A 57,671-nucleotide genomic window follows, 5' to 3' on the forward strand; every position below is an offset into this window, starting at 1 on the left:
TTTACTGGCCTTTCTATTAGTGAGATTGAAGAATTAAGTGTGAACGGTACAGAGTAATTTCAAAGTGCATTTGCAGTTGGAACGGATACATTTAATGAGAGTCCCATTTCACGGTGTTCAAATCTACTCCTTCTTGTACCATCTCCCAAAGTGGGCTCATTTCTCTCAGTCGGCCAACATTTTTAGCAACAAGATCTGCTGCATACAAAACTTCTTCTTTAGTTGTAAATCGGCCTAGGCCAAATCTAATTGATGAATGCTCAAGGTCATGGCCATTATTTAGCGACCGTACGACATAGGAAGGCTCAAGAGATGCAGACGTGCACGCAGAACCAGAACTTACTGCTAAATCCTTGATTGCCATGATGAGAGACTCACCCTCAACATAAGGAAAGCTCAAGTTTAGGTTGCCAGGAATTCTATTTTCATAATCACCATTTAAAACGATATCAGGAAACGCTTCTTTTATCTTGTTATACAAAATATCCCTTAATTCTTCCACTCTAGTTGTTTCTTTTTTCATTTCTTCTCTAGCAATACGTGCCGCTTCACCAAAACCAACTGCAAGAGGTGTTGGAACTGTTCCAGAACGCATGCCTCTTTCCTGTCCACCACCACTAATTAGTGGTATCAGCCTAACACGAGGATTCTTTCTACGTACATATAATGCGCCTATTCCCATAGGTCCATAAATTTTGTGGCTAGAGAGACTCATAAGATCAATGCACATCTCATTAACATCAATTGGAACTTTTCCAAAGCTTTGAGCTGCATCTGTGTGGAAAAATATATTATGCTTTCTACATATTACACCAATTTCTTTGACAGGCTGAATTACTCCGATTTCATTATTTACCATCATCACTGAAACCAGGATTGTTTGATCAGTAATTGCTTCCTCAAGCTTTGATAAATCTATAATTCCGTTTTGCTTAACAGGCAAATATGTAACTTTAAAGCCTTCATTTTCCAGATGCCGACAAGAATCCAGAACACACTTATGCTCCGTGCAGACAGTGATTATATGATTTCCTTTATTTTTATAAAAGTGAGCAACGCCCTTGATTGCTGTATTATTTGACTCAGTTGCACCTGAGGTAAAGATAATTTCTTTGCTATCTGCGTTCACCAGATCAGCGATGTGTTTCCTTGCTTTTTCCACTGCTTCTTCAGCAGTCCAACCAAATGAATGGCTGCGAGAGTGTGCATTGCTGAACTCACCAAAGTAAGGTATCATCACCTCTAAAACACGGGGATCCACTTTAGTAGTAGATTGATAATCAAGAAATATTGGTAATTTTATTTTAGCATCATGTATTTTTTTACTTTCAACATTCATAAAGCTACCACAGAGACAAAATTTACAACCATTTAATAGCACTAAAACTTAATTTTTTCAAGATATAATCTTGCATCAAGTACAAAAGTGTCATCCAAGTAGCTGACACATAACTGTACGAACATTTATTTGCGAAAGCAGTGTGTTAAATGTTATAGCCAGTTTTGCCTCAAACACAAAGGCAGTGCCCAGACACTGGGATGACACCCTATTGGTGGCAATTGCTTCCAAATCATAATGTTTGTACAGCTGTGCGCCGTGCGCTGGAATCCGTTTTAGCCCTTATCTATATCTCAGTTCCACCAACAGTTATTGCGTCGACTTTGAGTGTCGGCTGACCAACTCCAACGGGCACATTTTGTCCATCTTTCGAGCATGTGCCAACACCAGGATCTAACTTTAAGTCATTACCAACCATAGATACTTTTTTCAACACTGTTGGACCGTCACCAATTAGTGTTGCTCCTTTTACTGGCTGTGTAATTTTGCCATTTTCTATTAGGTAAGCTTCCGAAGATGAAAAAACAAATTTTCCTGACGTTATATCAACCTGCCCACCACCGAAATTTACTGCATATAGACCTTTCTTTACGCTAGATATTATTTCCTTCGGTGTATACTTTCCGGGCAACATATAGGTGTTTGTCATGCGCGGCATAATAACTTCTTTATAACTGTCTCTTCTACCATTACCAGTTGGGCTTACACCCATGAGTTTAGCGTTCATATGATCCTGCATGTATCCTTTTAGGATCCCATCCTCTATCAATATATTATAACTGGGTGGAGTGCCTTCATCGTCTACGCTGATAGAGCCGCGCAAATTGGGCAGAGTTCCGTCATCAACTACTGTGATGTCACTAGCTGCTACTTGTTTACCCACAGAATTTGAAAATGCTGAGACTTTTTTGCGATTGAAGTCGCCCTCAAGTCCATGACCCACGGCTTCGTGTAACAATATTCCTGGCCAGCCTGGACCTAAAACGACTGTCATTTCTCCGGCTGGAGTTGGAATTGCTTCAAGATTTACCAGTGCTTGTTCTAACGCTTGGTTTGCAACTTCTTTCCACTTTTTCTCAGAAATAAACTTACTATAAGAGTCCCTTCCACCATGCCCTGCAGAACCTCTTTCGGTACGGCCATCTTTTTCTACAATGACTAGCACATTAAAACGTACCAGAGGCCTGATATCGCTTAATCTGTGATCACCCTTTATTATTTGTACAACTTGCCATTCTCCACTTAGAGTTATTTTTACTTGCTTCACGCAGTTATTTTTGGACCTTACATACTCATTAACCTCATTGAGTAGCTTAATCTTTGAATTCAGATCCATTTCATTTATAGGGTTAATCCTCGAATATAGGCTTTTTGTCTCTTCGTTTAAATTTATTGAATTTGTCTTGTTTAAAGACACTGAGCTTTTTACCATAGAAGCAGCATTACTAATTTCTTTTTCGCTGATCTCAGAAGAACAAACGAAAGATGTACTATCTTCACAAAAAGACCTTAAACCAAATCCCCTTCTAGTATTCAAGTCCATGTGTTTTAATATGTTATCCTCAAAAACCAGGGACTCCGACTGGCAAAATTCTAGAAACAGCTCACCACCATCGCTATTGCTCAAAGCGTTATTGACTATTTTATATACGTTATTAATATTAACATTGTTTTGAGCAAAAAATATTTGATCTAGATTTGGCATTACCTTTGAACTAAAAATTGTTTAAGTATATTATTTAACTTTAACATAGTAAACTATAAAAAGCCCGGGTGGCGGAATTGGTAGACGCGCTAGCTTCAGGTGCTAGTAACTTTTTAAGTTGTGGAAGTTCAAGTCTTCTCTCGGGCACTCTTAGCTTCCATATTGCTTATTGAATTAATTAATGTTATAATATAACATATTAGGTAATATTTATGCTATGTATGGTGAAAAAGATAAGTTAGCCTACAGAAAGAAGGTACGAACTTACTCGAAACGCTTAGTTACTACACTATCTACTATCTCTTTCATTGGATACATAGCGGCATTGGTCTTGAATATTCCTGTCTTAAGTCTGTATTTTAGTATTGCCGGCACTATATTCAGTGCACTTTCGTTTGCTTTAAATATATGGTCACTAAATGATCATTCCCGACAACAGAATCTTAATAAGAAATCTGGCATAAAAAACACTCCAGGACAAAAAAAGTTAACAAAGATCTATCTTGATATAGCATCCAGTGCTTCATTTCTAATAGGAGGTATTGCATCTATGTCGCTTTTTGAGTCTTCTGTTATTTATTTTGTTTCTACGCCTTTTTTTATTCTAGGCTGTGTTATTATGGCAGCTAATATCGTTCAAACTATGATTAGTGAACCACAGACAAAAAACGCCCTTGAGAATCTCTCTTCAAATACTGCAAGAGTACAAGCTTAAGTATTAACTTATACAGGAATATTAGCTATATAATTCCACTGAAGGAAGCCATTCAAAAGAGTTCGATGTAATTAGCGTCAAAAAAGTGTAAGCAGAAATTGTGGGCTTATTGGGGTAGGAGCGCTTAGTACTCCTACTTCCACATCAATTACTTGAATAATTGCTCAAGCTATCAAAATAAAAGTTTTTATTCAGTAATTTGTGTATAAAGGGTACTATTTTACTGGTAGTAAAATAAATCAGAATGAAGTCTATTTTATTAACGAGGCCTTTATTGGATTCGTTCAATACAAGAAATATATTGAGAAAGTATGGATACAAAGTTTTTATAGAACCAGTATTCACAATAAAGTACTTAAATCCTGATATATCTGCGCACGAATTTGACGTTGTAATATCCACAAGTAAAAACAGTGTAAAGGCTTTTAGTCAAATATGTAAAGAGGATGACTTTCCGATTATTACAGTTGGTAATTCAACCATGCAGGCTGCAAAAAATTTGGGATTTTCTGATATAATCTCAGCAGACAGCAACGTCGATGGTCTGATATCATTCATAAAAGCTCACTATTCAAGTGCAATAAAGTTCTTATATATAAGAGGACAAGAAGTATCATGTGACCTAAAAAAGAGATTATCTGAAGAAGATTTTAACGTAAGAGAAGTTGTACTCTATAAAACAATTATAAAAAGGAATCTAACTAATAGGTGTAAAAATTTACTATTGGATGGTAAAATTGATAGTGTTGCTTTTTTTTCCTCACAGACAGCAAGGATATTTTGTTCATTAGTTCTAAAAAGTGGGCTATCTCATGTGATGAATAATGCAGTTGCATATACCATGAGTAAGAACATTGCTGATAGTTTAAAGTTAATCAAATGGAAAAAAATTATAACATCGAGGTTGCCTACTGGAGAGAGTTTAATTGATATAATGAATAAGGATTGCTGATGCTAAAGATTGCAACTTGGAATGTAAACTCCATACGTAAAAGAGTTAACCAACTTTGTAGTTTTATAGTTGATAGTCAGATAGATATAGTTTTGCTGCAAGAGATAAAATGTACAGAAGAGCAATTTCCTTATGCAGAGATAGAAAAGTTAGGATATGAATATGCTATCTATGGACAAGTTGCAAGAAATGGCGTTTGTGTTTTATCTAAATATCCAATACTGGAGAAGTTTAAGATTGATATCGTAGAAGGTTATCAAGAAGCGCGTTATATAGAGTGCATAATAAAGCACAATAATCAGAAGGTAAGGGTGGGAAGTGTATACGTTCCAAACGGTCAAAGCCCGGACTCTCAAGCATTTGAATATAAACTCAAGTTTTTTGATAATCTATATGAAAGGATGAGCACTTTGTTAAAGAATGAAGAGTTAACTATTATAGCTGGCGATTATAATATTGCACCGGATGAAATTGATGTTTTTGATTCAAACTTATTGAATGGCCAAGTGTGCTTTCATATAAAAGAACGTGAGAAGTTAAGAGCGATCTTGAATCTTGGGTTTAAAGATGCGTTTAGAATATCTCACCCAAATTTGCAACAATTCACTTGGTGGCATTATCAAGGCAATTCACTCAGAAATAATCAAGGAATGCGAATAGATTATATGCTGTTATCACCACAAGCTGTAGATAAATTGGAAACATGCTACATAGATGATAGATTGCGTAAGCTAGAAAATCCGTCTGACCATACTCCTGTTGTATGTGCTATAGAATAATAGCAGATCTCTTACACAATTCACTTTTGGCAAACCTGAGTAGTCTTACCTTTGCTGCTCTGTGGTTCTTCCCTTCGTTTGTTTTCCTTTCCTGTCCAAGATTGATCGCGCTGCTCACTCTTTTCGTTTTCCCTGTTGTTTCTCTGGGAAATTTGCTCAGGAACAGGTTGTTGTTCACTCTTTTCTTTTCCTTGGGAAATTTGTTCAGGAACAGAGGTACCTTTCTCAACTTCTGTAACTGGGGTTTTTAAAATATCATCAATGCCCTCGAGAATTTTTCCATTCAGTTTTTCTCTCTTTTCTGTATCATTTTTATCTTGTGAGTTAGGGTCATACAAAGTACCTTTTTTGTTATTTGAAAAAAGAACCTCCACTCCTCCTTTTATGGCAAATATTGTGCCGATAGCAGTAAGAACTACTCCGAGTGTAGTAGGACCAAAAATTAACATTGGAATAGTGGAAAGAAGGACAGGAAAAAAGATCTTGCTTAAGAACGTTGTTACCATCTCTTCATCACTGAGTGGTGGTTCATCCTCTTCTTTCTTGTCTTTACCTAAGAATGGTATTTTTTCTTTCATCCCATCCATAAAGGAGCCAGAAATATTTTTCGGGTCTATTTTGATCCCTCCAATTAGCAGCAGCAGCATTTCCAATACAAACTTTATGGATGAATCTTTAGCTTCTGTACCGCGTATATCAGCTACACAGTCATCTACTACTTCTTTTATTTTACCATTCTTGAGATTCTCCTCATTAGCTAATTTTTTCTCTCTAATTTTCTCAAATACGGAAAGTAAAAACTGAGAAAAATTCTCTTCACTGAGTGATTTTATATCTTCTGGATTGACATTGTTGAATATCTTTCCACTATTCTCAAATACAAAAGTAAAAATTTTCTTTTCATTTTCATCCTGTAATCGAGGTAACCGTTCCTTTAATGACTTCAGATCACTCTGTAATTTTTGTTTTTCTTTCAATTTCTGTTTCTTCTTTTCTATTTCCTGTTCCTTCTTTTCTATTTCCTGTTTCGTTTGCTCTTCTAGTTTTTCTGGATTTTTAAAAATATCTAGGAAAGTACGATAGATTAACTGATGTTTCTCTTTTTCAAATTTAAAAACTTTCTCATCTTTGTTAGTTACCTGAGTAGGTAACTTTGGAGGTTTTGAACTTTTTACTTGTGGGCCTATCATGGCTGACCTATTTGCATTTGCTATGTTCTATTCTAACATATTTTTCGTATTAGTTCAAATGATTTATACTCCTAGAATTCACGATGTTTAAGTCATAATTAAGGGAATTTAGACCCCAGTTGTCGCCAACTTTTATTTCTACTTCAAGTGGTACAGAAATTTCTATTGCATTTTCCATTATATCTTTCATAAGTTTTGCTGTTTCTTGTACCTTTTCGTCCTCTACTTCAACCAGTAGTTCATCGTGAACCTGGAGGATTATTTTACCTACTTTCAATTGGTCAAAAAGCTGAATTGTCGCACGTTTTATTATATCAGCAGCGGTTCCTTGCAGTGGTGCGTTTATTGCTGCCCTTTCTGCAAATTGTCTTATATAAGGAATTGTATTGTTTATGTCTCTTACAAAGCATCTCCTGCCAAACAAAGTTTCTACATAACCATGCAATCTTGCGATAGACACTGCTTTTTCCATATAGGCCTTTATTTCTGGGTAACAGGAAAAATAGTAATTAATGTATTCAGCAGCTTCCGCAATGGTAATTCCAAGCCGCTTTGCAAGACCAAATGGGCTAATGCCATATATAATTCCAAAATTGATGGATTTTGCTTTGCGTCTTAATTGCTCATCTATTTCTTGCACTCCAAAAACTTGCCTAGCGGTGATCTCATGAATATCTTGTCCGTTTGCAAAAGCTTCTTTAAATGCTGCAACGTTTGCAACGTGTGCCAGGAGTCTTAACTCTATTTGTGAATAGTCAGCAGAAATTATCTTATGCCCTTTTGGCGCAATAAATGCTTGTCTGATAAGATTTCCCTCTTCGCTTCTGATAGGAATATTCTGTAAATTAGGATTGCTGGAGCTCAGCCTTCCAGTTGCAGTTGCAGTCGTTGAAAAGCTTGTGTGTATTCTACCATCAAGTGGATCAACTTGCTTTATTAATGCATCAGTGTAGGTGCCTTTTAATTTACTTAAATGTCGCCAATTTAAGATTTTACTTGCGATTTCTACCCCTTCTTCTTCGAGTGCCTCTAGAACTTCATAATTGGTGCTATACGATCCAGATTTTTTTGACTTTTTCTTTTTATTAAGCCCCATTTTGTTGAATAAAACATCACTTAATTGTTTTGGCGAAGCAATATTAAATCTTTCTCCTGCCAAATTATATATCTCATCTTCAAGCACGGCAATTACCTGCTGAAATTTATCGGACAGCTCCTGTAATTTTTGTATGTTCAGTAATATCCCATTTTTCTCCATATCAAATATTACTTTCATAAGTGGCTTATCGAAGCGCTCGTAAATTGTGAACAATTTTTCCTGAAATAACCTTTGCTTTAGCTTTTCATGAATTGCTATTAAAGTTTTTGCCGAGAAAATTTCTGCATTTTCACTCAAATTATGCGCAACTATGTTTGGAATGCTGTGGTCATGCTTTCCTGTATCCAAGCTATACGACATTATCATCAAATCATCAACTGAATCTAGCATCTTCTCTACTACAGGGAAGATTTTCCTGATCTCTTTAATGTTATGTATTATTTTAAGCACCCCATTTGAGAGTAAAGTTGAGTTAATTGTAATGAGTGCATCTTGTATGCTGTCTTGCTCTATATAAAAAATATTACTTTCGCTATAAGATAAGGAAATTTTGTTTAATAAGTTGTCTTCAAAGTGGCAATGAATTGCAATTTTGCCTTCGTATCTACAATGCTCCAAAAATTTCTCTAACTCTTCACTACTATATTCTGTTTTCTTTTCTGTGCTAGATCCATTGTAAGAAAAAAGCTTTTCCACTTTCCCTATTAAGGAATTGAATTCATACTTCTTTAAAAAGGATAACAGTTTTTCCATATTTGGAGGGCGAACTTCATATTTTGCAATATCATGTTGAAGGTCTACTTTTTCGCATAGTGATAAAAGCTCTCTTGAAATTAGTGCTTTTTCCTTATGTTCGGTAAGAATATTACGAATCCTCGTTTGCTCGATGTTATCAATGTTCTCTATAATATTATTCAATGAATCAAATTCATCTAGTAATTTAGCTGCAGTCTTCGGACCTATTCCTGGAACACCTGGAATGTTATCGGATGCATCACCAGTTAGAGAAAATAAATCAAGAAGCTTGTTTGAATTTACACCAAATTTTTCTACTATTTGTTTTTCATCTATGTATATATTTTTAATGGGGTCGAATATTAAAATATTGTGGTTCAAGAGTTGAAACAAATCTTTATCTGATGAAACGACTACCACTTTAAAGTCTTGGTGGTTGGCGTATTTTGCAGCTAGTGTTGCGATTATATCATCTGCTTCATAACCTTCAATCTCTTCATAGCTGAGGTTAAAAGCTTCTACCGCTTCCCTCAGTATGGTAAACTGTGGAGTTAGATCCTCAGGAGGCGTTACTCTGTTCGCTTTGTACTCAGGATATAAATCGTGCCTAAAATTCTTTTTTCCTGCATCAAGTGCTATAGTTAAATAGTCCGAATGGGCAATGTACTTAAGAACCATATTCAGAAAGCCATATACACCACCTATTGGCATTCCTGTTGTGGTAATTAAGTGAGGTAGTACATAGTAAGCTCTGAAAAGAAAACCATAGCCATCGATGATTGTGAAAGTTCTTTCTTTCATTGTAGATATTTATGCGTGCTTTTGATGGTCCACTATTTAGCTGAGAAAATCAAGTTTTTGTTTTTCTGCTTTTGAGCGTTGTAAGAGATTTTACCGAAAATAGCATTCATGATGGGGATGTACACATATGTAATATCAAAACCTAGTAGAAGAAATTTGACCTTACCCAGAAAAAGTGGAGAGAAAGTGTGGAATGTTTTTTACAAAAAGAATGATGCATCAAATTGTTCTGGAATGCAATAGTTAATAGTGACGTTGTTTGTTATAAAAAATTTCTATGTATTCAAATATTGCAGTTCTAGTTTGTTGAGCAGAGTGTTGTGAAGTATCAATAAGTATTTCTCTTTTCAATGAGCTAAAGAAGCTTTCTGCAACAGAATTGTCGTAACAACAGCCTTTATTACTCATCTATATTCTTTACAGCTAAGAGATATTGATACCCTTGCGCAGTATATTGTGAACCTTGGTCACTGTGCAGCAGTAGATTTTTAACAGGTTTACGCCTATTAATGGCCATTAATAAAGAGTTCATAACCAATTGTTTATTTATTGCACTACTCATTAACTACCATACGTGAGAATTATTGCTGCCAAATATAGCCATCCCTCCTTGGTTTTGATGTAAGTAATCCCATACTTTATTTGGTTGATCAACAATAAAGTTTTGATCTAGTATATTGGGAGCTACAGCTCTATTATCTGTTTGTTGTTTTTTAATTTTAAACTTTCTTCTCAGTATAGCCCTGATGTCATTTTTCTGCATAATACTTTGCACCGTTTTCAAATTGCAACTTTTACCCAAAGCCTTCAATTCAGCATGAATTTTAGGAGCTCCATATCTACATTTAGAAACTTGATATATTTTTTGAATAGCTGCGAGTAGCTCTTTATTTGCTGATTCTCTACTGCTTATTTTTCTTGTGGTCCACTTATAGTAGCCACTAGCAGAAAATCCTACATAATTCCTGTACTTTATAGCAGTTACTATATAAAAAAATATTTTACTCTTTTTGACTGGCCAGGGCTTTTTTTTAAATGTCTCTTTCCCTTGTTACTCTTGCTTTGTAAATCAAACCTCTCTTTGTCGTAAGGAGCCATGTTACCTCTACCTGGAAATGCATTTGCCGCTGACTTTTTTTCGTTATATTTCTTCATCCATTTTCCTAATACACTATCCCTTATTCCTAGATCTCTTGCTACTTTTGCAACTGGTTGACCTACCTTTCTTTGTTCATTTGCCAGCTTAACAGCTTCCAATTTGAATTCTGCCGTATATTCTCTTACCATTTCTAATCCTCCAAAATTTTATTTTACCCAAAAAAACTCTTTTCTTTCTCTCCACTTTTTCTGGGTAAGGTCACTATTTCTTAAGTAATTTACACTTCAGAGTTTATCTGCTTTAAAGTTTACTCTATTCTGTTTCAGCATTTGTCATAAATCCTTAATTATTTCTGACTTTTTAGTTCAGTTTTTAACCATTCTTTCCTTAACTTAATGGCAGTGACAATAAGCCTATCTATCATTCTGATGTGATTTCAGTTTTGTTTACGTGCAAACTCTCTAATCCCACCTTGTAGTTAGGATAAATTAGAGAGACATTAAGATCTTTTTTAATTTTAACATTACTTACTTTTTTTGATCCTAAATAAAAACTCTGTGCATAATCTGGTAACTCAATTGGCTCTGGAGGGCTAATATTGAGAAGTTTGGCCGCATACATTATCACTTCAGATTGTGTAGTGGGTAAATCGTCTGCACAATTGTATATTTCACCAGGTTTTATGTTTTGCATGGAAGAAAATAAAATATTCGATATATCTTCAACGTGAATACGAGAAAAAAAATGCCCTTCTTTTTTCACATTTCTTGCTTTGCCAAGCTGCAAGTCAATTAACACGTTCCTACCAGGGCCGTATATTCCAGCTAAACGAAAAATATGTACAGGCAATCTGCTATTTAGCCACTTCTTTTCAGATTTAAGGCGCTTTTCTCCTCTGATTTCTATAGGTTTTGTTTTAGATTCCTCATCAACCCAATTACCAGAGTGATCACCATAGACGCTAGTTGCAGACAAATAACCAAGCCATTTAACATTTTGCAGGCAATTACCGTATCTCTCCACAACATCATCGCCATCTGGAGGAATAGAAATTAAAACGTGCGTTGCGCTTTTAAGCAGATCTTGGCTAACTTTCTCATAATTACAGAGGATTACATTTTGTATATTTTTACTTCTTGATGTGCCACTAACTTTCCAACCTAAGTTCAGTAGTTTTTTCGATAAAAATTTAGCTACATATCCATAACCAAAGCAAAATAAGTGCATGAAAATTAATTTTTAAAGTTCTTCTTGATAAATTCTACTCCTAATTTTATTCCCTCTTCATTGATAATATGCCCTAATCCATGAATTGGGTGCCCTTCAACATTTACTCCATTTTCTTTCAGAGCTTTAACCGCTAAGTCGAGGGACGAAAAAGGTACCACGTCGTCAGCATCACCATGGATAACACATATGTTAGGTTTTGATTTGATCTCTGGTGCAGTTTTTGAAGGTAAAAGAAACCTACCAGAGTATGCAACAACTGATGCACAGGATTGAGAGCGGGTGAGAGCTGTATGTATTGCAAGCATTGCTCCTTGAGAAAATCCAACTAAAGAAAGTTGCGTATCTTTTAAATTAAGCTCCTTTAATTTTGTATCAATGAAATGATTTACAATTGATGTAGCATTTTTTACTCCATTATATAGCGCTTCCTCACTACGATCTTCCAAGCTAAACCACTGATAACCGTCACCTATTTCTCTCTTAAACGGAGCATTGGGTACTGCAAAATATGAACCCAGTAAAAACTTGCTCATAACTTTAGCAAGGTGAATGAAATTATCGCCACTTGAGCCCCAACCATGTAAAAAAATAATCAAATTTTTCTTATTTCCGCCTGCACAAATTTCTGGGCCTTTAAGTTCAATCATTTCTTTTCCTTTTGCATTTATATTTTTATTTAACACTAATTTTCAAATTTGTAAAACCAATGTGCAATTACGTTCCCGATACTATAGCTAAAGTGACTTAGGTTCATCGACGATTTGAAAAACCGTCATTCCGCTACTCGTTAGCGGCTGAGATACCGCGAATGAATCGCGGTATGACGTAGGATTGCTGTCATTCCAGTGCTTGACACTGGAATCCAGGAAACTTAACTTTACACCAGGTAATAAGAACTGGATCCCAGTGTCAAGCACTGGGATGACACCTCTGGGCACTGCCGTCATAAAGGAACCAGTGTCAGCTACTTTCATGACATCAATAATTGACCTCGACTTACCGTCCAACTAGAAAGTTGTATATAGAATGACAGAAATCCAGATGTTATTTATTTACTTTCGATCTTTTCTATCAATTTTTTAACTAAGCCTCTTAGCTTTTTACTGGATTCATCAAGCTCTTGAATCTGCGAGCTGCGCTCTTTCATTAGTTCCTTATAGTTACCTCTTATGTAGTCAATCATTTCCTTCATCTGAGCAATCATCTTGTTAACATCCATACTGCCCAAATCAGGTATCATGCCAGGCATAGCCCCTTCTAACATACCGCCAGCCATAAGCTGCTGAGACATTTGCATAAATGGTTTTAAAGCCTGATTAAGCAATTCAGGATCCTTGGCTAATTTTTCTATTTGCTCTTTGCAAGTATCCATATACTGCTTCATAAATTCATCTTCTTGCCCTTTGTCTATCATAATTATAACCTACCTAAAAATACGTGTCCTTTATTATATATTATTTTAAAATTAAAAACAATACAAAATACCTGTCACAATTGCATTAATACTTTTTAAATAATAAAAAATGCTCCTTTGCTTATAAAGGGTCACATACCTTCTTTAACCATTCCTTATCTTTTACGCTATTTTCTAAGTTTTTATAGACAAATTGATGGTAGCCATTTATCCATTCAATTTCATCCTTAGTAAGCATTTGCACATTTATTAGTCTTCTATCATATGGAATAGAGGTCAGTTGTTTAAAGTTTAAGAAGCCATTCTCTTGCCTGTCAACATATATCAGATTTTCAATTCTTATTCCATACTCTCCCGGAATGTAATAGCCAGGTTCGTTGGAAAGTATCATCCCTGGCGTGAGTTTCACTTTATTACTTTTTGATATTGCTTGTGGTCCTTCGTGTACTGATAGGTAACTTCCTACTCCATGCCCTGTACCATGCATATAGTCCATTCCAAATTTCCATAAATGCGTACGTGCTAATATATCCAATTCTCCACCAGTAGTGCCAGGAGGAAAGATGACACTTGCTATAGCAATGTGAGCTTTGAGTACTATTGTATAGTGGGTTATTTGTTCATCAGTTGGATTGCCAATTGCTACAGTTCTTGTCACATCAGTTGTGCCGTCAAGGTACTGGCCACCAGAGTCAATCAAATACAGTCCATCTTTCTGAATTACTTTATTCGTCTTACTGCTTGCACGATAGTGAATTATTGCCCCATTCTCATTAAATGCTGAAATTATTGGAAAACTTAGTTGCTTAAACAAATTCTGCTCTTTTCTGTATTCTAAAATCTTTTCTTCAGCTTCAAGTTCTGTACCAACATTATTTTCAAGCCAATATAGAAAATTTGTAACTGCCACTCCATCTCTGATGTGCGCATTTATAGCCCCAGCTATTTCAGTTTGGTTTTTTGCTGCTTTATAAATTAGACAAGGATCTTCTCTCTCAGCTACCTGTTTATCTTTTATTACAGCCATGATACTCATTGGAGTTGTGTTTGGATCCATGACTATTGAATTTAGCTTGTGCAGCGAATTTTCTAGCTCACTAATATCAAAAATATTTATATGATTGCCTAAATTTGCTTCTATAGTTGAATGTTCTTTATCTTGAATAAACAAATCAACATTACCGCTTTTATACAATATAGCACGACCCAATATACATGGAGTATATTTAGCATTTTCGTTTCTTAAATTTAATAACCATGAAATTGAATTTGGATCAGTTAAAAGCACTGCTTCAGCTTCTTTATCTATACTTTTAGCGACTTTTTCACATTTGTCCTTACTACTTTCACCAGCATGTTCAATAGAATGTAAAACCACTGCTTGTTTTCGATAGTCACTTTTTTTTCCAGCTAAACAGGGTATGAATTTACAGATATTCTCATACTTTCTTATATCTTCTATGGTAAAATATTGCAAATAATAACCTAGTGAGGCAGTCGATGTTAAGTTTGCTTTTATCCATTCGCGTGGATCCTCTTCTTGTATATTATATACTTGAAAATTGCCCTGATCGAGCTGATTGCGAGCTTGTGTGATGTAGCGTCCATCCGTAAAAAATGGGCACTTGTTGTCTTTTGTAACGATAAGTAGCCCATTTGTTCCTGTGAAGCCACATAACTTGGTTAACTCGTCTGAATATTCATTTAAATATTCGTCTTTAGTATGCAACATAAATGCATCAACATTTATTTCATGCATAAATGAACGAAATTCTTCGATTTTTGACATGGGATACCTCACAGCAGCTACTTTCGTTTTCTTATTCCTAAGGTACACTAATATGCTCACTATCGCTGCGGGAGTGATGCCTTGTATTTGCTTTGCAATTCTAATCGTTGCTGGTTTTATCGTCTGCAACTTTTCTATTACTTCACTTGACAGGCCTTTAACTTGTGAATAGTTAAAATCAATTGGAATTTGAGTGTTAATTTCCTCTCGTAAAAACTTCATATCCGCTTCTTGTCTTATTAGATAAGGTTTGTATTTTGCTTCAATTTCAACCGCTTCGCATATTTCATTCTTAGTTATGCTACCCATTGCGGTGCCATCCCAGCGCGTGATGCTGCTTAACTCCGGCCATATTTCTTGTAATTTATTCCAGTCGATGTTTGGATAGCTAAGTAAATCTAGTGCCGTTTTTCTTATCCCATCATAAGATATTTTGATACCATAAGACCTAAGCTGCTCAGGAGTAATCGTCAGACTCCCTAACTTCTCTTCAAGCTGCTTAATGGATTCAAGTTTATTCTGTAAAACAGAGTATCTCTCATGCGAAACAAGGGAAATATCATAACCTTTTTGTGTTAATCTTCTATCTGCATTGTCTGACCTGATAGCTAGCCTATATTCTGCACGTGAGGTAAATAATCTATAAGGTTCGATCACCCCTTTGGTGACTAGATCATCTATCATTACGCCGATATATGAGTCTGTGCGATGAAGAACAAAGCTTTCTTTTTTTTCAGATGCAGAGAGTGCTGCATTAATTCCGGCAATAATTCCTTGCCCTGCTGCTTCTTCATATCCAGTGGTGCCATTAATTTGGCCAGCAAAATATAGGCCTTTAATTTTCTTAGTTTCAAGAGTATGGCTTAGTTCTCGTGGATCAATATAGTCATACTCAACTGCATATCCAGGTCTTAGTATTTCTGCATTTTCAAGTCCCTTGATACTCTTTATCATTTCACACTGCACTTCAATAGGCAATGAATTTGAAATTCCGTTCGGGTATATAGTATCATCATTCAAGCCCTCTGGTTCTAAAAATATTTGATGACTACTTTTTTCTGCGAATTTTTTAACCTTAGTTTCAATGGATGGGCAGTATCTTGGTGCTATAATATCATCCAAATACGAAGAAGCTGACCTGTGCAGATTCTCTCTAATTATTTTATGCGTGTTTTCATTAGTATGGGTAATAAAGCATGATACCTGAGGTTGGTTAATTTTTTCTGTTAAGTAAGAAAACGGCACAGGTGGATTATCACCCACTTGTTCTTGCAATATTGACCAGTTTATAGTGCCACGATCAAGCCTTGGCGGAGTTCCGGTACGCAGTCTACCTAATTTAAAATTATATTTCTTCAACGTATTTGCAAGTTCCACTGCAGACTTATCTCCCATTCTCCCTGAAGGAGTTACCTGCTCTCCTATATGAATTACACCTTGCAGGAAAGTTCCCGTAGTTAAAACAACTTTACCTGTTAGTATATGTTCCCCTGAGCTTGTTATTACAGCTTTAATGCACAATTCTCCATTGTTATTACTCTCTATAAGAAAATCGTCAACCGACTCTTCTTTTACCGTCAAATTATTATAATTTAGAATAATTTCCTGTATTGCTTGCTTGTATAATTTTCGGTCTGCCTGTGCACGCGGGCCCCATACTGCTGCACCTCTGCTGCTATTTAAAATGACTGAGTGTATACTTGCTTGATCGATTGCTCTTCCCATTATTCCATCAAGAGCGTCAACTTCCCTGACTACAACGCCCTTTGCAACTCCTCCGATTGCTGGATTGCAGGACATTTCCCCTATAGTTGAAATTTTATGAGTTATAAGCAGCGTGTTTGCACCAAGGCGAGCTGCAGCAGCAGCAGCTTCGCACCCTGCATGACCACCACCTACTACTACTACATCATATTTATGCATGCCTTCTTGAGTAATTCTTACTCTACTAATATTCTAACTATTAGCGGTTAATGTCAAATTTTACAGTAATTAACTATTTCAATCATCAGTGGCCAATGTATAGCTAACTCACGTCATACCGTCACGGTATCTCTAGATCCCGCTAACAAGCAGCGGGATGACGGTTTTTCAAATTATCGGGTTTTAGTGGGGCGAGCGACCAGGATCGAACTGGCGACATTCAGTACCACAAACTGACGCTCTACCAACTGAGCTACGCCCGCCAAGATATAAAATTTCTAACATAAGAGCGCAAATAGTCAATTGATTATTTAACTCTCCTTTTGCAGAGGGTTTTAAGTTTAGCCAATAAATATTTTCATTGATACTTTTACCATTATAGTTAATTGTATTGACACTAATGAAGTAGTGGTATGTTTAAAAGTATTTTCACATTTAGTTTTTTTACGGCTATTTCAAGGATCTCAGGGTTAATAAGAGATGTATTGATTGCTACGGTTATTGGTGCGAACTCTCTTGCAGACATATTTTTTTCTTCGTTTCGTTTTGCCAATCTATTTCGAGCATTTTTTGCAGAAGGAGCGTTCACTACCTCATTCATACCATTATATTCGACAGAATCATATGATAATAAAAAGGCATTTAATTTTGCAAGTAGTGTAATATCCATTACGTTTATTATCTTAGTAATTTTTTGCCTTATCATGCAAACTTTCTCCCCTTATATGATTCAAATTTTTGCTCCTGGATTTGACCAAAGTAAGTTTACCCTTACTGTTACTTTATCAAGAATTATGATGCCCTACATAATCTTTGTTTCAATTGCATCACTTATTGGTGGAATGCTGCAAGTAAAGCAGCATTTTGCTTCAACAGCTATTGCACCAATCGTTTTGAATCTCTGTTTAATCATCAGTTTGTTTGTGCCTTACGTAAAAACTCCAGCGCACAACCTTTCTATAGCTGTCCTTATAGGAGGAATTTTCCAGCTACTTTTGATACTATTTAGTGCATACAAGTTAAAGGCAGCTTTTTCTTTTAGCCTTGAATTAAGCAATGAAGTAAGGTTATTTTTTAAGCGTGTGATACCTGCAATTATCAACAATTGTGTAACTCAAATAAGCTTATGGATTGATACAATCATGGCGAGTTTTATACCAAATGCGGTGTCTTATATATATTATGCCGATAGACTAAATCAACTACCGCAGGGAATAATCGGTACTGCAATTGGTACAGTGCTTCTTCCTTTAATTTCAAAACAGGTGGATAATACTGAAAATATAGTCAAAATACAGAACAAGGCTCTCAACATAGGATTAATGTTAATTATGCCAACAACTGCTGCCTTTATCATTATTCCCGACATAATTTTACTTACGCTTTTTTCTTACGGCCGGTTTGATCATTATGCAGTGCAGCAAACTGTTCCCACTTTAATAGCATTTTCTCTTTCTTTACCTGCATTTATTATAAATAAAGTATTGCTACCTACATTTTTTGCTAAAGGCAATCTGAAAATACCAACCATATTTTCGCTAATGTGTCTTGGAATTAATGTAGTGCTAAACCTTTTGTTAATGAACGAGTATCAGCATACGGGGATTGCTATTGCTACTTCCGTTTCCACTTGGATAAACTCTATTCTATTAATTAGTTATTTAACAATAAATAAAATGTATAAGGTTAGCCAAGCGTTATTGTTAAATGTCATGAAAATTTTTGTAGCAACGGCAGTCATGTCAATAGCCCTTTATATTTTTAATTCTTTGTTGGCAGGATTATTTTTTGATAAAATGTTGGCTCGTATTGTTTATTTAACGACTTTAATAGCTTTGAGTGTTATTGTTTATTTTGGTATTCTCTATTTAATATTTAAGGGAAACTTTAAGCATGTGTAAATTATGAGACTTTCTTTATATGCTATATTATCAATCTCACTGCTATTAATTCTCATGCATGTTGCTGCAACTTTTAAGGATTGGAGTGGCTACAGGAAATATATCATAAAAGAGTTAGAGAAGACGTATGATGCTAAAGTGCATATTGGGGGAAAAATTAAAGTTTCGTTGATTACCCCAAAGCTCACTATTTATAATGTATACGTACAATACAACGAAAATAAAGAGCAAAAGTTGTCAGATTTAATTAGTGTAAGAAAAATTGAAATAAGGCCATCGTTCCTATCGTTGTTTTTATTTTCGTTGCAACCAAAGTCAATCACATTGTTTGGCATGAAAAGCAACAAAGAAAATTTACTTAATATTATAAATACAAACGCCAGTGGTAACACAGTCGATATAGTAATAAAAGACAGCCAAGTAAGTTTCAAGAATGATTTCGCTGATATTGTTAACATAAAGGAAGTTGCTGTAAAAAAAAATAAGCAGTTTTTTGGTAAAGTAAAGGTAGGTGATAATAATTACGATTTTTCAGGAAAGGTTAATATCACAAAAAGGAATGTACACATTAGTGTTGAATCAAATTTTGTAAATTTGCTATTTACAGGTAATAGAAATCAAGAAGAACTCCAGGGTAATTTAACATTAACAATTAATAACAGTTCCGGTTCTGTGAGTGATTTAGCAAAAATCATTAATCTTAGCTTTCTCTCTTGTGTTATTCCTAGCGAAAATATCAAGATATCATCCAATATAAGTCTTAATGAAAGTGAGTTTACGGCAACTGACTTAAAAATTGATTCCAAAAGCATGCAAGCCAGCGGTACAATACAAAATGATAGAAAAGGCAATCACACTAATTTCAATATTAGCTTCAGTAAAGTTGATTTAGATTCCATACAAAATGATTCACAAAGAACAATGAATATGAAGGATCTTCTGGAATGTTTTAGAGCAGTTGTGCCAAAGAACTTGAGCTTAAATTTTAATATGGAAGCTTCTAACATTCAATATCAAAACAAAATATTGGACAATTTCCGTGCTGTACTAAAATCCACTGATGGCAAAGTAAAAGTTAATACGCTTCTTAAATTTCCTGGAATCAATAATATATCTTACTTATCAGGAGAGATCTCAAACAATAATGTCCTATCTGAATTCAACGGCGATTTATTAGTCGAAGGAAATGATTTTGGGTCATTCATTTCATGTTTTTTCCCTTCTATAAAGATGAAAGAAAACCAGAAAAATCAATTTACACTAAGTTCTAAACTGCACCTTGCACCAAGAATATTATCTATCTCAGACATTAGACTGCTAAATAATAAGGAATCCTTGCAAGGGTCAATTAGAGTAAGCCACACAAAAAAACACAATGTGATCAATGGTGAATTTAGCATGCATAATCTTGATGCAGATAAATATGATCATTCATTATTTAGCAGTTTACCTAAAATGCAATGGCTGAAAAATTTTCAGTATGATGCAAATATAAAGGCCCGTGTTAATAACCTTACATTGAATGATACGAAAATTAAAAATTTGGATTTTTTGCTAAAAATGGAAAAAGGTAAGCTAGTTGCAGATAAAATAAAACTATCTGGAGAAGATTTCGATATTACCGGTAATGCAAAAATATTAGCAGATCAAAAATACGCCAAACCTTTATTAGATGTTAACCTTACGGGCAGTAAATTTAATGGAAAAATTATTACATTACCAAATTTAGTAGAGACGAAAAGAAATTCAAGAAATGAGATAGATCAAATTCAATGGTCAACAAAGCAGCTTGATTTTTTGGATGATAAAGAAGGCTTTGATGCAAATGTGCAAATCAATACTGCAGAATTTAAAACCAAGCATAATGTTTTGAAAGATTTTAATTTGGATGCGGTAATGAGAAACAACACTATCACTATCAGGCAGGCAAGTTACGTATTAGAACGCGGGCAAGTGTTTTTTCAGGGTTATTTAAGATCAGACTCAATAAATACAAGGTTTTCTATTGTAAATTTGGACACTAAAAAGATTGGTAAGGTTATAGGAATTGACAATGTAAATGGTCAGGTAAGCTTAAATGGTGAAATCAAAACTCAAGGAAAAAGTTTTCATGATTGGGCTAGTAACTTATCAGGAGATGTAAACTTACAAGCGCAAGGAATAGAAGTTACTAATGTAGATTTCAATTCATTTATCACTAATTTGTTAAGCAGTAATAATAAGTCTGAAATCTCCACACTTGCTTATGTTGATATATATAACGGTAAAACATCTTTTGAAAATATTAGCGGAAAAGCAAGTATTAAGAGTGGTATATGTTCAACTAGTTTACAATTCGGGATTGATCAAGCATCAGGATCAATCTCTTCTAATTTAACCTTATCTAACTTCGCTTTAGCTTCTATATTCAGGTTCTTTTTCATACCACCAAATTATAGTAATCCAATCTATATCGATATGCATTTGGATGGCCCTATTTGGCGTCCTAAGATGAGTTTTGATGTAGACCAAATCTTCACCGCTCTGGTTGGCAAGAAAAATAGTTGATTTACTTAGGCGTACGGTTTAGGAGACAATGAACTCATCTGAACGGGTACAAACTTAACCTAACTCATCACCACCCGGCAGCGGTGGTAAGCCAAATGCTTCTCTTTTTTCATTGAGCGTCATAAAGCTTGCATTTTCTACGTATTTCCACAACTTTTGTCTCTTTTCCATGAGAATTTCTATTGCATCTTTGTCATACGACAAGCACAGATCTTCACCAAATCTTGGTATCAGCCAAGAATTCAGGTGACAGATAATATTTTCTAGCGTTGGTAAAACCGTCTGCTCCCAAAGGGACAGGCGTGCTTCGACTAAATTGCTATAAGTGTTATCACCTGGTATGCCAAGCAACTGCGGCGGAACACCAAAAGCCAGGGCAATATCACGAGCTGAACTGTGTTTGGACTCAATAAAATCCATATCCCTCGGCGAAAGACTCATCTCCTTCCACTCCAAGCCTCCTTCAAGCAATATCGGTCTTCCAGCATTGACAGGACCTGAATAATGATCATTTATCTGCACCTTTAAGCGTTGGTACTGCTCTTGACTTAAACTTCCACCACTTCCATCTTTCGCTGATTTCACAACTATTGCACCACTTGGTCTTGCCCCATTTTGCAACATCGCTTGATTCCAAGCACCCGCCTGATTATGCTGATCTATGCTATATGCAGCTGCCTCAATTGGTGATAGCCCATACCAATCATTCAAAGGGTTAAAGGTCTTTAAGTGCAACACTGCTGAACGTCCGGTTAGTTTATCAACTTTAAAGTCATAACTGTTGTTATTTATGGCATAACGATAGTTATAAGGAACGTTATTTCTCCCTGGAACAATTTCAACCCTATCGGGGCGCAGAAGATAAAGCTCTGTTGGTGGTTTTCTATTGTTCTGCGACTCAACCATCAATATATAAGAATTGCCGTTAACTAACCGATAAGTTACAATCCCCTCAATAAATTCCGATTTTGATGTCATTGGGTTAGGAGAATAAAGTAATTTCAGTAATGGATGGGCTTTTAGTTGCGATTTTCCCTGATCAGTAAGCTGGCAGAGAGTAAAAGGTACCGAAGATGCAGCACTTGCAATCATATTAATTGCTCGAAAGGCAATAACATTTTTTATGTAACCTTCCTCAGCAAAACTTACATAATCACGCTTACTCCAACTTGGCTCCATCATTAGCTGCAAAGCAGAATATTTAGTAAATACTGCGCTTTTTTTTCTTTGAAAAATATTGAGATTCATATATGCCTCCTAAAAAATTGAATTTGTGGTAGAATTATATCAATTGGTGTCACAGGAAGGATATACTAACGTACGAACATTATGTTTGAGAGCAATCTCTACACAGTAGTTAAATGGCAGGCACAATCAAGGGGTAGCAAAAAGAATGAGCTTTTTTTTGAGCTGAGCGAAGCCACCTAAGGTAGAAAATGAATCAGGAAGGAGTAAAAATATATTTAATATTTATATGATGTACTTACTTATAAATATCTTTTCTGTGTCCTATCTCTGTGATAACCACTTCATATTTTATAATATTTACGGAATAGATAACGCGATAATCACCTACCCTTAATCTTCTTTGTCCTTTAAATCTGTAATATAATGGCTCACCAAGGTTAATGGGATCAACTGTAAGGCGCTTATTTATCGCATTTATGATCCTTAATCTTATTGTTTTTGGAAGAGCTGGAAGGTCTTTCTCAAGAACGCTTTCTATGAAGATAATATTGTATTCCAGTCTACATCCTCACTTCTAATTTTCTTTACACCTGAAACATTACGTTTAGCAGCACGCTCAATTAGTATTTTATCTTCCTCATTTTCAATTGCTTCTTGTATTAGCTTCTCTGTTAGTTCTTTAATGGACTTATTTCTTATTTTAGCCAGTCCAGCAAGACACTCTGAAATTTCGTTGTTGAAAGTTATGCTAAATTTTGAGTTTGCCATATATTTTACCTAAAATCTACTAATAATTATACAACATTTTTCTGAATTTTTCAATAAAAAAAGTTGCCTATACGTAAAGAGGACCTGTGTTGACAAATAATTAAACATTTGTCATGTACTATGTTTGTTAAGGAGAAATAGCACAGAAGTTAGTATTAAGTATATTAGGAATAAGAAAGGCTGCGCCCAGTGTCACACACTGGGATGACAGGAAAAGAACGCACTGCTATACTAAAAAGAAAAGAAATTGAACATGACAGAATGGCTAATATCTAATCAGCTTATTGATTATAACTGTGCCGTAAAATCTATGGAAGAGAAAATTCAACAAATTCACAATAATTCAGCAGACGAATTAGTATGGCTACTCCAGCACCCTCCACTTTACACTGCAGGAATCAGTGCAACAGATGACGACGTTGTTGAAAAATTATTTCCTATATATAAAACAGGCAGGGGTGGCAAATACACATATCATGGTCCAGGACAGCGCATTATATATTTAATGTTAAACCTTAAAAAAAGAAACAAATGCGATATAAAGCTATATATTAGAGATCTAAGTAAGTGGATAATAAATGTTTTAAAGCAATTTAATATACTTGGAGAATTTAAAGAGGATAGAATAGGTGTTTGGGTGAATAACAATGGAGTAGAAAAAAAAATTGCAGCTTTTGGTATCCGTTTAAGAAAATGGGTAACTTATCATGGCATAGCGCTTAATGTCTCCCCCAACCTCTCTCACTATAAGGGCATTATTCCTTGTGGACTGCAAGATTATGGCGTCACGTCAATGGAAGAACTAGGAGTGAAAGTTCCACTCTCTGAATTGGATGATATACTAAAAAAAGAGTTTTATAAGATATTTTAATGATTGTTTACCTTTTATATTTCATTCTCACTTTATGTGCTAACACAGGTATTCATGCAATCGACCAAGTTGATATTATTGCTCCTTCCTCCAAGGGAAAAGAATCAGATCTGACTACCATAAAAGAATATGTAGAAGCTTTGGATTTTAATCCCCATATTTCGGAGAAAATATATAGTAATGATAATCCATTTTATTCCAACTCTGATGAATTCAGAGCAAATGATTTGATTAGTGCACTAATCGGTGATAGTAAAATAATCTGGTGTATCAGAGGAGGAGAAGGGGCTTCTCGGTTAATTCCCTATCTAGAAAAGTTACCCAATGATAAAAAAGAAAGGATTGCTCAAAACAAAAAGATCCTCATAGGCTATAGCGATATAACTGCCTTGCACATCTATCTACAAGCTAAATATGATTGGCAAACTCTTCACGGCACCATGTTGGAAATGATAGTAAATAACTCCGTTTCTGAAAGCTCTGTTGAAAAATTGAAAGAGTTAATTCTTAACAAGCGGGATTCTATCAGATTTGATAACCTAAAGACGATAAATAATGGCATTAGACTAAAAGATGGCAGATTAGAGTCTAAAATCATCGGTGGTAATATGACTCTAGTTGAAAATAGTATAGGAACCGCTTGGCAAATAAATGCGAAAGGTAAAATTCTATTTTTAGAGGACATAAGAGTTTACCCATATGCAATAGAGCGCAGTTTAGATCACCTAAAACAAGCCCACATCTTTGATGGAGTACATGCAGTAATCTTTGGGGATTTCGTTAACTGCTATAACGATAACCTTGTTGAAGTTGTAAAAGAAAGGTTTGCAAAAAGTGTTAACTTTCCTGTATTTACAATGAAAGGGGTAGGCCATGGACATACAAATGATCCTTTACCTTTTAACACTCACGCTATTATTAGCGTTCAAGACGAAAAAGAAGGTTTGTTTTTTATGGACGTGCAGAATTTAGCTAATCTTATAGCTAACGCGAGCTCTACGTCATACCGCCGCAGTATCTCTTAGCCGCTAACACGTACTTAACCGTCATACCGCGATTCATTCGCGGTATCTCATCCGCTAACAAGAGATCCCGCTAACATGTAGCGGGATGACGAATTGCTTAACCGTCATTCCGCCGCAGACCGTCATACCGCCGCGGTATCTCTTAGCCGCTAACACATAGCGGAATGACGAAGTTATCGTCATGCCACCGCGAACCGTCATACCGCCACGAACTGTCATACCACCACGAACCGTCATACCGCGATTCATTCGCGGTATCTCTAGATCCCGCTAACACGTAGCGGGATGACGGTTGTCAGGGTGTCATGCAAGTAGCTGACTACTTGGATCTGGTAGGCTTAAATCACAATGCCCGTAAAGCTGCGACCCTAGAGCTACTATCTCTCACCCACTGCAAATATTGCACGGTACTATCCACTTGATCATCGTGTCGAGTTTCAGGAAACATTAAAATCTCATACTCAAAATCGTTCAGCCATACTGCTTGGTGCGGCAGAAAAACCTTGCCAGACTCTATAATCGGAACAATTTGATAAAATCGAGTGAGCTTGTCATCATGTGGTACTATTTCGATAATTGGTAAATCACTGTTTGTCTTTAGCTCTTGCACCAATTGCTGACCACTTGTTTTTGCTTCGATTAAAATTGCGTGCGGTGTCCATCTTGCAGCTAGTGACAAAACTTGCTCTTTAAGCTTTGGATACTCAAGCTTTGCACGATATACATCAAGTAAATAGAATTTGTTATCTATTTTTGCCCAGGTGGTGCAGACGCTAAAGTTGCTCATGCTGCTTGTTGAAACTGCAGTGTCCCAGCTCTGAGTGACATATGAGAGACTATCAGAAAAATTTCTATAGCGCTTCAGCCACTCTCGTTTAATTATACCACTTGAAAGTGGCAGAGGGTTTTGTTGATATTGTGCAGCAAAAGCGTAACTTCCAAGTTCAACCTTTATCATCTCAACTTCTTCTTTTCCTCCATCTAGGTGGTATAGCAACTGACCTTCTTCTCTTGAGTATAATATTACGGGTGGTGTCATTCTAGCACTTGATGCTGTAATCCAGCTTTTGTACTCATTTGTAGTTACTCGGGTGACAGGAACAAGAAAAGGAGGCGCTGGCTTTTTGATTGAATAGATAATCTCCTTATTTTCAGATATCATCGGTAAACAAGTATGGTTCCATATGTTTTTCGGTTTGGAGAGAAGGTGTCCGGTCAAATCTTCCTGATGTAGCCTATGCATCACAAGAACAATTACTCCTTTTTTTCTGTCGTTGAGCCTGGTTACTAGAGTCTGGTCAAACCAGTTTGTGGCACGTTTTCTAAACGTTTCGCTCAAAGCTTGAGCGGGACTCAGTGGATCATCCACGATGATGAAATCACCACCTTCACCTGTTAACGTCCCTCCAACTGACGTTGCGATTCTGTATCCTCTCTGCACTGTTTGAAATTTGTATTTGGTATTCTGATCTTTGGATAGTCCTACCTCTGGAAACAGCTCTCTATACCAACTAGACTGCATTATGCATCTTGTATCGAGCGAGTGCTTTTCGCTAAGCAGCCGAGAGTAGCTTGCAACTATTATTCTTGCAGTTGGCTGATTTCCCAGTATCCATGCGGGCCACGCAACGCTTATGCACAGGGACTTCATTGAACGCGGAGGCATATTGAATATTATTCGCCTCATTTTGCCAACATTTGCCGCTTCAAGTCTGTCTGCTATGACTTTTATATACTGATAATCATTATACTCACACCCCGGCACCACCGTTTGAAAGCACAGTTCAATGAATTTTAGAAAGTTCATGATATAATGTTGAAACCAACGCGTGACGCTGGGATGACAAAAAAAGGAGCACTGAAGGCTATAGGTGAGACGTTGCGGTATCTCTAGATCCCGCTAACAAGCAGCGGGATGACGAATTACTTAACCATCATCTACACCGTCATACCGCGATTCATTCGCGGTATCTCAGCCGCTAACAAGTAGCGGAATGACAACAATCCTACGTCATACCACCGCGGCGCTAACAAGAGATCCCGCTAACAAGCAGCGGGATGACGGTTGTCGTTTAGCTATAAATATTAAGAAATTTACCAAATAAAAAAAAGGCAAAAGAAGCCCCGTGGTTGGCTAATTACTTACATTATACTTTCAAGTATGGCGTTTTTTTATTCTAAACGTTTAATAACCGCGATTCAGTTGCTTTTAAGCCGCAACTAATCTAAATTATAAACATTAAGAAATTTACTAAACAGAAAAAAAGGCAAAAGAAACCCTAGGGTAGCTAATTATTCACTATCCATTTTTTAAGTTGGCGTTTTTTGATGTTTTAAATGCTTTATAAGCGTATTTCAGCTTGTATAGGTAAAAACCTAGAAATTTGATAAAGACATAGAGTGCACATAGTGCAAAAAATTAAACATGAGACGCCAGATACGTTGAGTTTTTTTGTCATTTAATCTGTACAGAGAAGATAAATAAATAGCTTCAGTTTCATGATAAGGGGACTGGCAAGGCTTGTCAAGCAAGTTTTTTGCAATATCAGGGGATAATTTCGACCATAAATCCCTATCAATAAATTTTAACAAAAATACTTTAGTGCATTTTCAAATATAAGCATTCCATCGCCATATTTTGGCACAGCAACACCTAAACGCTTGCTCTTTTCTTTTTCAAGGGGCCAATTATCTTGCTGGGTAAAAAATATTCCCCTTTCTGGATGGGGCATTAAAGCCAATACTCTCCCACTTTTATCTGATAAAGCTGCCAGATCGTATGTAGATCCGTTTGGATTGTGAGGAAATTGCAGATTAGCATAGCTACTATTATCATCTATATAACGTAATGCTGTGCAATTTTTTTCGATTAATTGATTCAAAGTATCTTGATCCATAAAAAACTTGCCTTCTCCATGAGCAATAGGGAGATATAGTTCACTCAGGCCCCGTAGCCAAACAGAATTACTCTTTGAATTAACTCTCACTCTAATCCAACGGCATTGATAATTGCCTATATCATTATGGATTAAAGCTAGATTAGAGAACTCTGGAATTAATTTTACTAATATCTGACAACCATTACATATTCCTATAATCAGCTTGTCCTGAGATAAAAACTCTTGAAACTCATCCAACAAGTTGTTTTTAATACGTAAAGCAAACGCATTACCAGCACCAGTGTCATCACCATAGGAAAAACCCCCTGGAATTGCAAGTATATTGCTTAATTTCAGTTCACCTGGATTATCTATGATATCGTTAATGTGAACGATTTTTACTTCAATATTACCAATACCAAGTTTTCTGCTGCATTCCATAAATGCAAATGCAGTTTCTTTTTCGCAATTTAAGCCATAACCAGATAGGACTGTGATTTTCATGAATTGCTAAAAATTAAAAAATTCGAATTTCCTTTTTACAAAATTTGCTACTAAATTTAACGCAAATAACACCAATAATAAAGCTATAATTGCGATAGCAGCAAGTTCAACAAATGCAATTTCAGGATTGCTTGACCATATGTATATTTGCACAGGTAGAACAGTCGCCGGATCGAAAAAGGACGTAGGTGTATCAGCAATAAATGCCACCATACCCATCATAAGTAAAGGAGAAGATTCACCTAAAATCCTTGCAATTGCAAGCACAGTACCATGTATTATTCTTGGTAACGCAATCGGTAAAGAGTGATCTAATATCACCTTGATGTGAGGTGCACCGAGCGCAAACGCTGCATCTTTTATCGTAATAGGAACATTCGCAAAGGCATTTTTTGTTGCAATTATAATATTAGGTAACATCATAAATGAAAGAGTCATTCCACCAACAAGTGGTGAAGAGCGTGGTAGCCCAAATATGCCAAGATAGAGAGTTAAGCCCACTACACCAAATATTATTGAAGGCACTGCAGCAAGATTATTTATGCTAATTTCTACAATATTAGTCATTAGCCTATTTTTAGGCATAAATTCGTAAAGACAGATGCCCGACATAATTCCTATTGGTAATGCTAATGCTAGGCACACTATAATTGTCATTAATGAACCGATAAACGCTCCTAAAATCCCTGCATTTTCAGGTTCACGAGAGTCAGATTTAAGGAATAAAGACTTATTAAAAAATTTTTTCACTCTCCTCTTTTCTTTTAGCCAATCAAGTAATTTAGCATAACGATCATTCAAATATTTATCTTTATTTATTGAATTAATTATACTTGACGCGGTAAACCAGATCTCATATTCACCACTATCTTTTACTTTCTTACGAAAAAATTTCTCTAGTTCTTTGTAAGAATTACGACTTAAAATTTCGTCACCGTCTTTAAAATCAGTTCCTCCAAACACCTTACGTAAAGAATCGTTGAGTAAGCCAATGGACTTATACCGCAAATCACTAGGATTACTCGCCAAAGCAAGATCAGCATTTATTTCAACTGGCAATAAAATTTTCGTTACTGTTAAGGCACTGTAAGAGTTAACTAATATACTCAACAATATACACACAGGACAGCCAAGTGAGATAACTAGTGCCGTGAAAGAACAAAAGCGTAGCGCTCTGTTCTTTTTATTTTTCCTTTTTATACGAGCATGTACACGCCTTGACTGAAGTAATTTAAGGAATTTTTTCTTTATACTCATTTACTTTTCTTTACACGAGGATTTGAAAAAACTTTCCCCTTTTTTGTCATGCAAGTAGCTGACACTGGGATCCAGCAGGCTTTGCCTGCAAATAATTTTTACATTTTCCATGAAAGCACAAACCAAAAGGAGAATAATGAATGCTGGATCCCAGTGTCGGAGCACTGGGATGACACCACAGCGGGAGGCAAACACAATGTTCGTACAGTTGTGTGTCACGCACTGGGATGACAAGAGAGAGTTCTGAGATGACACAATTGACATCACTCCCTATTGTATCTACTTAGATTTCTTTTTAACATAAGTAGTACGCTCTTTGATCCTTGCAGCTTTTCCAAATAGTTTGCACAGATAATACAGTTTTGCTCTACGAACCTTTCCTTTTCTTGTCACTTGCACTGAAACCAGTGCAGGAGAATAAACAAAAAACTGAGACACTATACTTTCTCCATGGCTCACTTTTCTGACTGCAAAAGAAGAATGTAACCCGCGGTTCCTTTTTGATATACATACACCTTCAAATATCTGTATACGTTCACTTGTACCGTCAACTACTTTAAAAGTGACCTTCAAATCATCGCCAGGACGAAATTCTGGTATTTCTTTAGCTAACACTTGCATTTGCTGTTCGTTAAATTTTTTAAGTAAATTTGTCATTTATCTCTCCATTCAATAATTCAGGCCTACGCTTTTTTGTTATAACATGAGACTGCTTCTGCCTCCAATCACTTATTTTTTTGTGATTGCCAGATAACAAAACCTCAGGTACTTTATATCCCTTCCACTGCTCAGGTCTAGTATATTGAGGATATTCAAGTACACCACCACCATAATTAAAACTTTCTTCAGTAATACTATCGGTATTATTTACTACACCTGGAAGAAGTCTAATGCATGCATCAAGAACCACCATTGCAGCTGGCTCACCTCCTGAAAGTATATAATCTCCAATACTTAACTCATAAGGAGTATACGCATCAATTATCCTTTGGTCAATACCTTCAAATCGACCACACAATATTGTTATATGAGGAAACTCTAATAATTCTCTGGCAATATTCTGATTAAACTTAGTTCCAGATGGAGTCATGTAAATAAACTTAGTGTTTTTATGAACAGAGAGCATACTATCTACTGCATCACCAACTACATCAGAACGCATAACCATTCCTGCTCCACCTCCATATGGAACATCATCCACAGTTGAATGTTTATCTTTCGCAAAAGAACGAATATTTATTACTTCAAGGTTCCATATTTTTTTTTCTAACGCTTTTCCGGCAAGAGAATAGTTCAAAAACCCCGGGAACATTTCTGGGAATATGGTTAATATTGTAACATTGAATGCCATTAAGGTTTATTTTAAGTTATTTGGGGCTATACTCTAAGAATAGTAAATTGATATAATATATAGTTAAATTAAACATGTCACTGAATAAAACGATATACGAAGGTAAAGCGAAAGCCATTATTGAAACTGAAGACTTATCAATTGTCATACAGCACTTTAAAGATGATGTTACAGCATTCAATAAGGAAAAATATGAAATAATCGATGGTAAAGGAATAATTAATAATCATATTAGTGCTTTTATCATGGAAAAGCTTGAGAAAGCAGAAATTAGCACACACTTTATAAAAACTCTAAACGAAAGAGAACAGCTAGTCAAAAAACTCAAGATAATACCTCTTGAGGTAGTAGTTAGAAATGTCGCAGCTGGCAGCTTTTGCAAACGTTTTAATATCAAAGAAGGTGAGAGGCTTGCATCTCCTATAATCGATTTTTTTTACAAAAATGATGACCTAGCCGACCCAATGGTAAGTGAAAATCACATACTGTATTTTGATTGGCTATCTAGCAAAGAAATGGATGAAGTTAAAACTACAACTTTAAAAATCAACGAAATATTAGTTCACCTATTTTCAAATGCAAGTATATATTTAGTTGATCTCAAGTTAGAATTTGGCAGATTAATAAATGACAGTACTAAAATCGTTTTAGCTGATGAAATTAGCCCTGATAACTGCAGATTATGGGATAAAAATACTTATAAAAAGCTAGATAAAGATGTCTTTCGTTTGAATTTAGGAGATTTAAAGGAAGCATACCTAGAAGTTGCAAAAAGACTGTCAGTAAAGTTAGGTTAACTAAATACTACTCTATCAAGTGGAGGGTTACATGCCTCATCAAGTTTTCCAATAATTTCAATTTTTTCTCCACGTTTTTGGAAATGATTTTTCACGTTTTGCATATTCTCAGAACTTACGATCAATACCATACCAATACCACAATTAAATGTTTTTAGCATTTCTTTCTTCTCTATTTTACCCTCCTTTGTTAGCCATAAAAATATATCTGGCCATTTCCAGGAATTAATGTCTATGTTTGCAAATAAGTTTTTTGGAAGAATTCGCGGAATATTGTCTACCAAACCACCACCCGTGATGTGCGCAATACCTTTTACTTGTGACATGATAGGCAGCAAAGAATCAACATATATTTTTGTTGGTTCAAGTAGTATTTCACTCCAAGATTTATTATTCCATAGAGATGTATCGTTATAATTTATACCTAAGCTTTTGAAAACATGGCGCACTAAAGAAAACCCATTTGAGTGAATTCCACTTGACTCTAAGCCAACTATATAATCACCTGCTTTCATCATACTACAGTTTGGAAGAATTTGCTTTCGATCAACTACACCAACCACAAACCCTGCAAGGTCATAGTGATTATTACCATACATTCCAGGCATTTCTGCAGTTTCCCCACCAACCAATGCTATTTTAGCTTGCTTGCACCCCTCTGCAATGCCCTTAACCACAGATAATAAAACATCTTTGGTCAAAACGCCTGTTGCAAAGTAATCAAGGAAAAACAAAGGCGTTGCTCCTTGTGCAAGTAAGTCATTTACACACATTGCAACTAAATCTATACCTATAGTATCATGTTTATTCACTTCTTGAGCTATCAACAGTTTCGTACCTACTCCATCAGTTGAGGAAACGAGTACTGGATGGTCATACTTCTTACTTAGTGCAGCAAAATCAAATAACGCAGAAAATGAACCTATTTCGCTGATTACTTCTTCTCTAGTAGTTTCTTGAGCAATAGGCTTGACTTCTTTTATTAACTTATTATATAGTTCAATATCTATTCCTGATCTGGTATAAGCATTCATAATCCTTTTATAAATTTTAAAATTGTTAATACTATATTAATGCCTTGATATAAAAAGTGCAACGAAACTTTCTCTTAATTGACTATTATATACTTACCAATATAGGGTAACTTAAATCATTTATAATTATCCAATGAACGAAAATACCAAAAACATACTGTTAATAACGGAACTGCTATCAGGACGGCTGCTTCATGACTTTGCTAACTCTATGAATGGAATAACGTTTGGCGTAGAAGAGCTTGAAGTAATAGATAAGAATGATGCTGATGCGCAGAAGGAAGCGTTGTTGTTTCTTAAAGAAAGCTCCGATGATTTAATATATAAACATAAAGTTATGAAGCAGGCATATTCTTCTTCAATGGATAATTATAGCTTTGATAAGACCAAATCTAATATCGAAAATTATTTATTAAAAAAAAAGTAAAGCTTACGTGGAAAATAGACGCATACTCTGCAAAAAATAAGGAAGATTTAATTGAAAAGATAAATAAGATAATTTCTAATATGGTGCTAACTATAGCCAGTGCAGTGGCGGAAGTTGAACTAGTATCTGTTTTACTGAGTCAAACAGAAGATAAAATGCTATTAACTATAAAAATTCTAAATGAACACAAACCAATAAGCAAATCATTAGTAGACAAATTAATCAAAAAAAATGACACTAATTTAAATACAAAAGATATTAATATCTATATGACCTCTTTATTATTAGAGTACTATAACACTGAAATGCATTATACTTGCGAAAATAATTTGCTGGAAATAGGTTTAACTATAACTTGAGTTGCATATTTGGTTATTACAACTTTTTCTTCGTGTCAAGGCATTCCCCGACAAGGGGTACCAAATCTAATTTTTGTAATCACTTAAGTCTAGTACTATTTTATTAATGTAGCGCTCATTTGCATCTTTGATGATAAACTTCATACCATTTTTATATTTAATGACTTCATCTACAGAAGGCACTTTACCAGCAATCGAAAGAATCAAACCACCAAGTGTAACATAGTCTTCTTCAGGGTCACGTAATTCTATTTTTAGATCCTCTTCTATATCTTTTATAAGAGCCCTTGCTGATACTTCAAACTTATTTTGAGACAATTCAGTAATGGTATATTCTGAATTTATTTCGTTTTCACTATCAATGTTTGGTATTAGTTCCTCTATAAGATCAGTCATTGAAATTAAACCATCAGTTCCACCATATTCATCCAATACGATAGCTAAGCATGATTTAGAAGAGTTCATCCTAACAAAAAGATTAGTTGTCTTCATCGAGGGTGGAACAAATATTACGCTTTGTATAATATGTTTCAGATTAAAATTTTTATCCCTATTAAAAATAACATCTTTTACATAAAAAAAGCCTATTACGTTATCAAAGTTATTTTTATAAATTGGTATTTTAGTGTGGCAAGTGTTTTTTATCTTCTTTATTATTTCACGCTCGCTTGACTCAATGTCTACTGCGCATATCTCTGTACGTGGAGTCATTATATCCATTATACCACAATCGCGGAATTTTAATAGACCATTAAATATATTAAGGTCTGGCAGATCTTTCATTAATGCCTCAGTCGCACACTTTTTCAACACAGAAGCTTTTTTGAAAAGGAAGAGAAAAATTCTATATGCTATTTTTTCTACTAAGGTTCTTTTTTTACTCAATTTATTCCCTGTAATGGCAAAAACGTTTTCAGATTAGATTTATCAAGAAAACTGTTATTAAATGTTTAATAAGCATGTGAATAATGTCAAATTAATTTGTGAATTATTTGTTGATATAAAATACCAACAATTGATCAACAACTTTTTCAACAACATATACATAGTTGTGTAACAATGCATGATGGTAAAGTATTTTCCATAAAAGAAAATTACTAACACTCTAAACACCTTACTTATACACATAAATCATAACAAAAAATCAATAATATACGAAAGTTACTCACATATTTATCCACAAGTTGAACAACGCCAATTTTTACTGAATTTTAAGTTAGTAACAAGTTATTGATAGAACTATTATTATTACTATACTTTAATATACAAAAGAATAAATAGAATAGATTGGAAAGCGGCAAAACAACAATAGCGAAAATTATTAAGAGAAATGAGCCGGGTGGAAGAGTGCCTATCTGGCTAATGCGTCAGGCTGGCAGGTCTCTTCCTGAGTACCGCAAAGCAGTAGAAAATATGAATAATTTTATGGAGATATGCTACAACACAGATTTAGTGACAGAATTGACGTTACAGCCGGTGACAAGATTTGACATGGATGCGGCGATAATTTTTTCAGACATTTTAATAATAGCTGATGTTTTGGGTTGTGACGTGAATTTCGTACGCGGTGTAGGTCCAATAATAAAACCCGTGGAAAGTCCTAAGGAATTGAAGGGTCCACAAGAAATTGAAACTAAAACCTTACCAATTCTAAACGCTATAAAAAAAGTCAGAAGCCAATTACCAAAAGAAAAATCTCTCATAGGATTTGCTGGTGGACCATGGACAGTAGCCTCATACATCATAGAAGGTGGGAGCAGCAAAACTTTTTCCAAAGTATTAAATTTTTATCCTTCGTGTTTGAAGGAAATAATTGAACGAATAACGGAAGTAACGATTATTTATCTAATTAAACAGATAGAATTTGGAGCAGATGTTATTCAGCTATTTGACAGTAATGCTGGTGCGTTATCGGAACCATTGTTTAAAGAATATGTTATCGAACCAACAAAGAGAATTATCTTGGCAATAAAGGATAGATTTTCTGATTTTCCAATAATAGGTTTTCCAAGGTCTGCTGGAAATCTTTATAAAGATTACTGCGAACAAACAGGTGTATCTGCAGTAAGTATAGATTATAATGTTCCAATAAAATGGGCGAAAGCGAATCTAAACATCCCTCTACAAGGAAACCTTGATCCTAATCTTTTAGCCTATAATAAAACGGAAGCAATCAAAGAAGCAAAACGTATAATAGATTGCTTTAGAGATTTACCCTTCATATTTAATCTCGGACATGGAGTACTCCCTGATACTCCAGTTGAAAATATTGCTGCGTTGGTAAACCTGGTAAAAAGCTACTAATACAATACACAAAATTCTAGCTTTTTTGTTGTACGGGGTTTATCATTTGAATTTAGCTTCAGTAAGATATGTCAGACCTTGCAAAAAGAATGTCCCTAATAAAACCATCACCTACGATTGCTGTAACTGATAAGGCAAATAAGTTGAAAAATGAAGGAAAAAAGATCTGTGTTTTAGCTGCAGGAGAACCGGATTTTGATACTCCAGATCATATAAAAAAAGCAGCTATTCAAGCAATAAGTGAAGGTAAGACTAAATATACTGCTGTTGATGGAACGCGTGAGCTGAAAGAAGCAATAATTAATAAGTTAAGAAAGGATAATAACCTCGAGTACACGCTTAACCAAATCTGTGTTGGTACAGGTGCTAAGCAGGTGTTATTCAATTTGTTCATGGCAACAATTAACTCTGGAGATGAAGTTATTATTCCAGCTCCTTATTGGGTTTCATATGTTGATATGGTAAGTCTTTTTGGCGGCTTGCCAGTTGTAGTAGAATGCAAACAAAATTTTAAACTGACAGCGGAATTATTGAAAAGCAGGATAACTAAAAAAACTAAATGGTTAATTCTTAACTCACCGAACAACCCTGCAGGAGCTGTGTACACATGTGATGAATTGAAAGACATAGCACAAATATTGCTTGAATATCCACATATGAATGTCGTTACAGATGATATTTATGAGCATATAATATACGACGAAAAGTTTTTTACTATCGCTCAGGTTGAGCCGAAGCTTTATGATAGAGTTTTTGTAGTCAATGGAGTATCAAAAGCCTATGCAATGACAGGCTGGAGAATAGGGTATATTGCAGGTAGAAGTGATGTGGTAAAAGCTATCTCTACGCTGCAGTCTCAAAGCACTTCTAATCCAAATTCGATAGCACAAGCAGCAGCAGCAGCAGCATTAAACGGTGATCATAGTTTTTTGAAAGAAAGAACAAGGATTTTTAAGAGTCGTAGAGATTTTATGGTGAAAGAGCTAAATTCTGCCCCGGGATTATCAGCGTCTGTTCCACAAGGTGCGTTTTATTTATTTGTCTCATGTGAAGGATTGCTCAGTAAAAGCACAAAAAGTGGTAAGATAATAAATAATGATTTAGATTTTACTGAATACTTACTGGGAGATCATTTGGTTGCTGTGGTTCCAGGAATTGCATTTGGTCTAGAAAATTTTATCAGAATTTCTTATGCAACCTCTCAGGAACAATTAGAAATTGGATGTGATAGTATTACTAAAGCGTGCCAGGAGTTAAAATGAAATAGACTATCCATAAGTTGTATATTTTGCCATACTTCGCCAAGGTTATTTTGAATGTTCTAACTTGTGTTTTTCTATGGAAGGCATTTTTATTGATTGAGCAAGTGTCTTTCTAATATTGAATTCCTCATTTTTTTCATTTTGTTGCAGTAAGTTAATGTTATTTATTTTATTTACTAAATCTTTCCCCTTTTCCAGAGTCTTTAAATCACTTTCGTTAATGTGATGTTCATTGTAAAATTCTGCAACAATTTCTTTTCTTTTCGGATAAGTATTTAAAAATTCCGACACCTGATGTTTAGCAACAGCTTGAATAAATTTCTTATTAAATCTTGAATCGTTATATAGATCTTCTAAATTTTCATCGTAGTGTTTTGCTTCATTTACAGCAAGCTTTATTATCTCTTCTATACCACTTAGAAGTTTCCTATACAATTTGTCGTATCTATTGCCTAGCACGTGTGTAGCGAATGTTTGTTCAATGTATTTTGTTATGTAATTTTGCAGCGTATTATCTATCGTGCTTATATTCATCAGCCTGCTTTAATATTATATTAACTATTTTACACATAAAAAGGTTAATATTGAATTAATAGAATACTTCTGAAGTCAAATTTTACTGAAAATTATGATATTTAAGATATAATCGTCAGCATGAAATAAAAACATAAATAAAATGGATCTTGTAACAAAAGTGAAGCTCAAGATAAAGATGAATAAGGGTAAAATCATAAATATACTTATCATTTGTGGTGTAATTTTTTTCATATACCTTATTCATGAGCCAGTTGTAGATATGGTAGAAAAAATTATAAGTAAAATAAAAGGTCTCTTTTAAAAATAGAAAAAGTGAACTTTTTCCATCATCCAAACTTGAACCTGGAAAATTTAGTTAATGCATAAACTACTTATGTTGGCTATGAGTTCAACTGTATAAAATTCCGGTAAATTAAAATAAGTATTCATAAAAATATTGTTTTCTATAAACAGAGTATCTATAATGCTAGCTTTGGGGTAAAGTATTGCAGAGGAATTTTTTAATCTGGTTGTTGGCGTCACTGTTTTATGCATACCAATATATATTACGCGTAATTCCAAATATTATAATTCCTGAATTGGTAGTAAGGTTTAATATAGGAACAACAGAAATAGGACAATTTTGTGGACTGTATTATGTAGGTTATGTGTTAGCACATATTCCTGTAGGTATTCTTTTAGATAGATTTGGTTCTAAAGTTGTTATACCGATTTGTATTGCATTAACATCTTTAGGTGCTTTACCTTTAGTCAGTTCTAATGATTGGAGTTATTCTATTATTGGAAGAATAATTACTGGTATTGGATCCTCTGCTTCAGTACTTGGACTCTTTAAAATAATAAGAATCTATTACCATAGAGAAAAATTTGCCATGATGTTCAGCATATCGGTTATTATTGGCATTTCAGGTGGTGTATTTGCCACCAAACCATTACATGTCTTACTTGATAAGTTTGGGTGGGATTATTTATTTACTGTGTGTATAATGCTTGGATTATTGCTTGCTTTAACTACCTTTATATCTATACCTAAAGTTGGCACCTCAGACGAAGAATTAAATATTAAAAATTTAAGCAAAGTTATATTTAATAAAGATATTTTATTGATAGGTTTGTTTGGCGGTTTTATGGTTGGACCATTAGAAGGCTTTGCAGATGCGTGGTCCGCAACATTCTTGCATGAGATGTACGCTATAGATAGACACATTGCATATAGCATTTCAAAATGGATACTAATAGGCTTTGGCTTTGGGCATTTATTACTTCCTTACATATTAGCAAAAAATCCAACCAAGCACTATGAAATAATAATTTCTTGTGCTATGGCCATGATAATTGTGTTCTTATTACTTTTTATATGCAATATTAGTGAACTCCTGACATGTATATTACTATTCATTATTGGTCTTGCTTCTGCATACCAAATTGTTTTTACTGCTAAAGTTGTAAGTTGTGTAAAAAACGAAGCAGTAGCAAGTGCAGGATCTGTAGGTAATTCCATAGTTATGAGTTTTGGTTATTTTTTTCACGTCATTATTGCAAATATAATGAATTTTTATTGGAACGGTGAAATTATCGATGGAAAGCCATTTTATGGAACTGATGTAATGGTTAAGTCTATGTTAATAATACCTATATGCCTACTAATAGGAATGATAGGCTTTTGGTTACTTAAAGTTATAAGCTGTAAAAAGAGCTAAGCAGATTTAGATGATTAATATAGTATTGTTTTTTATAACTAAAGTATCTATAATCCTAAATTTTAGCTGAGATTCATGTTGCAGAGGAATTTTTTAATCTGGTTGTTGACGTCACTGTTTTATGCATACCAATATATATTACGCGTAATTCCAAACATAATTGCGCCTGAATTAATAACAAAATTTAACATAAGTATTGCAGATGTTGGCCAGTTTGGTGGGTTATACTATGTAGGCTATACGCTAGCTCATATACCTATTGGTCTTTTCTTTGATAGATTTGGACCAAAGTTTGTTTTACCTGCTTGTACCGTTTTGACATTTACCGGAACACTACCGCTTATATGCTTTGATGAGTGGAGTTATTCAATAATTGGAAGAATAATTGTGGGAATTGGGTCATCCGCTTCGGCAATTGGAATCTTTAAAGTTGCAAGCATGTATTTTGCGCAAGAAAAATCAGCAAGAATGGCCAGCTTATCTATAATTATAGGAATTTTGGGAGGGATATGTGGCGGGTTACCTTTAGACTTCTTACTCGATAAATTTGGCTGGAATTATGTTATCTATACATTCTCAGCATTTGGGTGTTTACTTGCTCTGTTGCTGTTCTTAGTAACGCCTGAAAGCAATGCTCAACAGGAAAAAGTTAGCATTAGAGACTTAAAAAACATACTTTTCAACAAGCATATTATTCTAATTAGCTTTTTTGGTGGACTCATGGTCGGTCCAATGCAAGGTTTTGCGGATGGTTGGGCAAAGGCATTCTTTTTTGAAGTATATGAAATGAATGAAGACTTAGCATCTTCTCTCTCTTCCGTAATATTGATAGGAATGTTAATAGGATCATTCTCTTTGGCTTATTTATTGGAAAAGTATAAAAATAAACATTATGAAGTAATAATTGCCTGTTCATTTGCAATGATCGCCGGTTTTCTATTACTTTTTACTCAGATTGGTGGCTTGTATGTTGTATTACCTACGCTTTTTATTATTGGCTTCACATCTGGATATCAGGTGGTTACCATTTACAAAGCGATAAGTTATGTAAATAATAACTTAGTAGGCCTGGCTACAGCTGTGTCAAACATGATAGTTATGGTTTTTGGCTATTTTTTTCACACTGGGATCGCAAAAATAGTAGATTTGTGTTGGGATAGAACAATAATACAAGGAAATCCTGTGTATGGTGCTGAATTGCTGATAAAAGCAACATCAGTTATTCCTGTATGTTTGCTGGTGGCTGTTTTTGGGCTCTTATGGTTAAAAAATAAAGATTTTAGAGAAGTTGATTGTAATAAGTAGATAATTTATCGAAGGCTCGTATGATAAAATCGTTAGATGTACTAATTTAAGGCTCTTGTTATTATGAAATATAATACTTTATTTTACTTTGATATTTTTGTTTTAATTGTAATTGGGTTTTATTAGGTGGTAGGTATGTCGAAAAGTAATTTTTTTGTATGGTTGATAGTATCTCTTTTCTATGCATACCAGTATGTGTTACGTGTCATGCCAAACATAATTGCGCCTGTATTAATAACAAAATTTAATATAAGCATTGCAGATTTAGGGCAATTTAATGGTCTCTACTATGTGGGATTTACACTAGTTCATATCCCTGTTGGTCTTTGTTTTGATAGATTCGGTCCAAAAATTGTTTTACCTATTTGTGCTGTCTTGGTATCTATTGGAACATTACCTCTTGTGTGCTTTGATGATTGGTATTATTCAGTATTAGGTAGAATAATTGTTGGGATTGGCTCGTCTGCGTCAGTAATAGGAGTATTTAAAGTTGCCAGTATGTATTTTCCGCGAGAAAAATCAGCAAAAATGGCAAGCATATCTGTTATTATAGGGCTATTAGGGGCAATATATGGTGGTCTACCAATAGAACTTTTGCTTGATGAGTTTGGTTGGAATTACGTAATTTATATTCTTTCAGGGTTTGGTTTCTTACTCGCTTTATCTTTATTTTTAGTTATTCCTTACAATGCTTACGACTTTCGAAAAGAAAAAATTAGCATGAAGGATCTAAAAACTGTGCTTTTCAATAAATATATCATTCTAATTAGTTTTTTTGGTGGCTTAATGGTAGGTCCACTAGAAGGTTTTGCTGATGCTTGGACAAAAGCTTTTTTATGTGAGGTATATCAAATGGCCGGTGATCTAGCGTCTTCAATTTCTTCTGTTATATATGTAGGATTTGCAGCTGGATTGCTCTCTTTTGCTCACATATTAGAAAAATATCCAAATAGACATTATGAAGTTATTATTGTCTGTTCCTTTGCAATGATTGCTAGTTTCCTTTTACTTTTTACACAGGCTGGCGGATTGTATATTGTATTGCCTGCACTTCTTGTTATAGGTTTCGCTTCTGGATATCAAATAGTAACACTGTACAAAGCATTAAGTTATGTAAATAATAACTTAATAGGATTAACTACAGCTGTGTCAAATATGATAGTCATGGTTTTTGGCTATTTTTTTCACACTGGGATCGCAAAAATAATAGATTTGTGTTGGGATAGGACAGTGATACAAGGAAATCCTGTGTATAGTGCTGAATTGCTGATAAAAGCAACATCTATTATTCCTGTATGTTTGCTGATAGCTGTTTTTGGGCTCTTATGGTTAAAAAAGCAGGATAAGCAGTCTTAAAATTGCTTGTGCATCTTAAAATTAAAGCGAGGTTTGATCTATGATGAGTGTTTTAAAAAAAATCTGTGGCTCTAAAAATAGTTTAAAGTCTTTTGATAACGAGGTTTATCAGTCTATAGAAAAAGAATTACAACGCCAAAAATCACAATTGCAATTAATTGCATCAGAAAATTTTGCAAGCAAAGCGGTAATGGAGGCACAAGGCTCTTTTCTGACTAATAAATACGCAGAAGGTTATCCAGGTAAAAGATATTACTGTGGTTGTGAGCATGTGGACAAAATTGAAAGTCTGGCTATAGAGAGACTTTGTAAGTTGTTTGGTGTAAAATTTGCAAACGTTCAACCTCACTCTGGTTCTCAGGCGAATCAAGCAGTGTTTGCTTCACTACTTGCTCCAGGTGATACGATACTTGGATTGTCACTGAATTGCGGTGGGCATCTAACTCATGGTGCGGCACCAAGCCTTTCTGGTAAATGGTTTAAGTCAATTCAATATACAGTGAATAAAGACACTTACTTGCTGGATATGGATGAGATAGAAAAGCTGGCGCTGGAGCATAAACCGAAATTGATCATAGCTGGTGCTTCTGCTTATCCGAGAAAAATGGACTTTAAACGCTTTCGCGAAATTGCAGATAAAGTTGGTGCTTATTTGCTTGCAGACATTGCTCACTATGCAGGGCTTATTGCAGCGGGCGAATATCCATCCCCTGCTGAATATGCACATGTTATGACTTCCACGACTCACAAAACTTTGCGTGGTCCTCGTGGTGGAATAGTGATGACCAATGATGAAGCATTACACAAAAAAATTCAATCTGCAGTTTTTCCAGGACTGCAGGGCGGGCCACTTATGCATGTGATAGCTGCAAAAGCTGTTGCATTTAAAGAAGCATTAGCGCCAGAATTTAAAACTTATAGCAAGAAAGTCGTGGAAAATGCGAAAGTACTAGCTCAAGAATTGCAAAAGCATGGACTCGACATTATAACCGGTGGCACTGACTCTCATATAGTGCTAGTTGACTTAAGATCGCAGAAATTAACTGGAAAAGACGTTGTAGATAGCCTTGAGAGAGCCGGTATTACCTGTAATAAAAACTCTGTACCATTTGATACAGCAAAGCCGACCATCACTTCAGGGCTCCGTTTTGGCACCGCTGCTGAGACAACACGCGGGCTTGAGGCAGAAAATTTTAAAGAAATAGCCGGCCTAATAAATGAAGTGGTTCAGGGATTAATCAGCGAAAATAGCTCAGATGTTGAAAAAGCAGTAAAAACTAAAGTTGAAAGGATTTGTAGTAATTTTCCTATTTATTAATTTATGTGGAAGTAGCCCGCAGAAACGAAAAACTTGCTTGACAAACTCCGCCAGCGCCCTTATCATGAAACTGAAGCTATTTATTTATCTTCGCAATCTGCAGATTAAAACGACAAAGGGAACTTTGTATTTGGCGTAAATCATGCTTAATTTTTTGCACTATGTGCACCTCATGTCTTTATAAAACTTCTGGGTTTCTACCTATACAAGCCGAAACGCGCTTATAAAGCGTTTAAGACATCAAAAGACGTCAAATAGAACAAGGGAGAATTTGAATACTAGCTACCCTAGGTTTTCTTTGCCTTTTTTTCTGCTTAGTAAATTTCTTAAACATTTAAACTAAGGTGAGTTGCACTTAAAAGCAGCTAAACTGCAGTGTTTAAGACTTAAAAAACGCCAATACTGAAAATAAACAATAGACCTCTTTCGAAACTCATATAGACAGCTCAAAATTGTGAATTCCTGCTATAAAATTGAATCTCAAGCCAAAACGTTTTCTCCGATTGCGGTATCTGTCTGCAATAATTTTGAATCTTTTTAACAGACCAATTACATTCTCAACTACTACTCTTTTGCTTGCTAGCTCCCGATTTTCTACCTTTTTTTCCTTAATTAAGGGACTCTTTTTCATCCTTCTGTGTGGCAACTCGACATTTTTGTGAATTTTCTGAAAACCTCTATAGCCAGCATCGGCTAAAACTTTTATACCTTCTGATACATGCACTTTTGACTCCTTGAAAAGCCGAAAGTCATGCTTTCTCCCGTTTGAAAATGACGTACAAATAATTTTCTTGCTCTTCTTTTCTGCAATTATTTGGGTTTTTAGCGTATGTTTTTTCTTCTTTCCTGAATAAAATCTTTTCTGCTTTTTTTTGGTCTCTCTACAGGTGTTTCCGTTGCATCAATCACCAGAATCTCATATTCCACGTCGCTTTTTAGGAGTTCTTTTCGTCCTGGCAATGCGAAATCTGGGTGTTGTATTAGAGTATCCTCTACCCATTTTACAGTTTTATATGCCGTACTTTCACTTACTCCATAACTTTGACTTATGTGAAAATATGTACGGTATTCTCGTAAGTATTCTAATACCATGAGCAGCATATTCTCCTCGTTTAGCTTATTTTTCCTTCCTCCTTTGGCTTTCTTTTTTTTATTCTCTTCACATAAAATCCCTACCATTTTGTTAAATGTTGATCTCTTTACTCCTGTTAGTCGACGAAACTCCCCTTTATCGAGCTCTTTCACTATTTCATACTTCATTTCTCCTTACCTCAAAATTACTATTTTTACTACTTTATCCTAGTTTCGAAAGAAGTCTAATGACTGGGGCTTCTTCACTGCCATTAAGTTAAGGAAGGAATGGTAAAAAACGAACCAGAAGATTTGAAATAATCGAGAAGTTATGATAAATGCTGAAACAAAATAGAATAAACTTAAAAGTAGATAAACTCTAAAATGTAAATTACTTAAGAAGTAGTTGATTTAGGAGTCATTTTACAGAAGATATGACAATAAATTGCCCAGTTATTATCAGAAGATATGAGTACTGTCTTTGGTCAAAATACATGCTTCCTAGCTCTTTTTTGGTAGTTCAGTGAACGAGTATTCGTTACTTTATTACGGTCAACTTTTCTTCCTTTTCTCACCACTAGAGTGTTCATCAAAAATAACTTTGATAATCGATCCATAATGCAGTCTGTGTCTGACTCTGTAGAAAAAATATCGAAAGCCAAGTTTTTTATTGCATTAAATGAGACAGATTTATTAATGCTTTTCTCAGACTTGCCATTGGCTAGGCCTGCGTTCAATGTCTCTTCTACATCTTCTGTTGTAATACTTTCTAAGTTGCTAATAAAAATAGTTGACCAAAAATCCTGCTTAATAGTTTCAACACTTTTACCTGTAAAATTTTCTAAGCCTAATCTTCCTTTGAGTTTGGAAAAAAATGTTTCTACTCCCCAACGTAAGTAGTATAATTCCCCAAATTCTTCAGCTTTAAACTGCTGTTCGTCTAATAACGATGTAGCTAACACTTCAATCTCACCAGAATGAAGAACTATTTTGACTAATCGAAACTTTATTTTATCAGGTAATCCTAGCTTTCTTAGCTGTCTCGCTATTTTGACAGATGCAGTTGACACTACTATCATGTCAGAAGGACTTCCTGGCTTAAACATAGCATTTATTTCATTAAATGATGAGTATGGACAGCGAATTATGTAATTAATACCTCTTTGTATAAGCTCAGCAAAAAACCTATAAGAAACATACCCTCTATCACAAATCAGCAAATCGTTGGATTTTACACTATCAAGCATATCAATAGCTAAAGCAACTTCATAGCTACCGCCTCTGCCAAGTACTGATTTTATTGCGATATTGTTTAATACATCGTAACATACTTCAAAGGTTGTACTTGTGTAATCTCCAAGCTCTTTTTCGGTATAATTTCTTATTGGTCTTGAGCCAAATTCATTTATTAACTCATCATTTTTTGGTAGAATCAGTGTAGAAGCATCAAATGCAAGTACTCTGAAACCATGGTGGGTTTTAAATCCTTGATCTTGGTAGTATAGGGAAATTATGCTATCATTTAGCTCTGAAAATGCAGTGTGCTTTAGCTTTTTTCTTGCTTGAGTAAATGCACTTGCTGTGATTGTGTGATCCTTTTTTGTATGCAGGACAAACTCATTAAGCATTACTTGTAATGATTTTACACTCTTTCTGAAAATTAGAATAAATACATCAATGAAAGGCAGCTTTCTTTTTCGTGAGAAATCTTTTGGAGATGCTTTGTGGGCGTTAATAAAGTTTAAACTCATCAATTTATCTTTTATAAATTTAATTATTCTTTTTTTTACTCATATCATTATTTCTTTTAATTCAGCGATCTTACCCGATTTTATAATACATTCTAACACTTTTTCCTTAACTTAATGGCAGTGGGGGCTTCTTTTGCCTTTTTTTTCGTTTGGTAAATTTCTTAATGTTTGTAGCTAACATGAACAAACATTTGAGAGTAACTTCTGCTAGTAGGGTGTCATCCCAGTGCCCAGACACTGGGATCCAGGAATTTTATTAAGTTGGTAAGCATAAAAGTAGCCGTTTTATGTTAAAATACAACATTTTAATGATTATGAAAAGGCTGGATTCCAGCGTCACGCGCTGGAATGACATTGTAGGGTGTTATCCGAGTCCTTTTTCCGTTATCAGAGGACCGTATGACGTCATCCAAGTAGCGTGACTACTTGGATCTAAGCTGTATTACCAAATCAAATTAAGTGCAGCATCATCACTTGTTGGAGGCTCAAAATACGGTTGTGACATTTCCTCTTGCACAGCTCTTTTAAATTCTGGACTTTGTATGCTTATCTTTGTTACATGCTCTTGTAAGGCTTTCTCAGCAGCTATTTCAGCAGCTGATGGACTTGTTCCATCTGCTCCTTTAAGACCAGTATCCCCTTTCTCTCCTTTTAGCCCGGTGTCTCCTTTATCTCCTTTTGGGCCTTGAGCTCCATCTGCTCCTTTAAGACCAGTATCCCCTTTCTCTCCTTTTGGCCCGGTGTTTCCTTGATCTCCCTTTAGCCCTTTACCTCCTAAGAACACCTTTGCTGTTTGATCACTTTTGGCACCATACTTATTGTCAGTAGAGTTATCAAGGAATTCTCCTAATTTATCCACTAGAATTGATTTGTCGCCGTCTTTTGCAGGAAGTATAGCTTTCGCGAAAGCTTTTTTGTTTACTGTCTCTGTAAGGTTGGAAGCATTGATTTTAGCAAAAGCAGTATCAGCAGCAGTTTTAGTGTAAACATCTGCAGTATTAGCTTTCTTTCCTAGCTCAGTATCGACGTAATTCTTGTCAGCTTTGTTAGCTAGAGCGGCTGTGTCAGCTTTTTTTGCCAACTCATCATCTACATTTTTTTTAGTGTAAACATCTGCAGTATTAGCTTTAGCTGCTAAATTAGCTGAATTAGCTTTCTTTCTTAGCTCAGTATCGACGTAATTCTTGTCAGCTTTGTTAGTTAGAGCGGCTGTGTCAGCTTTCTTTTTCAACTCATCATCCACACCTTTTTTAGTATAAACACCATTATCATCAGCCCCTGCTTTGAGCTTTGCTAATAGAGCATTTACAAAATCATTATTGTTTATGAGTGATTCTTCTAAAGGTTCATCTAACGTCATATCACACTCTCCATTGATTATAAAAACCATAGAGTGCATAAAAATAATATAATTTCCGTAAATGCTAGATTTTGCATAAGACTTCCCTGAAACTTGTTGTTTCAGAATTCTCCTCTTGTAATCCAAGTGTGTAGCAGATGATGTCATTCCAGTCTGGAATCCAGCCTTTATTATGCAGCCACTTATTTAAAGTTAAGTTTTCTGGATCCCAGTGGGCTTTGTTGCATCGCTAGCTATGATGGATTAAAGATAAAAAAGGTGGAGAATATCAGTAGCTTATTATTCTGGTATTTATAACAAGAACGGTCAGTGAATACCTAAATTTGAGTAAAAGAAATTTCACTACCACTCACTAATCTGGCTAAAATTCAAGAATTTCAATGCTTTAGCTATTTTCAATAGAATTAAATTTATTAATATAAATAACAAATTACTATTCTTAAATTTGATCAGATTGATTGCAAAAAAACAAGATTTTCAATAGGTTGCTTATAATCCTAACTATAGTTAGCCTTTCATAAGTAGCGATGCAACAAAGCCATCCCAGTGTCTGGGCACTGGGATGACACCGAAGGGGCTACTCGGATGACAAACCCTGTCATTCCAGGGCGTGACGCTGGTTTCCATCCAAGACGGCAGTGCTTGACACTGGAATGACAAGAAGAGGGCACTGCCCTCCTTGTATGTATTAGATATAGGCCGAGTTGTGGTCGTGATAAATGTGATCGCTTGCGCAATCGAACATTTTCACAAAACCATTCTCTAGATAAAGATTATATTCGTGATGTTGATCTGATAATACAATATTATCTTGCTCCCCTGAATTGAAATGACTTGAATCTGACAGCAATTCGTAATTTGGATTATCTATTTTACTAATGCTGTTTATTACTTTGCCATTACCACTTGATATAGCTAAACTATAACTATCACCATCCTTCATTATCTTGATGGACACCTTATCTTCAGGTAACACTATAAGCTTCTTTGTGCCACTATCGTGGATTACGAATTTGCCTTTTTCAAAATAGTATTTGTCTTCCGGCAAAGCACCAACCTTATAATCTGATGTGTGCAGTTTGTTCCAAAAATCTAACACAGATTGCTTTTCTGCTCCTTCCGCTCTATCATACAAGGCTTTCACATCATTATAATTTATCGTTACATTTGCCTTATGCTTCCCTTCTGAGTCCTGCTCGTAGCTCTTTTCTATTTTGAGAATTGTGTCTTTTAATACCTGCTCTTTCTCCTCCACTGAAGCTGACCTTTTTGCCCTTGTTGGAATTTGTGGCTGGTCAGACTGCATTTCACTATTGTCGTTTGATGCAGTTTTCTCTTCAGCAGCTTGTGCAACAACATTAGTAGTACTATGAACTTCTGTCTTAGTTTCACTTACTTGCCCTTTTGGACTTTCGGTTTGTTTCTCTTTTGTAAATATTCTCTGATAGTCCGTGTAGCCTCTATTAGTATCACCGATATCGCCACTGCCTTGATCAAAAGTTATTTTTTTACTTCCATTTCCCATATCTTCAATTTCAACTTGAGGAGAAACAGATGCTAGGAAATCGTTATAACTGTAGTTGTAGTCAGCAGAAAAGAATATTTTTCCTTTAAAATTGTGAAAGTTATTAGACAACATTCCAATTTCTTCATCACCATCAAACAATTTTACTTTAGTGAAATATGTTTGATCTTTTATTCTAACTATTTCACCACTAGAGTTTCTTTGTATGTGATAATCATTTGGGTCGTACTTTATAGCAAAAAGTTTGCCAGAGCCATATTTCTCTAAGTTTATAAGGCCCACATTTACATGTTTATGGGAATAATCTCTCTTTTCATATTCATGTGCAAATATTGGATCTATGTATCTATATTCATCTGATATATTTGGCATACCTATTGGATGTTCATTTCCATCTTTCGTCACCGGAACAAGCTTATATGTTCCGTCTTTTTCCACTAATTTTAGATGAGTAATACTTTGTGGTAGTTGAAACCTTACATTTGCTCCATGGTCATGAATAAATAGATCACCTTTTTCGGTAATATAAAAGCCCATATTTTTGAATGTATGTAAATTTTCGCCTCCTTGTTTTACAACCGCTTCGTGTACATCGTCGTCTGTCCTATCTGTTCCCTTATTATCCAGTAGTTTTCCTTTTTCTACGATTACTCCATTTGCCTTTTGCTCATCAGAATATTGGGCATGCTCTGAATCCTGATGATTCAAAATTTTGGTACCTCTAAGGAGCAGAGAATCTAAATCTTTTTGGATGTGTCCAGTGCTAGGATGCAACAATTCATTTTCATGTAAATGCGCCTCATCAAAGTATTCATCACGTTCAACTGTTCTGCCATCTATTAGGGAAGCTTTATAATGACCGTTTTCTTTTGTAACTGCCATGTAAGCACCACCTTCGTATGAAACATTTAAGTTGTGTAATATATCCTCAAAAACGAAAGTTTCTTTAGTTTGGCCTTCAACTTGCTTAAAAAATCCTGATTCGCTCAATAATTCTCCAAGCTTTGTATTTCCGTCATATATAGACAGTGCACCCATATCTCCTTGACCATGAGCTTGCATAGAAAAAATCTTACCTTCTTGTAGATCAATATGAGTACCTCTGATTAAGTTTGGATCGATATTGACCAGCCCATCTAATATTTTTGCTGCTTGGGAATTATTTTCAATCTTATCAACAGCTTTGTTTTTTAGTTGATCAAACTTTAAAAATGCTGGTCTGTATTTTGTATTTTCCTCATTACGTAACTCTTCAATAGTAATCTCTCCTTTATGATATTTTTGATACATTTCACCACGTTCTTTATTCAAATTATCAAATTCATCTACCTGATTCTTAATTTCTGTATCATATTTTGATAATATCCTTAAAGCCTGATTTTTATACTCTTGACTGTTTCGATATTCATTACCTTGTTGGTCAGAGTAAGTTAGTTTATCCTGTCCATCGGAAGTTTTTACTACCTTGAGGAAATGATATTCCTTTGATATATCAAGTGTATCATTTGTTGCCCTATTTATAGCACGAGCAACATCATGAAATGCAACGTGTTCTACAGGAGAAAAACTTCCAACGTTTTCTCCATCCATTTTTTCTATATTTGCTTTATAGTAGGATACGTTTTTAATTTCTCCACCCACTATTTCTTGACCAATTGCTATGAAATCTCCTTTTGTAACTTGCAAAGCGTTGAGATGTTCCATTGCAGTTTCTGTATCATTCTCAGCAAGCCAACTTTTGAAGTCAGTATCGTGTCCTTTTATGTCTTTCAAGAAACTTTTTGACTCATCTGAGTTACCTTGACGTAAAGCATCTAGGTAGTCTCTTAATAAACTAGGATCTTTTTCCTGTAAGTACATTATCAACGCATGACCTGTTTTATAAACCAAGCTATTTGCTTCGCTGTCCTTTGAGTATTCTAAACTTAAAATTTTATCTAAATCCAAATTTGCAGCTTCAGTTTTGTCGATACTTGATCCTTGAGAATTGAATTTATGATCTGAATGATGCTCAAAGTAGTCTGCAATTCCTTCCATTAATACTGTAGGTAAAGATTTGCCTCCTGTAGCCAAGTAAGTTAAACCATGTGCAAATTCATGCTGAAGATTATGAACGCCACCTTGCTGGTAGACGTACATTTCAGCAAAAACATCAGCTTTCCCTTTGTAGTAACATTTACCACCTTCGTCTCCAAGGTAAGAACCGAAACGCTCGCTTCCGCCAAGGTGAGTGTAATCATCCTTGTCATCAAACATGTAAATTTTAAATGTTTGTTCTGAACTGCCGCGTTCTAACTCGAATGCGTTTTTAAAATTAGTAGCTGTTTCTCTTATCTCACTTTCAATGTTAGCAACTTTACTTGCTCTTAAATTGTGAGAATAAACCTCTACTTTAATATTTAAATCTTCAACTTCTATAACATGTGGCGAATTAAACCCTTTGCCGTTATTGTTGAAATATTCTGCTTTAGTTATATTTTTATTTACTTGTTGACTAATTGTCATAATTTTAACCTCTAATTTGCTGATCTTTCAATATCAAGCATAAAGTAATTTCCCTAAAAAAAACGTAAATCCCTGTATTAATATAATTTATATCTTAATAAATAAAGTATAGATAGTTAACTTAATATGTAAAATTTAGAATATGGCTGAAATTCTATACAGCTATATTCCGGAATCACATTGGACAAGGACAAAAGCAAAGTGGTTTATTGACTTTCATTCCACCAAAGCACTATACTAAAACCACGATGGGTAATTAGCTCAGTTGGTAGAGCACTTGCTTGACGTGCAAGCGGTCGCTGGTTCGAACCCAGTGTTACCCACGTTTTTGTTCATGAAAAGATTTTATATGACAGCAGTGCACAACGGCAAACACTCAGCGGCACAGTCCAAGCGCTTAATCTATTCCATAATAATAGTTGCGATAACAATGTTTATGGAAATAGTAGGTGGAATAATTTCACATTCGCTTGCTCTACTATCAGATGCAGGGCATATGTTCACTGACCTCTTTGCTTTAGTTTTAAGCTGGGTAGCACATAGGTTTTCAGCTAAGAAATCCGATTTGCAGAGATCATACGGATATCATCGGTTGCAGATAATTGCAGCATTTGTTAATGGTTTAACTTTATTCTTCATTGCAGTAATTATTATAATTGAATCAATAAAGAGGTTTATTTTTCCAGTCAATGTTGAGTGGAAAGTAATGTTAATAATTGCTACACTTGGCCTGATCTCTAATATCATAGTCTTTTTTATATTACATAGTAAATGCGAGAGCAATATAAACATAAAAAGTGCTGTACTACACGTTATAGGAGATATCTTAGGTTCTGTAGCTGCTATACTTGCATCCATAATTATCATGCTTACTGGATGGCAAATAGTAGATCCAATCTTATCAGTATTTGTTAGTGTGATAATTCTAAATAGTGGCTACAAAATTCTAAAGAATTCTTGCCATATACTCCTTGAAGGTACACCTGAGGGTATATCTGCTGAAGAGATAAAAAGTAAGATTACATCAGAATTACCTGAAGTGATAGATGTGCACCACATACATACATGGTCGCTGTCTGATAATTATTTTATAATTACCATGCATGCTAAAATAAAGCAAAATGTGCAGCACACCAATGTTTTATATGAAATAAAAAAAATATTGCTAGATAAGTTCGAAATAGCACACTCTACAGTTGAAATCGAGTATGATGAATGTGCGGATAATAAGATACTTAAACATTGACGTTTTAAATTATTATGCTATTACTAAAGTGTAATGATGTTGAAGGTAAGCTATGATAGGTATTTCTCAAATACAATTTCCTTCAAAGGAATCTAGCAGGTTAAAGTTTGTTAGTTATTTTGCAACTTTTGTTTCTTTAAGCATTATCACTAATCCCGTTAATGTTCTTTTTTCTCTTGGTACTATATTCTTCAGGTCTGAAATTAAAACTCTTTATATCTACAAAGAAATAAAAACGGCAAAACAGCAAAAGATGAGCAAAAGGGAATATTGGGAAATATTTTTTAAGAACAATACAATCAAAGTAGTAGCCTTCCTCTTGTTTTCTGCTTTCATAACATATCTGACTTTCACCTCCACTTTCTTACTAATTTCGTTACTGGGAACTATACCACTTACAATGCTATTAATTTTATTGCAGAGTGAACTAAGGCCAAAAGATTTTAACCCATTTACGCTGCTTAAAGCTTCTATAAATTTCTTTTTGGAAGGTATAAAAGAGAATTTACGTGGTATGGTTAATAGTTTTGATGTTAAGCTCGAACATTTGCTTCCTCATCAATTAAATGATGGTATCAATAATAACGTTCACGAATTAAGACATAAGTATGGTGAAGAAGTATCCGAAGACGTTATTAATGATAGAGAATTTAAGCAATTTATTGAATATATAAATGATTTATATGAACTTAATTATCGTCAATTTAGTGATGAAGATAAAGGAAGAGTAATTGCATTTTTAAATGACTTTTGCAAAGATGATCAAAAGCATAGCTCTGGTTTCACAGGTGGGCAGATTTTACTTCTAGTTCTGAGAGCCTGCAATGATGGAGAGAGAGAAGCTGTAAAAAATAAAAAAGACGCGTTAATTACAAATTTGCTTGATAGCCAAACTTTCTCTAGACAAGAGCGTATTCCTAACACCTGCTTTACCGGTATTGTTTATAGGATGTTAAGTACATTAGAAGGTATTCATCCTGATCCAGAAATTAGATTTACTCCTCCAAGGCAAATATTACTTCCAGAAGCACAAAATGAAGCACGTGAGTTTATGTTAGACAGGTTAAAGAATAAGAAAAATAACAAAGAAATCTTTAACGCTTGGTATAAGGCTCAAGATAACCCCGGTGATAATGAAAGTCAAAAAATAGTTGATGATTTTATTTCAGAAGTAAGTATTCCTTTAATGAGAAAATTATTGAGTATTACTTCTCAATATAGTGAACAAATTGTGCTGACGTTAATGAAAAGCATTGGTTTTATGGAATTAAATATGCTAGAAGATTTTCTTCTTGACCATATAAGAAATAAGCTGAAGGAAAATAGTTTAGATAATCAAGAACATTTATTAAAAAACGTTAAAGAAAAAGTATTCTTAGGGCTATTAAATCGAGATCTACTCAAGACAGATTTTTCTCTCAAGGATTCATCTTTGGATGGAGCTAAAAGAATAGCTGACAAAATAATAATAGGAGAGGTTGGGAAATTTAGGTCAGAAGCTGCTGAAAAGGCTAGGGAAGTTAACCCTATAGAAGCTCAAATAGATGCTACATTGCAAAATCTGTCAGCCTTGCCACGAGAAAAGAAGTGTTGCATTGCATATAACAGACTAAGTAGCCAGTATAAAGGTGATGAAAGAAAGATAATGGAGGACATCTTACTAAAAAAATTAGAGATAACGAAAGAAGAAATGGATAAGATGCTAGAAGAGAATGATATACGTAAGCTAAAATTAGCACTTGATGATGCATGTAAGAAAAGTGGAAAAAGCATGGAAGAAATGATAAAAGAAGTAGAGGAAGTAGTCTCAAGTCGTTTCTCGCATGAAGTATCTGTTAGTAATATAGCAGCAGAGTCAGCACGCTTATAAAAATTTATTTTCCTTACCTTGCAGAAGATTCACAATATTTCTGTGATGCTTTAAGAAAACTAGTGCTCCTATAATTAGTAATGTTAAGAACAAATTCCTCTGAAAAAAAAAGGACCATGCTACAGCCGTTGAAGTAGCACTGAGTGAAGCAAGGGAAGAGTATCTAAAGGCAAGAAAGACTATTATCCAAATTATTACGAATACTAAAGTAATATCAATGTTAAATGCTATCAGTATCCCTAGAGTGGTTGCAACGCCCTTTCCTCCACTGAATTTTAGCCATACAGGAAACATGTGTCCTAAAACTGCTAAAATTGCAGATATGTATATACAAAGATTATCATCAAAAAATTGTTGTGCTATATAAACGGCAATAAATCCCTTAAAGGAATCCAGAAGTAATGCCAAAGCAGCAAGAAATTTATTTCCTGTTCTTGCAACGTTTGTAGCACCAATATTACCTGAACCTATTTCTCTTAAGTTTATCCCTTTTATTCTTGTAATGATTAAGCTAAACGGTATTGAACCGAGTATGTAGGATAGTATAAGGATTACGTACCTCTCCATCATATCCACAGTTGTTGTAATTTGAAGGCAATTTGTTGCCTTGAACGACGTCGTTCCAGCGTTTCTTTTCGTATCATCTGAGTACCAGAAGGGTGTCATTCCAGTGCTTGACACTGGAATCCAGATATAAAAGTATTTGCAAATTATGCAGTTGACAACGGATTCTAGGAGCATATCTTAAAAATAATGTCCATGATGAAATAGACTGGATCCCAGTGTCACGCACTGGGATGACAAGAGAGAGTTCTGAGGTAACAAGAAGATGGTACTGAAATGACATCTGTTGTTGTACCTTCATATGCCAAAATTTAATTAATTTTATTATTCCTCAGCCTTTTTAGGTAGCACTGAACTTCATCGTTAATCTGATTGCTAAACAGTATAAGCGCTGTCATGTTGATCAAAGCTAAACAAGAGAACAAAGTTCCACCGATATTGGCAATAGCCATTATATCTTTAGAAAGGCCAGAGAAAAACGCCACAATTATTACCGCTATGCGGTATATCACTATACTTTTTGCACCGAATAAATATAGCCACCCCATTTCACAACAATATACAAATGAAATTACCGAAGAAAATGCAAACAAAGGAGCAGCTACTGTTAGAAGGATAGGAAACCATGGAGAAACTGTCTCAAATGCCTTTTGAGTAATTAATATTCCCTCACCAACACCTGTTTGGTATGCACCTGTTATTACTATCGTTATTCCAGTTAAACAGCAAATGAGCATTGTATCAAAACACGGCTCTATCATTGCAACAAGCCCTGTTCTTACTGGTTCTTCATCTTTAGTTGTTGCATGAGTAATTGAAGCAGAACCAACACCCGCTTCGCTGGCAAAGATTGCCCTTTGAATTCCAGCAACAAATGCTCCTACCATCCCTCCGCCAACAGCATTGAAATCTATCATAGTGGAAAATAATATTTTCAACGTATAACCAAGGTTATGAATATTAAATGCAATAATAATAATACAACTAAAGATATATATAAGTGACATAATAGGCACTAGTGCAGAAGATACTCTAGCTATCCTTTTAATTCCACCAATAATCACTAGAGCAAGCAGCGCAGAGATTATGGAAGAAAGAAACCAAGAGTGACCATCTACCCAACTTGAATAGCCAGATAATATGGAAACCATTTGGTTGGTTTGAAACGCTACACTTCCACCAAGACCTGATAATACAAAGAATACTGCATACATGGCAGCCAGCACAATACCAAGTTTTTTAAATCCAAATTCCTCCAGACCATTCCTTATATACTGAAAGGGACCACTAAACAATTGGTCCTGATCTTCTGTTCTATGTCTAAACGCCAACGTTACCTCAGCAAATTTTGCTGACATACCAAAAAAACCTGTAATCATCATCCAAGGCACCGCTCCTGGCCCTCCCATTGAAACTGCAATTGCGACTCCAGCAACAGTTCCAAGGCCTACTGTGCTTGAAAGTGCAGTCATAAATGCCTGAAAATGCGTAATATGACCATCATGGTGATTCGTGTCATATTTTCCACATAAAATAGCAAATGCATGCTTAAACATTCTTATGTTGAGAAATCCAAAACGTAATGTTAGAAACACATAACCAAAAACTAGTAGAAGGATTATAAATGGCACGTAAAGGATCTTGAAAAACAGCACTTCATTCATGAAGTTATTTATTCCATTCAACACAGCGTCATAACTTTCGTAAAAACCTGAAGCAGCATGCGCATCATTAAACAATAGACAAAATAACACCATACAAAGTAATCTATAAGTCATGTTTAATACCTTTTAGAATTGTAATAGGAATCTATTGTACTCAAGACTTCCCTTCTCAGTAGATATATTGCAACAGCATTTGGAATCATAAGGCACATAAACAAACTGTCACCTAGATAAGATATAAATTCTATATTCTTTGACATACAACTGATATACACTGAAACCACTATAAGAATTTGGAACAGTATCAGTATTTTTTTATTACCAAATAAGTACAGCAAAGCAACTTCACAGTAGTAACAATAAGCTATTATTGTGGAGAATGCAAAGGAAAACATCATTAGCGGAAAAACTAACTTGCTAAACAAGGGCAAAGCTGTTGAAAATACCGAACTAATTAGTGTAATATCACCCACGTTATCAGTGCTATGCATACTAGTGATAATTATCACAATACCAGTCAAAAATGAGATTAATATTGTGTCTATAAGTGGTGCAATCATTGCAACGCACCCAACTTTAATTGGATCTTCTTCTTTTACAGTTGAATGTGCTATAGCTGCTGTTCCGGTACCTGCTTCGTTAGCAAACACTGATC

General features: G+C 35.0%; 49 protein-coding genes, 3 tRNA genes and 1 pseudogene (1 of these 53 cut by a window edge). 21 read left to right on the top strand and 32 right to left on the bottom strand.

The features are described from left to right. Window positions 1–91: 91 nt before the first annotated feature. From DEF52_RS02920 to tldD, 3 genes are all read right to left on the bottom strand, one after another. A complete protein-coding gene (locus DEF52_RS02920; protein ID WP_151807811.1) occupies window positions 92–1,339 on the bottom strand; it encodes an IscS subfamily cysteine desulfurase in 1,248 nt (415 codons plus the stop codon). A 90-nt stretch (window positions 1,340–1,429) separates the two neighbouring features. After that, the gene (locus DEF52_RS06080) at window positions 1,430–1,570 is read right to left on the bottom strand and encodes a hypothetical protein (protein ID WP_153296798.1); all 141 of its coding nucleotides are present in this window, start codon (window positions 1,568–1,570) and stop codon (window positions 1,430–1,432) included. A 55-nt stretch (window positions 1,571–1,625) separates the two neighbouring features. Continuing rightward, on the bottom strand, window positions 1,626–3,044 hold the full coding sequence (gene tldD, locus DEF52_RS02925; RefSeq protein ID WP_012673328.1) for a metalloprotease TldD: 1,419 nt from the start codon (window positions 3,042–3,044) through the stop codon (window positions 1,626–1,628). A 62-nt stretch (window positions 3,045–3,106) separates the two neighbouring features. On the opposite strand from tldD, the gene DEF52_RS02930 reads away from it, so the two are divergent. The 4 genes from DEF52_RS02930 to DEF52_RS02945 all read left to right on the top strand — a co-directional run bounded on the left by DEF52_RS02930 (window position 3,107) and on the right by DEF52_RS02945 (window position 5,490). Then, window positions 3,107–3,191: transfer RNA gene (locus DEF52_RS02930), tRNA-Leu, on the top strand. A gap of 70 nt (window positions 3,192–3,261) precedes the next feature. Further along, window positions 3,262–3,759 (top strand): hypothetical protein, encoded by a 498-nt coding sequence (locus DEF52_RS02935; RefSeq protein WP_012673329.1) that lies wholly within the window; start codon window positions 3,262–3,264, stop codon window positions 3,757–3,759. Between the two features lie 244 nt (window positions 3,760–4,003). After that, window positions 4,004–4,711 (top strand): uroporphyrinogen-III synthase, encoded by a 708-nt coding sequence (locus tag DEF52_RS02940; RefSeq protein WP_151807812.1) that lies wholly within the window; start codon window positions 4,004–4,006, stop codon window positions 4,709–4,711. Beyond that, window positions 4,711–5,490, top strand: a complete 780-nt coding sequence (locus tag DEF52_RS02945) for an exodeoxyribonuclease III (RefSeq protein WP_151807813.1) — start codon at window positions 4,711–4,713, stop codon at window positions 5,488–5,490. The genes DEF52_RS02940 and DEF52_RS02945 overlap by 1 nt, the downstream gene beginning before the upstream one ends. A gap of 20 nt (window positions 5,491–5,510) precedes the next feature. Here the strand turns inward: DEF52_RS02945 and DEF52_RS02950 are convergent, their stop codons facing one another. The 9 genes and pseudogenes from DEF52_RS02950 to DEF52_RS03005 all read right to left on the bottom strand — a co-directional run bounded on the left by DEF52_RS02950 (window position 5,511) and on the right by DEF52_RS03005 (window position 17,033). Beyond that, a complete protein-coding gene (locus DEF52_RS02950) occupies window positions 5,511–6,680 on the bottom strand; it encodes a hypothetical protein (RefSeq protein WP_151807814.1) in 1,170 nt (389 codons plus the stop codon). A 49-nt stretch (window positions 6,681–6,729) separates the two neighbouring features. Further along, window positions 6,730–9,315 (bottom strand): DNA polymerase I, encoded by a 2,586-nt coding sequence (polA, locus tag DEF52_RS02955; RefSeq protein WP_151807815.1) that lies wholly within the window; start codon window positions 9,313–9,315, stop codon window positions 6,730–6,732. A gap of 200 nt (window positions 9,316–9,515) precedes the next feature. Next, a pseudogene (locus DEF52_RS07020) lies at window positions 9,516–10,602 on the bottom strand (IS3 family transposase). A gap of 232 nt (window positions 10,603–10,834) precedes the next feature. Next, window positions 10,835–11,641 carry an SDR family oxidoreductase gene (locus DEF52_RS02975; protein WP_151807817.1) on the bottom strand — a complete coding sequence of 269 codons (807 nt, stop codon included), beginning with the start codon at window positions 11,639–11,641 and terminating at the stop codon, window positions 10,835–10,837. A 5-nt stretch (window positions 11,642–11,646) separates the two neighbouring features. Next, on the bottom strand, window positions 11,647–12,291 hold the full coding sequence (locus DEF52_RS02980) for an alpha/beta hydrolase (RefSeq protein ID WP_151807818.1): 645 nt from the start codon (window positions 12,289–12,291) through the stop codon (window positions 11,647–11,649). 87 nt (window positions 12,292–12,378) lie between these two features. Then, window positions 12,379–12,618: a hypothetical protein gene (locus DEF52_RS06250; protein WP_166806539.1), complete on the bottom strand. Its 240-nt coding sequence runs from the start codon at window positions 12,616–12,618 to the stop codon at window positions 12,379–12,381. 74 nt (window positions 12,619–12,692) lie between these two features. Continuing rightward, the gene (locus DEF52_RS02990; protein ID WP_044471285.1) at window positions 12,693–13,058 is read right to left on the bottom strand and encodes a hypothetical protein; all 366 of its coding nucleotides are present in this window, start codon (window positions 13,056–13,058) and stop codon (window positions 12,693–12,695) included. Window positions 13,059–13,179: 121 nt separating this feature from the next. Further along, window positions 13,180–16,770: a tRNA uridine-5-carboxymethylaminomethyl(34) synthesis enzyme MnmG gene (mnmG, locus tag DEF52_RS06875; RefSeq protein WP_410543283.1), complete on the bottom strand. Its 3,591-nt coding sequence runs from the start codon at window positions 16,768–16,770 to the stop codon at window positions 13,180–13,182. Between the two features lie 187 nt (window positions 16,771–16,957). Further along, window positions 16,958–17,033: transfer RNA gene (locus DEF52_RS03005), tRNA-His, on the bottom strand. A 150-nt stretch (window positions 17,034–17,183) separates the two neighbouring features. On the opposite strand from DEF52_RS03005, the gene murJ reads away from it, so the two are divergent. After that, complete coding sequence (gene murJ / locus DEF52_RS03010; RefSeq protein ID WP_010962984.1) at window positions 17,184–18,671, top strand: murein biosynthesis integral membrane protein MurJ; 1,488 nt, start codon at window positions 17,184–17,186, stop codon at window positions 18,669–18,671. 3 nt (window positions 18,672–18,674) lie between these two features. Next, window positions 18,675–21,218 (top strand): AsmA family protein, encoded by a 2,544-nt coding sequence (locus tag DEF52_RS03015; RefSeq protein WP_151807820.1) that lies wholly within the window; start codon window positions 18,675–18,677, stop codon window positions 21,216–21,218. Between the two features lie 54 nt (window positions 21,219–21,272). On the opposite strand, the gene DEF52_RS03020 is transcribed toward DEF52_RS03015, so the two are convergent. The 3 genes from DEF52_RS03020 to DEF52_RS03030 all read right to left on the bottom strand — a co-directional run bounded on the left by DEF52_RS03020 (window position 21,273) and on the right by DEF52_RS03030 (window position 23,174). Then, window positions 21,273–22,466 carry a phage portal protein gene (locus DEF52_RS03020; protein WP_151807821.1) on the bottom strand — a complete coding sequence of 398 codons (1,194 nt, stop codon included), beginning with the start codon at window positions 22,464–22,466 and terminating at the stop codon, window positions 21,273–21,275. A gap of 235 nt (window positions 22,467–22,701) precedes the next feature. Next, on the bottom strand, window positions 22,702–22,965 hold the full coding sequence (locus tag DEF52_RS03025; RefSeq protein ID WP_080717643.1) for a type II toxin-antitoxin system RelE family toxin: 264 nt from the start codon (window positions 22,963–22,965) through the stop codon (window positions 22,702–22,704). Next, window positions 22,941–23,174, bottom strand: a complete 234-nt coding sequence (locus DEF52_RS03030) for a DUF6290 family protein (protein WP_010081986.1) — start codon at window positions 23,172–23,174, stop codon at window positions 22,941–22,943. The genes DEF52_RS03025 and DEF52_RS03030 overlap by 25 nt, the downstream gene beginning before the upstream one ends. Before the next feature lie 253 nt (window positions 23,175–23,427). On the opposite strand from DEF52_RS03030, the gene lipB reads away from it, so the two are divergent. Both lipB and DEF52_RS03040 read left to right on the top strand, forming a co-directional pair. Next, window positions 23,428–24,045 (top strand): lipoyl(octanoyl) transferase LipB, encoded by a 618-nt coding sequence (gene lipB / locus DEF52_RS03035; protein ID WP_151807822.1) that lies wholly within the window; start codon window positions 23,428–23,430, stop codon window positions 24,043–24,045. Next, on the top strand, window positions 24,045–25,070 hold the full coding sequence (locus tag DEF52_RS03040) for an LD-carboxypeptidase (RefSeq protein ID WP_151807823.1): 1,026 nt from the start codon (window positions 24,045–24,047) through the stop codon (window positions 25,068–25,070). Before lipB ends, DEF52_RS03040 begins: the two co-directional genes overlap by 1 nt. A gap of 343 nt (window positions 25,071–25,413) precedes the next feature. On the opposite strand, the gene terL is transcribed toward DEF52_RS03040, so the two are convergent. The 3 genes from terL to pstA all read right to left on the bottom strand — a co-directional run bounded on the left by terL (window position 25,414) and on the right by pstA (window position 29,710). Beyond that, entirely contained in the window at window positions 25,414–26,877 is a 1,464-nt protein-coding gene (gene terL, locus DEF52_RS03045) for a phage terminase large subunit (RefSeq protein ID WP_151807824.1), read from the bottom strand. A gap of 778 nt (window positions 26,878–27,655) precedes the next feature. Further along, complete coding sequence (locus DEF52_RS03055; RefSeq protein WP_151807825.1) at window positions 27,656–28,453, bottom strand: phosphoribosylformylglycinamidine synthase subunit PurQ; 798 nt, start codon at window positions 28,451–28,453, stop codon at window positions 27,656–27,658. Window positions 28,454–28,459: 6 nt separating this feature from the next. Further along, window positions 28,460–29,710, bottom strand: a complete 1,251-nt coding sequence (gene pstA / locus DEF52_RS03060; RefSeq protein WP_007549491.1) for a phosphate ABC transporter permease PstA — start codon at window positions 29,708–29,710, stop codon at window positions 28,460–28,462. Window positions 29,711–29,758: 48 nt separating this feature from the next. Here pstA and DEF52_RS03065 point away from each other — a divergent pair, with 48 nt between their 5' ends. After that, window positions 29,759–29,941 (top strand): hypothetical protein, encoded by a 183-nt coding sequence (locus DEF52_RS03065; protein WP_010962989.1) that lies wholly within the window; start codon window positions 29,759–29,761, stop codon window positions 29,939–29,941. A 48-nt stretch (window positions 29,942–29,989) separates the two neighbouring features. Here the strand turns inward: DEF52_RS03065 and rplS are convergent, their stop codons facing one another. After that, window positions 29,990–30,367, bottom strand: a complete 378-nt coding sequence (gene rplS, locus DEF52_RS03070) for a 50S ribosomal protein L19 (protein ID WP_006279489.1) — start codon at window positions 30,365–30,367, stop codon at window positions 29,990–29,992. Continuing rightward, a complete protein-coding gene (trmD, locus tag DEF52_RS03075) occupies window positions 30,351–31,061 on the bottom strand; it encodes a tRNA (guanosine(37)-N1)-methyltransferase TrmD (protein WP_151807826.1) in 711 nt (236 codons plus the stop codon). Before trmD ends, rplS begins: the two co-directional genes overlap by 17 nt. Window positions 31,062–31,135: 74 nt before the next feature. On the opposite strand from trmD, the gene purC reads away from it, so the two are divergent. Continuing rightward, the gene (purC, locus tag DEF52_RS03080; protein ID WP_010081959.1) at window positions 31,136–31,858 is read left to right on the top strand and encodes a phosphoribosylaminoimidazolesuccinocarboxamide synthase; all 723 of its coding nucleotides are present in this window, start codon (window positions 31,136–31,138) and stop codon (window positions 31,856–31,858) included. On the opposite strand, the gene purM is transcribed toward purC, so the two are convergent. Further along, on the bottom strand, window positions 31,855–32,892 hold the full coding sequence (gene purM / locus DEF52_RS03085) for a phosphoribosylformylglycinamidine cyclo-ligase (protein WP_151807827.1): 1,038 nt from the start codon (window positions 32,890–32,892) through the stop codon (window positions 31,855–31,857). The genes purC and purM overlap by 4 nt on opposite strands. Window positions 32,893–33,025: 133 nt before the next feature. Between purM and DEF52_RS03090 the strand changes: the two genes are divergently transcribed. Together DEF52_RS03090 and DEF52_RS03095 are read left to right on the top strand one after the other, a co-directional pair. After that, a complete protein-coding gene (locus DEF52_RS03090; RefSeq protein ID WP_006280049.1) occupies window positions 33,026–33,319 on the top strand; it encodes a hypothetical protein in 294 nt (97 codons plus the stop codon). 14 nt (window positions 33,320–33,333) lie between these two features. After that, window positions 33,334–33,678, top strand: coding sequence for a hypothetical protein (locus DEF52_RS03095; protein WP_233395610.1), 345 nt, complete (start codon window positions 33,334–33,336; stop codon window positions 33,676–33,678). Window positions 33,679–33,744: 66 nt separating this feature from the next. Here the strand turns inward: DEF52_RS03095 and DEF52_RS03100 are convergent, their stop codons facing one another. After that, entirely contained in the window at window positions 33,745–34,563 is an 819-nt protein-coding gene (locus DEF52_RS03100) for a transporter associated domain-containing protein (protein WP_007549273.1), read from the bottom strand. 402 nt (window positions 34,564–34,965) lie between these two features. On the opposite strand from DEF52_RS03100, the gene hemE reads away from it, so the two are divergent. Further along, on the top strand, window positions 34,966–35,982 hold the full coding sequence (gene hemE, locus DEF52_RS03105) for a uroporphyrinogen decarboxylase (RefSeq protein WP_012673335.1): 1,017 nt from the start codon (window positions 34,966–34,968) through the stop codon (window positions 35,980–35,982). A 68-nt stretch (window positions 35,983–36,050) separates the two neighbouring features. Next, on the top strand, window positions 36,051–37,244 hold the full coding sequence (locus tag DEF52_RS03110) for a pyridoxal phosphate-dependent aminotransferase (protein ID WP_010082012.1): 1,194 nt from the start codon (window positions 36,051–36,053) through the stop codon (window positions 37,242–37,244). 45 nt (window positions 37,245–37,289) lie between these two features. Here DEF52_RS03110 and DEF52_RS03115 read toward each other — a convergent pair whose 3' ends face one another. Beyond that, window positions 37,290–37,778, bottom strand: a complete 489-nt coding sequence (locus tag DEF52_RS03115; RefSeq protein ID WP_006280043.1) for a hypothetical protein — start codon at window positions 37,776–37,778, stop codon at window positions 37,290–37,292. A 488-nt stretch (window positions 37,779–38,266) separates the two neighbouring features. On the opposite strand from DEF52_RS03115, the gene DEF52_RS03120 reads away from it, so the two are divergent. From DEF52_RS03120 to glyA, 4 genes are all read left to right on the top strand, one after another. Further along, window positions 38,267–39,481: an MFS transporter gene (locus tag DEF52_RS03120; protein WP_151807828.1), complete on the top strand. Its 1,215-nt coding sequence runs from the start codon at window positions 38,267–38,269 to the stop codon at window positions 39,479–39,481. 75 nt (window positions 39,482–39,556) lie between these two features. Next, on the top strand, window positions 39,557–40,786 hold the full coding sequence (locus tag DEF52_RS03125; protein ID WP_179951360.1) for an MFS transporter: 1,230 nt from the start codon (window positions 39,557–39,559) through the stop codon (window positions 40,784–40,786). A gap of 135 nt (window positions 40,787–40,921) precedes the next feature. Beyond that, window positions 40,922–42,142, top strand: a complete 1,221-nt coding sequence (locus DEF52_RS03130) for an MFS transporter (protein WP_151807829.1) — start codon at window positions 40,922–40,924, stop codon at window positions 42,140–42,142. Between the two features lie 40 nt (window positions 42,143–42,182). Continuing rightward, entirely contained in the window at window positions 42,183–43,460 is a 1,278-nt protein-coding gene (gene glyA / locus DEF52_RS03135; RefSeq protein ID WP_151807830.1) for a serine hydroxymethyltransferase, read from the top strand. Between the two features lie 433 nt (window positions 43,461–43,893). Here glyA and DEF52_RS03145 read toward each other — a convergent pair. From DEF52_RS03145 to DEF52_RS03160, 5 genes are all read right to left on the bottom strand, one after another. Further along, a protein-coding gene (locus tag DEF52_RS03145) for an IS5 family transposase (protein WP_151807586.1) occupies window positions 43,894–44,720 on the bottom strand; the annotation gives its coding sequence in 2 pieces (ribosomal slippage) (window positions 43,894–44,333 and window positions 44,333–44,720; 828 coding nt in all). Window positions 44,721–45,016: 296 nt separating this feature from the next. Next, the gene (locus DEF52_RS03150) at window positions 45,017–46,282 is read right to left on the bottom strand and encodes an IS4 family transposase (RefSeq protein WP_151807607.1); all 1,266 of its coding nucleotides are present in this window, start codon (window positions 46,280–46,282) and stop codon (window positions 45,017–45,019) included. Window positions 46,283–46,724: 442 nt separating this feature from the next. Continuing rightward, window positions 46,725–47,789 carry a collagen-like triple helix repeat-containing protein gene (locus tag DEF52_RS03155; protein WP_237357335.1) on the bottom strand — a complete coding sequence of 355 codons (1,065 nt, stop codon included), beginning with the start codon at window positions 47,787–47,789 and terminating at the stop codon, window positions 46,725–46,727. 368 nt (window positions 47,790–48,157) lie between these two features. After that, window positions 48,158–48,313, bottom strand: coding sequence for a hypothetical protein (locus DEF52_RS06090; protein WP_153296799.1), 156 nt, complete (start codon window positions 48,311–48,313; stop codon window positions 48,158–48,160). A gap of 17 nt (window positions 48,314–48,330) precedes the next feature. Next, a complete protein-coding gene (locus tag DEF52_RS03160) occupies window positions 48,331–51,672 on the bottom strand; it encodes a peptidase M2 (RefSeq protein WP_151807832.1) in 3,342 nt (1,113 codons plus the stop codon). Window positions 51,673–51,922: 250 nt separating this feature from the next. Here DEF52_RS03160 and DEF52_RS03165 point away from each other — a divergent pair. The 3 genes from DEF52_RS03165 to DEF52_RS03175 all read left to right on the top strand — a co-directional run bounded on the left by DEF52_RS03165 (window position 51,923) and on the right by DEF52_RS03175 (window position 54,788). Continuing rightward, window positions 51,923–51,995: transfer RNA gene (locus DEF52_RS03165), tRNA-Val, on the top strand. A gap of 26 nt (window positions 51,996–52,021) precedes the next feature. Next, on the top strand, window positions 52,022–52,918 hold the full coding sequence (locus tag DEF52_RS03170; RefSeq protein ID WP_162000090.1) for a cation diffusion facilitator family transporter: 897 nt from the start codon (window positions 52,022–52,024) through the stop codon (window positions 52,916–52,918). 52 nt (window positions 52,919–52,970) lie between these two features. After that, window positions 52,971–54,788, top strand: coding sequence for a hypothetical protein (locus DEF52_RS03175; RefSeq protein ID WP_151807834.1), 1,818 nt, complete (start codon window positions 52,971–52,973; stop codon window positions 54,786–54,788). On the opposite strand, the gene plsY is transcribed toward DEF52_RS03175, so the two are convergent. From plsY to DEF52_RS03195, 4 genes are all read right to left on the bottom strand, one after another. Further along, window positions 54,783–55,355, bottom strand: a complete 573-nt coding sequence (gene plsY / locus DEF52_RS03180; RefSeq protein WP_015589348.1) for a glycerol-3-phosphate 1-O-acyltransferase PlsY — start codon at window positions 55,353–55,355, stop codon at window positions 54,783–54,785. The genes DEF52_RS03175 and plsY overlap by 6 nt on opposite strands. A gap of 73 nt (window positions 55,356–55,428) precedes the next feature. Beyond that, window positions 55,429–55,635, bottom strand: coding sequence for a hypothetical protein (locus tag DEF52_RS06260; RefSeq protein WP_081600804.1), 207 nt, complete (start codon window positions 55,633–55,635; stop codon window positions 55,429–55,431). A gap of 28 nt (window positions 55,636–55,663) precedes the next feature. Further along, the gene (locus DEF52_RS03190) at window positions 55,664–57,130 is read right to left on the bottom strand and encodes an alanine/glycine:cation symporter family protein (RefSeq protein ID WP_015589349.1); all 1,467 of its coding nucleotides are present in this window, start codon (window positions 57,128–57,130) and stop codon (window positions 55,664–55,666) included. 2 nt (window positions 57,131–57,132) lie between these two features. Continuing rightward, window positions 57,133–57,671: the 3' end of an alanine/glycine:cation symporter family protein gene (locus tag DEF52_RS03195; protein WP_151807835.1), read on the bottom strand. Its footprint extends 805 nt past the window's final position; the window shows 539 of its 1,344 coding nt (coding positions 806–1,344); the start codon falls outside the window, past its right edge; its stop codon occupies window positions 57,133–57,135.

It is taken from the genome of Wolbachia endosymbiont of Nasonia oneida (genome assembly GCF_009012935.1).
Lineage (GTDB): Bacteria > Pseudomonadota > Alphaproteobacteria > Rickettsiales > Anaplasmataceae > Wolbachia > Wolbachia pipientis.

Bases quoted from the DNA above. Each gene is read 5' to 3' on its own strand.
- purC (WP_010081959.1), top strand. From the start codon at position 31,136: ATGTCACTGAATAAAACGATATACGAAGGTAAAGCGAAAGCCATTATT.
- DEF52_RS03020 (WP_151807821.1), bottom strand. From the start codon at position 22,466: ATGAATCTCAATATTTTTCAAAGAAAAAAAAGCGCAGTATTTACTAAA.
- tldD (WP_012673328.1), bottom strand. From the start codon at position 3,044: ATGCCAAATCTAGATCAAATATTTTTTGCTCAAAACAATGTTAATATT.
- mnmG (WP_410543283.1), bottom strand. From the start codon at position 16,770: ATGCATAAATATGATGTAGTAGTAGTAGGTGGTGGTCATGCAGGGTGC.
- DEF52_RS03190 (WP_015589349.1), bottom strand. From the start codon at position 57,130: ATGACTTATAGATTACTTTGTATGGTGTTATTTTGTCTATTGTTTAAT.
- DEF52_RS03155 (WP_237357335.1), bottom strand. From the start codon at position 47,789: ATGACATCATCTGCTACACACTTGGATTACAAGAGGAGAATTCTGAAA.
- lipB (WP_151807822.1), top strand. From the start codon at position 23,428: ATGACAGAATGGCTAATATCTAATCAGCTTATTGATTATAACTGTGCC.
- DEF52_RS03055 (WP_151807825.1), bottom strand. From the start codon at position 28,453: ATGAAAATCACAGTCCTATCTGGTTATGGCTTAAATTGCGAAAAAGAA.
- DEF52_RS03150 (WP_151807607.1), bottom strand. From the start codon at position 46,282: ATGAGTTTAAACTTTATTAACGCCCACAAAGCATCTCCAAAAGATTTC.
- DEF52_RS03090 (WP_006280049.1), top strand. From the start codon at position 33,026: ATGAACGAAAATACCAAAAACATACTGTTAATAACGGAACTGCTATCA.
- DEF52_RS03130 (WP_151807829.1), top strand. From the start codon at position 40,922: ATGTCGAAAAGTAATTTTTTTGTATGGTTGATAGTATCTCTTTTCTAT.
- DEF52_RS03015 (WP_151807820.1), top strand. From the start codon at position 18,675: ATGAGACTTTCTTTATATGCTATATTATCAATCTCACTGCTATTAATT.
- DEF52_RS02950 (WP_151807814.1), bottom strand. From the start codon at position 6,680: ATGATAGGCCCACAAGTAAAAAGTTCAAAACCTCCAAAGTTACCTACT.
- trmD (WP_151807826.1), bottom strand. From the start codon at position 31,061: ATGGCATTCAATGTTACAATATTAACCATATTCCCAGAAATGTTCCCG.
- DEF52_RS03170 (WP_162000090.1), top strand. From the start codon at position 52,022: ATGACAGCAGTGCACAACGGCAAACACTCAGCGGCACAGTCCAAGCGC.
- murJ (WP_010962984.1), top strand. From the start codon at position 17,184: ATGTTTAAAAGTATTTTCACATTTAGTTTTTTTACGGCTATTTCAAGG.
- DEF52_RS02990 (WP_044471285.1), bottom strand. From the start codon at position 13,058: ATGATAGACAAAGGGCAAGAAGATGAATTTATGAAGCAGTATATGGAT.
- DEF52_RS03125 (WP_179951360.1), top strand. From the start codon at position 39,557: ATGTTGCAGAGGAATTTTTTAATCTGGTTGTTGACGTCACTGTTTTAT.
- DEF52_RS02975 (WP_151807817.1), bottom strand. From the start codon at position 11,641: ATGCACTTATTTTGCTTTGGTTATGGATATGTAGCTAAATTTTTATCG.
- DEF52_RS06260 (WP_081600804.1), bottom strand. From the start codon at position 55,635: ATGTCATTTCAGTACCATCTTCTTGTTACCTCAGAACTCTCTCTTGTC.
- DEF52_RS03110 (WP_010082012.1), top strand. From the start codon at position 36,051: ATGTCAGACCTTGCAAAAAGAATGTCCCTAATAAAACCATCACCTACG.
- DEF52_RS03040 (WP_151807823.1), top strand. From the start codon at position 24,045: ATGATTGTTTACCTTTTATATTTCATTCTCACTTTATGTGCTAACACA.
- glyA (WP_151807830.1), top strand. From the start codon at position 42,183: ATGATGAGTGTTTTAAAAAAAATCTGTGGCTCTAAAAATAGTTTAAAG.
- DEF52_RS02920 (WP_151807811.1), bottom strand. From the start codon at position 1,339: ATGAATGTTGAAAGTAAAAAAATACATGATGCTAAAATAAAATTACCA.
- pstA (WP_007549491.1), bottom strand. From the start codon at position 29,710: ATGAGTATAAAGAAAAAATTCCTTAAATTACTTCAGTCAAGGCGTGTA.
- polA (WP_151807815.1), bottom strand. From the start codon at position 9,315: ATGAAAGAAAGAACTTTCACAATCATCGATGGCTATGGTTTTCTTTTC.
- rplS (WP_006279489.1), bottom strand. From the start codon at position 30,367: ATGACAAATTTACTTAAAAAATTTAACGAACAGCAAATGCAAGTGTTA.
- DEF52_RS06250 (WP_166806539.1), bottom strand. From the start codon at position 12,618: ATGAAAGTAGCTGACACTGGTTCCTTTATGACGGCAGTGCCCAGAGGT.
- DEF52_RS03175 (WP_151807834.1), top strand. From the start codon at position 52,971: ATGATAGGTATTTCTCAAATACAATTTCCTTCAAAGGAATCTAGCAGG.
- DEF52_RS02935 (WP_012673329.1), top strand. From the start codon at position 3,262: ATGTATGGTGAAAAAGATAAGTTAGCCTACAGAAAGAAGGTACGAACT.
- purM (WP_151807827.1), bottom strand. From the start codon at position 32,892: ATGAATGCTTATACCAGATCAGGAATAGATATTGAACTATATAATAAG.
- DEF52_RS03115 (WP_006280043.1), bottom strand. From the start codon at position 37,778: ATGAATATAAGCACGATAGATAATACGCTGCAAAATTACATAACAAAA.
- plsY (WP_015589348.1), bottom strand. From the start codon at position 55,355: ATGGAGAGGTACGTAATCCTTATACTATCCTACATACTCGGTTCAATA.
- DEF52_RS02940 (WP_151807812.1), top strand. From the start codon at position 4,004: ATGAAGTCTATTTTATTAACGAGGCCTTTATTGGATTCGTTCAATACA.
- DEF52_RS02980 (WP_151807818.1), bottom strand. From the start codon at position 12,291: ATGATTGAACTTAAAGGCCCAGAAATTTGTGCAGGCGGAAATAAGAAA.
- DEF52_RS02945 (WP_151807813.1), top strand. From the start codon at position 4,711: ATGCTAAAGATTGCAACTTGGAATGTAAACTCCATACGTAAAAGAGTT.
- terL (WP_151807824.1), bottom strand. From the start codon at position 26,877: ATGAACTTTCTAAAATTCATTGAACTGTGCTTTCAAACGGTGGTGCCG.
- DEF52_RS03030 (WP_010081986.1), bottom strand. From the start codon at position 23,174: ATGGCAAACTCAAAATTTAGCATAACTTTCAACAACGAAATTTCAGAG.
- DEF52_RS03065 (WP_010962989.1), top strand. From the start codon at position 29,759: ATGCAAGTAGCTGACACTGGGATCCAGCAGGCTTTGCCTGCAAATAAT.
- DEF52_RS03160 (WP_151807832.1), bottom strand. From the start codon at position 51,672: ATGACAATTAGTCAACAAGTAAATAAAAATATAACTAAAGCAGAATAT.